This is a genomic window from Carnobacterium divergens (assembly GCF_900258435.1).
GTDB lineage: Bacteria > Bacillota > Bacilli > Lactobacillales > Carnobacteriaceae > Carnobacterium > Carnobacterium divergens_A.
The window spans coordinates 2,407,718-2,465,388 of record NZ_LT992558.1; the positions used below are offsets into that span (position 1 = coordinate 2,407,718).

General features: G+C 36.0%; 53 protein-coding genes, 1 tRNA gene, 3 pseudogenes and 1 other annotated feature (2 of these 58 running past the window's edge). Of the genes and pseudogenes, 11 read left to right on the plus strand and 46 right to left on the minus strand.

What is annotated here, in order from left to right:
- Window positions 1-316, plus strand: the 3' portion of a protein-coding gene (locus tag CDIMF43_RS12130; RefSeq protein ID WP_082985710.1) for an ArsR/SmtB family transcription factor. Its footprint begins 2 nt before the window's first position; 316 of the gene's 318 nt are visible here — the last part of the coding sequence; the start codon is cut by the window's left edge — 1 of its three bases falls inside, at window position 1; the stop codon is at window positions 314-316.
- Between the two features lie 279 nt (window positions 317-595).
- On the opposite strand, the gene hemH is transcribed toward CDIMF43_RS12130, so the two are convergent.
- Both hemH and nhaC read right to left on the minus strand, forming a co-directional pair.
- On the minus strand, window positions 596-1,582 hold the full coding sequence (hemH, locus tag CDIMF43_RS12135) for a ferrochelatase (protein WP_109842147.1): 987 nt from the start codon (window positions 1,580-1,582) through the stop codon (window positions 596-598).
- 102 nt (window positions 1,583-1,684) lie between these two features.
- Window positions 1,685-3,091, minus strand: coding sequence for a Na+/H+ antiporter NhaC (gene nhaC, locus CDIMF43_RS12140; RefSeq protein ID WP_074401694.1), 1,407 nt, complete (start codon window positions 3,089-3,091; stop codon window positions 1,685-1,687).
- Between the two features lie 185 nt (window positions 3,092-3,276).
- Window positions 3,277-3,487 (minus strand) — a binding site (T-box leader).
- A 175-nt stretch (window positions 3,488-3,662) separates the two neighbouring features.
- Here nhaC and CDIMF43_RS12145 point away from each other — a divergent pair.
- The gene (locus tag CDIMF43_RS12145) at window positions 3,663-4,337 is read left to right on the plus strand and encodes an NAD-dependent epimerase/dehydratase family protein (protein WP_109842148.1); all 675 of its coding nucleotides are present in this window, start codon (window positions 3,663-3,665) and stop codon (window positions 4,335-4,337) included.
- A gap of 44 nt (window positions 4,338-4,381) precedes the next feature.
- Here CDIMF43_RS12145 and CDIMF43_RS12150 read toward each other — a convergent pair whose 3' ends face one another.
- From CDIMF43_RS12150 to CDIMF43_RS12170, 5 genes are all read right to left on the minus strand, one after another.
- Window positions 4,382-5,806 carry a glycosyl hydrolase family 28-related protein gene (locus CDIMF43_RS12150; RefSeq protein ID WP_109842149.1) on the minus strand — a complete coding sequence of 475 codons (1,425 nt, stop codon included), beginning with the start codon at window positions 5,804-5,806 and terminating at the stop codon, window positions 4,382-4,384.
- A 15-nt stretch (window positions 5,807-5,821) separates the two neighbouring features.
- Entirely contained in the window at window positions 5,822-6,835 is a 1,014-nt protein-coding gene (locus tag CDIMF43_RS12155; RefSeq protein ID WP_109842150.1) for a DUF916 and DUF3324 domain-containing protein, read from the minus strand.
- An 84-nt stretch (window positions 6,836-6,919) separates the two neighbouring features.
- A complete protein-coding gene (locus CDIMF43_RS12160; RefSeq protein WP_109842151.1) occupies window positions 6,920-7,660 on the minus strand; it encodes a WxL domain-containing protein in 741 nt (246 codons plus the stop codon).
- Window positions 7,661-7,713: 53 nt separating this feature from the next.
- On the minus strand, window positions 7,714-10,071 hold the full coding sequence (locus CDIMF43_RS12165) for a WxL domain-containing protein (protein WP_109842152.1): 2,358 nt from the start codon (window positions 10,069-10,071) through the stop codon (window positions 7,714-7,716).
- Between the two features lie 288 nt (window positions 10,072-10,359).
- Window positions 10,360-11,034, minus strand: a complete 675-nt coding sequence (locus CDIMF43_RS12170) for an NUDIX domain-containing protein (protein ID WP_109842153.1) — start codon at window positions 11,032-11,034, stop codon at window positions 10,360-10,362.
- A gap of 125 nt (window positions 11,035-11,159) precedes the next feature.
- Between CDIMF43_RS12170 and CDIMF43_RS12175 the strand changes: the two genes are divergently transcribed.
- Window positions 11,160-12,017: an alpha/beta hydrolase gene (locus tag CDIMF43_RS12175; RefSeq protein WP_109842154.1), complete on the plus strand. Its 858-nt coding sequence runs from the start codon at window positions 11,160-11,162 to the stop codon at window positions 12,015-12,017.
- Window positions 12,018-12,193: 176 nt separating this feature from the next.
- Here CDIMF43_RS12175 and CDIMF43_RS12180 read toward each other — a convergent pair whose 3' ends face one another.
- From CDIMF43_RS12180 to CDIMF43_RS12240, 13 genes are all read right to left on the minus strand, one after another.
- The gene (locus CDIMF43_RS12180; RefSeq protein WP_109842155.1) at window positions 12,194-12,460 is read right to left on the minus strand and encodes a hypothetical protein; all 267 of its coding nucleotides are present in this window, start codon (window positions 12,458-12,460) and stop codon (window positions 12,194-12,196) included.
- Window positions 12,461-12,826 carry a hypothetical protein gene (locus CDIMF43_RS12185; RefSeq protein WP_109842156.1) on the minus strand — a complete coding sequence of 122 codons (366 nt, stop codon included), beginning with the start codon at window positions 12,824-12,826 and terminating at the stop codon, window positions 12,461-12,463.
- Complete coding sequence (locus CDIMF43_RS12190) at window positions 12,826-14,046, minus strand: lipase family protein (protein WP_109842157.1); 1,221 nt, start codon at window positions 14,044-14,046, stop codon at window positions 12,826-12,828. Before CDIMF43_RS12190 ends, CDIMF43_RS12185 begins: the two co-directional genes overlap by 1 nt.
- The gene (locus tag CDIMF43_RS12195; RefSeq protein ID WP_109842158.1) at window positions 14,039-14,428 is read right to left on the minus strand and encodes a DUF1310 family protein; all 390 of its coding nucleotides are present in this window, start codon (window positions 14,426-14,428) and stop codon (window positions 14,039-14,041) included. Before CDIMF43_RS12195 ends, CDIMF43_RS12190 begins: the two co-directional genes overlap by 8 nt.
- A 102-nt stretch (window positions 14,429-14,530) precedes the next feature.
- A complete protein-coding gene (locus CDIMF43_RS12200; protein WP_109842159.1) occupies window positions 14,531-14,881 on the minus strand; it encodes a hypothetical protein in 351 nt (116 codons plus the stop codon).
- Window positions 14,882-15,265, minus strand: a complete 384-nt coding sequence (locus CDIMF43_RS12205) for a DUF1310 family protein (RefSeq protein WP_109842160.1) — start codon at window positions 15,263-15,265, stop codon at window positions 14,882-14,884.
- Between the two features lie 251 nt (window positions 15,266-15,516).
- A tRNA-Leu gene (locus CDIMF43_RS12210) sits at window positions 15,517-15,600 on the minus strand.
- A gap of 100 nt (window positions 15,601-15,700) precedes the next feature.
- On the minus strand, window positions 15,701-17,098 hold the full coding sequence (locus CDIMF43_RS12215) for an MDR family MFS transporter (protein ID WP_074401687.1): 1,398 nt from the start codon (window positions 17,096-17,098) through the stop codon (window positions 15,701-15,703).
- The gene (locus CDIMF43_RS12220; protein WP_074401686.1) at window positions 17,085-17,597 is read right to left on the minus strand and encodes a MarR family winged helix-turn-helix transcriptional regulator; all 513 of its coding nucleotides are present in this window, start codon (window positions 17,595-17,597) and stop codon (window positions 17,085-17,087) included. Before CDIMF43_RS12220 ends, CDIMF43_RS12215 begins: the two co-directional genes overlap by 14 nt.
- A 139-nt stretch (window positions 17,598-17,736) precedes the next feature.
- Window positions 17,737-18,201, minus strand: coding sequence for a SprT family protein (locus tag CDIMF43_RS12225; protein WP_074401685.1), 465 nt, complete (start codon window positions 18,199-18,201; stop codon window positions 17,737-17,739).
- Between the two features lie 70 nt (window positions 18,202-18,271).
- Window positions 18,272-20,455 carry a Tex family protein gene (locus tag CDIMF43_RS12230; RefSeq protein WP_109842161.1) on the minus strand — a complete coding sequence of 728 codons (2,184 nt, stop codon included), beginning with the start codon at window positions 20,453-20,455 and terminating at the stop codon, window positions 18,272-18,274.
- A 119-nt stretch (window positions 20,456-20,574) separates the two neighbouring features.
- Entirely contained in the window at window positions 20,575-21,738 is a 1,164-nt protein-coding gene (locus CDIMF43_RS12235; protein WP_074401683.1) for a cation:proton antiporter, read from the minus strand.
- Between the two features lie 126 nt (window positions 21,739-21,864).
- Entirely contained in the window at window positions 21,865-22,602 is a 738-nt protein-coding gene (locus CDIMF43_RS12240) for a metallophosphoesterase (protein ID WP_109842162.1), read from the minus strand.
- A gap of 173 nt (window positions 22,603-22,775) precedes the next feature.
- On the opposite strand from CDIMF43_RS12240, the gene CDIMF43_RS12245 reads away from it, so the two are divergent.
- The 4 genes and pseudogenes from CDIMF43_RS12245 to CDIMF43_RS13970 all read left to right on the plus strand — a co-directional run.
- Entirely contained in the window at window positions 22,776-23,636 is an 861-nt protein-coding gene (locus tag CDIMF43_RS12245) for an efflux RND transporter periplasmic adaptor subunit (protein WP_109842163.1), read from the plus strand.
- Window positions 23,637-23,651: 15 nt separating this feature from the next.
- Window positions 23,652-24,344, plus strand: a complete 693-nt coding sequence (locus tag CDIMF43_RS12250) for an ABC transporter ATP-binding protein (protein WP_034568395.1) — start codon at window positions 23,652-23,654, stop codon at window positions 24,342-24,344.
- Between the two features lie 87 nt (window positions 24,345-24,431).
- Window positions 24,432-25,046: pseudogene (locus CDIMF43_RS13965) on the plus strand (ABC transporter permease); the annotation flags it as partial.
- A 168-nt stretch (window positions 25,047-25,214) separates the two neighbouring features.
- Window positions 25,215-25,586, plus strand: a pseudogene (locus CDIMF43_RS13970) (ABC transporter permease); the annotation flags it as partial.
- 65 nt (window positions 25,587-25,651) lie between these two features.
- Here CDIMF43_RS13970 and CDIMF43_RS12260 read toward each other — a convergent pair.
- The 5 genes from CDIMF43_RS12260 to CDIMF43_RS12280 form a co-directional block, all read right to left on the minus strand.
- Window positions 25,652-26,620, minus strand: a complete 969-nt coding sequence (locus CDIMF43_RS12260) for an endo-beta-N-acetylglucosaminidase family protein (protein ID WP_109842164.1) — start codon at window positions 26,618-26,620, stop codon at window positions 25,652-25,654.
- 139 nt (window positions 26,621-26,759) lie between these two features.
- Window positions 26,760-28,154: an L-cystine transporter gene (locus CDIMF43_RS12265; RefSeq protein WP_074401677.1), complete on the minus strand. Its 1,395-nt coding sequence runs from the start codon at window positions 28,152-28,154 to the stop codon at window positions 26,760-26,762.
- Between the two features lie 262 nt (window positions 28,155-28,416).
- Window positions 28,417-29,451 carry a DUF916 and DUF3324 domain-containing protein gene (locus CDIMF43_RS12270; protein WP_109842165.1) on the minus strand — a complete coding sequence of 345 codons (1,035 nt, stop codon included), beginning with the start codon at window positions 29,449-29,451 and terminating at the stop codon, window positions 28,417-28,419.
- A gap of 59 nt (window positions 29,452-29,510) precedes the next feature.
- The gene (locus CDIMF43_RS12275; RefSeq protein WP_074401675.1) at window positions 29,511-30,068 is read right to left on the minus strand and encodes a WxL domain-containing protein; all 558 of its coding nucleotides are present in this window, start codon (window positions 30,066-30,068) and stop codon (window positions 29,511-29,513) included.
- Between the two features lie 41 nt (window positions 30,069-30,109).
- Entirely contained in the window at window positions 30,110-33,256 is a 3,147-nt protein-coding gene (locus CDIMF43_RS12280; protein WP_109842166.1) for a hypothetical protein, read from the minus strand.
- 153 nt (window positions 33,257-33,409) lie between these two features.
- Between CDIMF43_RS12280 and CDIMF43_RS12285 the strand changes: the two genes are divergently transcribed.
- A complete protein-coding gene (locus tag CDIMF43_RS12285; protein ID WP_074401673.1) occupies window positions 33,410-34,873 on the plus strand; it encodes a helix-turn-helix domain-containing protein in 1,464 nt (487 codons plus the stop codon).
- Between the two features lie 58 nt (window positions 34,874-34,931).
- Here CDIMF43_RS12285 and CDIMF43_RS12290 read toward each other — a convergent pair whose 3' ends face one another.
- The 6 genes from CDIMF43_RS12290 to CDIMF43_RS12315 form a co-directional block, all read right to left on the minus strand.
- Window positions 34,932-35,462: an HdeD family acid-resistance protein gene (locus tag CDIMF43_RS12290; RefSeq protein ID WP_162532948.1), complete on the minus strand. Its 531-nt coding sequence runs from the start codon at window positions 35,460-35,462 to the stop codon at window positions 34,932-34,934.
- A gap of 202 nt (window positions 35,463-35,664) precedes the next feature.
- A complete protein-coding gene (locus CDIMF43_RS12295) occupies window positions 35,665-36,486 on the minus strand; it encodes a purine-nucleoside phosphorylase (protein WP_109842168.1) in 822 nt (273 codons plus the stop codon).
- A 26-nt stretch (window positions 36,487-36,512) separates the two neighbouring features.
- Window positions 36,513-37,679 (minus strand): phosphopentomutase, encoded by a 1,167-nt coding sequence (gene deoB, locus CDIMF43_RS12300; RefSeq protein WP_034568379.1) that lies wholly within the window; start codon window positions 37,677-37,679, stop codon window positions 36,513-36,515.
- Window positions 37,680-37,747: 68 nt separating this feature from the next.
- On the minus strand, window positions 37,748-39,028 hold the full coding sequence (locus CDIMF43_RS12305) for an NCS2 family permease (protein ID WP_109842169.1): 1,281 nt from the start codon (window positions 39,026-39,028) through the stop codon (window positions 37,748-37,750).
- Between the two features lie 17 nt (window positions 39,029-39,045).
- Window positions 39,046-40,350: a pyrimidine-nucleoside phosphorylase gene (locus CDIMF43_RS12310; protein WP_109842170.1), complete on the minus strand. Its 1,305-nt coding sequence runs from the start codon at window positions 40,348-40,350 to the stop codon at window positions 39,046-39,048.
- Between the two features lie 135 nt (window positions 40,351-40,485).
- Window positions 40,486-41,499: a LacI family DNA-binding transcriptional regulator gene (locus CDIMF43_RS12315; RefSeq protein WP_074401668.1), complete on the minus strand. Its 1,014-nt coding sequence runs from the start codon at window positions 41,497-41,499 to the stop codon at window positions 40,486-40,488.
- A 309-nt stretch (window positions 41,500-41,808) separates the two neighbouring features.
- Here CDIMF43_RS12315 and CDIMF43_RS12320 point away from each other — a divergent pair.
- Window positions 41,809-42,078, plus strand: a pseudogene (locus tag CDIMF43_RS12320) (CD3324 family protein); the annotation flags it as partial.
- Window positions 42,079-42,181: 103 nt separating this feature from the next.
- Window positions 42,182-42,916, plus strand: coding sequence for a class I SAM-dependent methyltransferase (locus CDIMF43_RS12325; protein ID WP_109842171.1), 735 nt, complete (start codon window positions 42,182-42,184; stop codon window positions 42,914-42,916).
- A 57-nt stretch (window positions 42,917-42,973) separates the two neighbouring features.
- Here the strand turns inward: CDIMF43_RS12325 and cls are convergent, their stop codons facing one another.
- Entirely contained in the window at window positions 42,974-44,491 is a 1,518-nt protein-coding gene (gene cls, locus CDIMF43_RS12330; RefSeq protein WP_109842172.1) for a cardiolipin synthase, read from the minus strand.
- A gap of 111 nt (window positions 44,492-44,602) precedes the next feature.
- Here cls and CDIMF43_RS12335 point away from each other — a divergent pair, with 111 nt between their 5' ends.
- Entirely contained in the window at window positions 44,603-45,091 is a 489-nt protein-coding gene (locus tag CDIMF43_RS12335; RefSeq protein WP_233218325.1) for a DUF6884 domain-containing protein, read from the plus strand.
- On the opposite strand, the gene CDIMF43_RS12340 is transcribed toward CDIMF43_RS12335, so the two are convergent.
- From CDIMF43_RS12340 to CDIMF43_RS12405, 14 genes are all read right to left on the minus strand, one after another.
- Window positions 45,084-45,401, minus strand: a complete 318-nt coding sequence (locus CDIMF43_RS12340) for a hypothetical protein (RefSeq protein WP_109842174.1) — start codon at window positions 45,399-45,401, stop codon at window positions 45,084-45,086. The two genes, CDIMF43_RS12335 and CDIMF43_RS12340, sit on opposite strands and share 8 nt — an antisense overlap.
- A 64-nt stretch (window positions 45,402-45,465) precedes the next feature.
- Window positions 45,466-45,834 (minus strand): DUF1304 domain-containing protein, encoded by a 369-nt coding sequence (locus CDIMF43_RS12345; protein ID WP_109842175.1) that lies wholly within the window; start codon window positions 45,832-45,834, stop codon window positions 45,466-45,468.
- Between the two features lie 13 nt (window positions 45,835-45,847).
- Window positions 45,848-46,789, minus strand: coding sequence for an NADP-dependent oxidoreductase (locus CDIMF43_RS12350; protein ID WP_109842176.1), 942 nt, complete (start codon window positions 46,787-46,789; stop codon window positions 45,848-45,850).
- The gene (locus CDIMF43_RS12355) at window positions 46,770-47,234 is read right to left on the minus strand and encodes a MarR family winged helix-turn-helix transcriptional regulator (RefSeq protein ID WP_034568363.1); all 465 of its coding nucleotides are present in this window, start codon (window positions 47,232-47,234) and stop codon (window positions 46,770-46,772) included. Before CDIMF43_RS12355 ends, CDIMF43_RS12350 begins: the two co-directional genes overlap by 20 nt.
- A 328-nt stretch (window positions 47,235-47,562) precedes the next feature.
- Window positions 47,563-48,912, minus strand: coding sequence for a glutathione-disulfide reductase (gene gorA, locus CDIMF43_RS12360; protein ID WP_109842177.1), 1,350 nt, complete (start codon window positions 48,910-48,912; stop codon window positions 47,563-47,565).
- Between the two features lie 105 nt (window positions 48,913-49,017).
- Window positions 49,018-50,235 carry a DUF916 and DUF3324 domain-containing protein gene (locus tag CDIMF43_RS12365; RefSeq protein WP_233218326.1) on the minus strand — a complete coding sequence of 406 codons (1,218 nt, stop codon included), beginning with the start codon at window positions 50,233-50,235 and terminating at the stop codon, window positions 49,018-49,020.
- A gap of 174 nt (window positions 50,236-50,409) precedes the next feature.
- Window positions 50,410-51,885 carry a helix-turn-helix domain-containing protein gene (locus CDIMF43_RS12370; protein WP_109842178.1) on the minus strand — a complete coding sequence of 492 codons (1,476 nt, stop codon included), beginning with the start codon at window positions 51,883-51,885 and terminating at the stop codon, window positions 50,410-50,412.
- Window positions 51,866-52,108: a hypothetical protein gene (locus tag CDIMF43_RS12375; protein WP_109842179.1), complete on the minus strand. Its 243-nt coding sequence runs from the start codon at window positions 52,106-52,108 to the stop codon at window positions 51,866-51,868. Before CDIMF43_RS12375 ends, CDIMF43_RS12370 begins: the two co-directional genes overlap by 20 nt.
- A gap of 15 nt (window positions 52,109-52,123) precedes the next feature.
- The gene (locus tag CDIMF43_RS12380; RefSeq protein ID WP_109842180.1) at window positions 52,124-52,627 is read right to left on the minus strand and encodes a hypothetical protein; all 504 of its coding nucleotides are present in this window, start codon (window positions 52,625-52,627) and stop codon (window positions 52,124-52,126) included.
- Complete coding sequence (locus CDIMF43_RS12385) at window positions 52,620-54,131, minus strand: helix-turn-helix domain-containing protein (protein ID WP_162532949.1); 1,512 nt, start codon at window positions 54,129-54,131, stop codon at window positions 52,620-52,622. The genes CDIMF43_RS12380 and CDIMF43_RS12385 overlap by 8 nt, the downstream gene beginning before the upstream one ends.
- 19 nt (window positions 54,132-54,150) lie before the next feature.
- A complete protein-coding gene (locus tag CDIMF43_RS12390; RefSeq protein WP_109842182.1) occupies window positions 54,151-55,071 on the minus strand; it encodes a class A sortase in 921 nt (306 codons plus the stop codon).
- 21 nt (window positions 55,072-55,092) lie between these two features.
- Window positions 55,093-56,196, minus strand: a complete 1,104-nt coding sequence (locus CDIMF43_RS12395; protein WP_109842183.1) for a DUF916 and DUF3324 domain-containing protein — start codon at window positions 56,194-56,196, stop codon at window positions 55,093-55,095.
- 81 nt (window positions 56,197-56,277) lie between these two features.
- A complete protein-coding gene (locus CDIMF43_RS12400) occupies window positions 56,278-57,036 on the minus strand; it encodes a WxL domain-containing protein (protein WP_109842184.1) in 759 nt (252 codons plus the stop codon).
- Window positions 57,037-57,063: 27 nt separating this feature from the next.
- Window positions 57,064-57,671 carry the 3' portion of a WxL domain-containing protein gene (locus CDIMF43_RS12405; protein WP_074401647.1) on the minus strand. It continues 157 nt past the right edge of the window, so the window shows 608 of its 765 coding nt (coding positions 158-765); its start codon lies off the right edge, out of view; its stop codon occupies window positions 57,064-57,066.

The following is a 57,671-nucleotide window of genomic DNA, read 5'->3' on the forward strand; positions in this document are numbered from 1 at the left end:
GAAAAATCAACCTACAGCTATTGAACCCACTAAAGAGTCGGACTTGCTTCATATTTTTCAAGCTTTGGGTGATCCCCTTCGATTAAATATTGTGATGTGCCTGTTAGATACAGATGGAAAGGGTTTGAAAAAAGAAGATTATCCAATTGCAAAATCAACGTTGTCACATCATATTAAAATTTTAAGAGAAGCTGGCTTGATTCATTGTGAAAAATCAGGAACTGCCCACTATTACTCTGTTCAAAAAACAGAATTAAACAACAAATTCCCAGGCTTACTGGAATTGATTCGCCAAGAAAAAATAGGAAAGCATTGAAAAAATTTTCAATGCTTTTTTGTTTTATTTTTTACTTAAATGATGACATAAAAAAAGCACTGACAAAAGTCAGTGCTTCTTCGACAGTATTTATTTGCATAAATAGGTCCCGTGAATTCCACAAAACAGAGGGGTCCAAACATCTACATCTTGTAGTTGTACTCGAAGTACATATGCCCTGCCTTTGTTCAATCACTAGCCGCCGCAGCGGAATAACTAAAAGTTATCTGATTGAGTCAACTCATCGCATGTAAGTAATATACCATGTTCTGATTGTGATTACAAGCTTTCCTTTTCAATCTCATTCGATTGTTGCTCTACTGCTAAGGTTTTTATTAATTCCGCAAATCTAGGGTCTTCATTAAAAGGATGAATGTAATGAAACTCACTTCCTCCGTTTTCCATAAAATAACCATAATTTTCAGATTCTATTTCTTCAATTGTCTCTAGACAGTCTGAAACGAAGCCTGGTGTAATCACCATTACTCGTTTAATCCCTTTACTCGGCAATGCTTTTAAAGTCGCATCAGTTGCTGGCGTTAGCCATTCGGAAGGACCAAATTTCGATTGATAGGTTTCAATATAAGGAATGTCTCCCACCAACTGCATCACAGCTTTAGTGGTCTGTTGACATTTAATCGGATAATCATCGCCTTTTTCTACATAGGAAACCGGGATGCCATGATAAGAAAAGAGTAATTGATCAATGTCGTGTTCTTTTAAAGCTTCTTTAATTTGGCTTGCTACTAATTGAATATACAGCGGATGATCGCTATAATCACTTACAAAATGAATCGTCGGGATTTTCTGATTTTTCAAATAGTATGTTGCAATCGAGTCGTAAATTGAAGCCGTCGTTGTTGTTGAGTATTGTGGGTATAGTGGAATAACCGTCAAATCGGTTACGCCTTCTGCTTCCATTTCGGCTAAAACGCTTGGGATATCTGGATGGCTATAAGACATAGCAAAACGCACAACTTGATTGGGTACTAGATTTTGCAATAATTCTGCTTGAGCTTTGGTGTAAATAAGTAAGGGAGAGCCTGCTTCTCGCCATATTTCTTTATAAAGTAAGGCCGACTTTTTAGGTCGTGTGTTTAAAATAATACCATGTAAAAGCGGCAACCACAGCCAGCGTGGCGTGTCAATGACACGAGAATCCCCTAAGAAACGTTTCAAAAAGGCACGTACTTCTTTTTTTTCTGGTTTATCAGGTGTTCCTAAATTGGCAATCAAAATTCCTTTTTTACGGATAGGCTGTTCCATTTTCCCACTCCTTTTCTTTTAACTTTATTAAGTATATCACAATGTTTTTATTGTTCTCAAAAAAAGTCGTCGTTTAGAAACTAAACGACGACTGCTACTTTTTTATTGGTTTACAACGGTTTCCTCGATTGATGCTTTTTTCACTTTTTGTTTTTGAATGCCAATTCCTGTGAACCCACAGAAAACGGTAATCACTGGACAAAGCAAGCAGAAAAATGCAAATGGCAAGTAATCGACGGTTGGAATACTCAAAGCTCCTGCAATAAATACCCCACTAACACTCCATGGAACAAGCGAATTAACGACCGCTCCCGCGTCTTCTAACACTCTCGACATCGCTAATGGGTGCAACCCTGCATCATCAAATGATTTTTTAAAGGCTTTACCTGGTAAGATAATCGACAGGTATTGTTCTCCAACTAACAGATTCACTCCAATACAAGAAAGTGCGGTTGCTAAAATTAATTTACCAGTTGAGTTCAATGAAGTGGATAAAGGTTTCATTACTGAATCAATGATTTTAAATTCCACTAAAAGTCCACCCAAGGCTAAGGCTAAAATAATAAGAGAGATGGACCACATCATACTTTGAACCCCACCACGTGTTAGCAAAGCATCAATGCTAGCATCTCCCGTTTGAGAAACAAAGCCATCTTGTAAAATAGACGATAATTCACTAAACTTGGTCATTGGTTTTTCAATGAAGAACATGACAACGGCTACAATGATGCTTAGAAGTAGTGTTGGAATTGCTGGGATTTTCCGCCATGAACAAAAGAACATGACAAGAATTGGGATTAAGGCAAAGAAACTAACTGAGAAGTTCGCTTTTAACGTTTGAACAAGTTTCGTAATATCCGCTGTATCTGCATGCTGTTGACCGTTTCCTAAGATAAAGAATAAAACTAAGGCAATTAGCAGTGCTGGAATCGTTGTCCACATTAGATTTTTAATGTGACGGAATAAATCCACACCTGAAACTGCTGCTGATAAATTCGTACTGTCTGATAAAGGCGACATTTTATCGCCAAATACAGCTCCTGAAACAATTGCTCCTGCTACTAAAGCTGGATTAAAGCCCATTGTGGTTCCCATTCCTAGTAAGGCAATCCCAACGGTTGACACCGTTGTAAAAGCACTCCCTATTGACGTTCCAACAATGGCACAAATAATAAAAACTGATGGGACAAAGATACTTGGATTTAAAATTTTAAACCCAAACACCATCATTGAAGGAATAATTCCTGCCGCAATCCAAACACCAATCAAGGCTCCAATTAAGATAAAGATAATCATCGGCACAAGACCCGTGGAAATTCCTTCTTGAATTCCTTTGTGGATATCGTCCCAAGAATGTTTTTTGATTCTTCCCCATAAGATTAATAATCCAATGGATATAATTAAAGGCGTTTGAGGTGCCACGCCAAACTTAATCACACTTACCCCAATAATCAGTAAAATTAAAACCAGTATTCCTAACGCTTGTTTAAAACTTTGTTTTGTTTTCATCTTGTATCGCTCCTAAATAATTTTTTTGTTTTTCCTATGAATTATTTAGTCAAACGATAACTTGTTAATCCTCCATTGGTACACCTTAAACTTCCCATTTTACAGACCCCTTTCGTGAAACGTTTTTTATACGTTTTACTCGTTCCATTTTTTTACACTAAAAAGCCCCTGCTGTAATTTCTTACAACAGGGACGAATTTGATTATTCGCGGTACCACCCAGTTTAGAAATGAATGACTCATTTCTCGCTTCATTGGTGTAACGGACCTCTCCGTCTTTAGTTTCCTAAAGATGCTCCAAGTTTGTACTTCAAATAAAAATCCCGATTGGTTCGCAGCGTCCACCAATTTTCTGAACTAAGATTTAGATTCTACTGTAACTCTTCAACGCGTTAAAGTATTGATGTTGATAAATTGTATTTTAGCACGTTCTATTCTAAAGGTCAATTTATTTTAATTTCTTTTTTTGTTAATGGATGCCTCCCCTTAATTTAAAAGCTTTTTAGTTTCTTTATTTAATCAATTTGTTATACTTAAACGTAACTAATCTATTCGTTAATGGAGGTGTAAAAATGCCAACTAACAAAAAAATACTGATTATTGGTGGAAGTGGTTTTTTAGGGCAAGAACTTTGTTTGGCAGCCTTAAAGAAGGACTTTACGGTAGCCAGCCTTTCTAAACATGGCAAGCCAACCCATTTATCAAAAGAGCTATCCGACGCGCCAATCGATTGGATTACCTGTGATCTTTTTGCTACCAATCAATTAGAAAAGATTATTAGTCAATTCGATATCGTTATTCATCTTGTGGCCATTCTCAAAGAACAGCCTAAAAAAGGACTTACTTATCAAAAAATGATTTTAGATGCAGCGATGATTGTTGGAAATGCTAGTAAAAATACAGCAATTGAACGATTTGTTTTTTTATCTGCAAATGCTGGCAGTCCATTTATACCAAAAAAATACCTTGAAAATAAACAGCTTGCTGAAAATTACTTAAAGCGACTTCCGTTTCCTTTAACGGTCGTTCGACCTGGTCTTTTATATGGAAAAGGTCGGCCTTCTTCCTTAACGCTTGCAAATTTACTCTTTTTCTTTTTAAAAATTCCACTGTTGAAATGTTTTTTCATTCCCCTCAAACCAACTCCTGTAACGGTTTGTGCAACGAACATTGTTGCTAGTTTAGACGACGTTCCAAAAAAAGCTTACCGGATACTAACACTTGAAGACTTGCAAACTAAAACCTAAAACCCAACCAAAAGATAGAGACACTTCTAGCTTTTGGTTGGGTTTTAATTGTCTTTTTTAATAGTAACCGATTGAATTCCTTTGCCTATATAAAGTGGTGTGTCTTTTGTTTGATAGCCCATTAAGACATGGTGAGCTATCAACACATCCCTTGCTCGGTATTGAACGGCAATGCCGACTCTTTTTTCTAAAGATGAATGTTGGTTCGTCCCTACAAAGTGATTGATAACCACTCCTTGATAAGCTGAAATCACTAAATTTCTAGGACTCGATTCTTGATACAATGGGGTAAATTGAGGCTCGATAGATACTAAAAAAGTCCCTCTAATACCTTTCGCTGTTTTTGAAGGGCTGTCCTCTCCTTGATGGTGTCCAATATGTCTGAAATTATATGAACGGTTGTCGAAAGAAGAGTAATGCCCAATAATTTGAACGTCATTTGCAGCTGAACTATCTTCATGGGCTTTGATTTCAATTCCCCCAAAGCACGCTTGCGTTCGATTATTCACTAAGATGACATGACTAGAACCGTCGTCGATTTCTATCCCATTTGAATTAGAAAAACCTTTTTGATGGGCTTTACCACTTGGATGATGTAGATAAGAATTGCTGATAAGCAGATAGTCACTATGATGAGTTGTGATGCCATCGTCGCCAAAACCAACGGCTTCAATTTCATCTGCCCAAATATACTTACTTCCTAGTCTTGAACGGGTTCCATCTCCTCGGTAGCTATAATAGGCAGCAGTCAAATCAATTCCATGCAGTCCAGCGTTTAATGTTTTGATAGTTTGAATCACGCCGTAGGTTACATGTGCAAAGGTTAAACAACTAGAGGCGGTTCCCCCTTTTGCAGTCATTTCAGTGTTTCCTAAACGTTCTACGTTCCAGTCTAATGTCATATTTTTGATGACTAAATGATGATTGCCTCGTAATCTATTTTTATTACGGACTACTCGTTCACCAATTGGGGCATTAGGATGTAATTTGATGATGGTTTGATCAACCCCGCTACCTATCAAAGTCGTATTGGAAGGCATCCGCACTTCTCTAGTGAGGTAGGTTCCTGGTGGAATAATAATTTTACGATTGCCTTTTTTTAAGGCTTTGCGAAAGGCTTTTGTTGAATCTGTCACACCATCTCCAATTGCACCAAAGGATTCAATGGAATAGGTTTTTTGCTGCAATTTGTGTTGCTTGATTTCGCTTTTTAACAGTTGAAACCACCAAGGAACTAAAAAGCGAGATGCTCCAATTGCAACTGGTACATCCGCTTTAAACGCCGGACTTTTTTTAGTGATTAAAGAATAGAAATCCCCTGTTTCAGTTGGATTTGCTAGTGATTCTTTTCGCTTTAATTGGTTAAAATATCGTTCCGTTTCTTTAATGGCTTGTAACTGTTTAGTGCGTGTTTGATACGTTGGAAAATAGTTGGTTAGGAGCTCTTTTGTTTTTTCTCCTAAGTGCATTCTTTTTCTTCCCTTCTAGTTTGAGTTTTTTCTCTTATTTTTCAAAATTAGGAATGCAATCACAATTAGTAAAGCGATAATAATACCACCCATTAACCAGTAAATCCACGGTGTTGATTTTTGAGCAATATGAACAGCTGTATTATTGTATTCTTTTGCTTCCTTCGCTTTGATTTTAAAGTTCTTTTTTAAATGCCAATTTTGATTGCCATCTGTAGCGTCAATTTCGATGCGGTAGTCTCCTGTTTGAAATGCTTCATTTCCCCAAGAAACACTGTAATTGAAATTTGAATTTGGAGCCATTCGTAAGCTTGTTTGTTTTTCCTCGTGAAGCAATTGATTGCTATCTGCTTCATAAACTTTGGCGTCAACTGTTAAGTTACTGAGTAATGCAGCTTTTGGGTTTTGCAGGTTCGCTGTGATTACATTCCGCCCTACTTTTTGAGTGGCTTTCACGTCATTTAAAACTAAATCTGGTAGTACCATTTCTGGTGATTCTGCTAGTAACACGCCAATCGTATAAGAGAATTTATTTTCAATTTGCACATCGTCTTTACTTTTTTTTGTTTCTTGGTCGGTTTCTTTTTCTTTAAAATACAATCCGCCTAGAATAACCCCATCAAATGATTTTTCTGGAATTTTTAATGTGATAGGTAGACGAAGACTGCTTTGTTTAGGTATTGTAATTTCCGATTGAACCGACGCTAGTTTACTAAAAGGGGTAACTAAACTTTTATCCAGTTTTGGTTTTTCATTTGTGTATTCAACAATTCCATTATCGTTTGTTATCGCTGTATTTGCAACTGTTTGAACAGTTACGTCTTTATCCGTTTCATTTTTAAGCTCTACTTCCACTACTTGAGTCGTGCCTGGTACAACATTTAAATCAAAATAAGTATGGGTATTATCTCGTTGATTTTCAGGTAAAATTGCTTTAACAGAAAAGTTCATTTCATTTGCATAGGCTAGTTTGGGTAGCACAACTAGTAAGCTGATTATTACTATAAATAAGTAGCTAAATCGTTTCATCTCTACTCCTCTTTTCAATTAAATTAGTAAAAAAGCCAAAGGGCAATCGTATCTAAAATTGATTTATTCCCTTTGGCTAATTGTTTAGTTCGGGCTATCTTCAAGGTTCCAAGTTAGCGTTGTTTTATATTGTACATTTGATACTTTTGTACTTACCATTGGGATATTCAATGAAACACCTGTCAAACCACCTACGTTATCAGCACCAAAAGAAGAAGTCCATGTTCCAAAACCTTTGTTTGCAATGGCTGTCATCACTGTTGAAGACGCGGCTCCTGTTGGATCAAGATTAACGGCTGTTGTGGTGGGACTAAATAAAATTGGAACTACGGATAGTGGGGTTCCGGCGCTTAAATGTAGTTGCGCGTTATCTAATGGCGTTTTATTTGTATCTGTTGTTTTAAACTGTCCATTTTGTTTTACAAGTAATTTCCAACCTGCATTATTTCCGCGTTTATCTGTTACTTGTACATAGTTTGGTACTTGCAAAGGCAATCCCGTTGTTTTATCTACAACCGAATCAAGTTGGGCATAATAAATCTTGTCAGCATCATCAATCGTTGCTGTCCCAAAATGAAAGTTAGAAACATAATCGATACTTAGAGGCCCTGCTGTTCCAGGTTCATGTGGATCAGAAGGATTAGGGGTAACAGGAGTACCTGGAATAAGTGGATTGGTAGGATCTGTAATAGATGTCTCTGCTTGGAAAATAATATCTGTATTTGAATTCATCACTCCAACCGTTGCTGCTAAAACTGGAGTGCCTCCAAGTGTTACTGTAGCAAAGGTAGCCAAACTAAGAATTGCTGTTTTTGTCATTTTCATTTTTTATTCCTTCTCTCTTTTTTATTTTCCCCTTTGAGCCTTGCTTTGACTTTTTAAATCGGTGCGTCAGATAGATTCCATTCCAGTTTTCCTTGATAGCTTTGACCTGATTTAATATTCGGATTCGGGCCTATTTTCAGTCGAATCCCCTCACCTTTTGGCCATTGGATTACGGTTGCATTATCGTCGGTTGATGTAGCGGTGTAGATTTCTTGGTTGCTTTGATTTAATGGAATGTCTTGACCTGCTTTACTGTAAATTAACACTTGATTCAACACATTGATTCCAGCTGTTAAGGGCTGAGTTTCACGAACATATAAATGCCACTGGGCTTTTTGGACGCGTCCATCGGCAACTGAAAGTGCATTTGTAACAGAAGTTGGATTGTAAATTTTTGTGTCAGTTGGCACGGATACGGTACCGAAACTAATCTGACTAGGCACGCTAACTAAACGCAGTGTTCCCTCTCCAATGGGTAAATTGGCAACCGTTGATTGTTGTACAATCGCCGTCCCTCCACCATTTGTTCCATTCACAAAAAAACTATTTCCTAACGTGGTATTGGCGGCGTTTGGCGCAACCGTTGCAGTGTATTGAAGGATAAGCGCCTCATTGGCGGTTACCAAATTATTTCCAACAAGTACATTTTGGAACTGATACGCTGTACCAGATGGACTGGAACTTTGTGGAACAACGACTGGAATGCCAATTACAGTTGAAACACCTGTTGAACTAACTTTACTCACTTGTGGATTCGTTAGATTGGTTAGTCCACTAGGAATCCAATTTAGTAAAAGTTGATTGTCCCAAATGGCATTGTTATTTTGTAATTGGACTTTCATTGTGAAACGTACTTGTTGGTTGGTGACAGCAGATGTAGCTGGAATCCACGTCCCATCTTTTGACCATTTTTCAACCACTTGAGTTACAGTTAATTGTGGGGTTACAAAGGCAACTGTACTTGAAACGCTGGTGCTAGTGATTAACACTTTGCTAGCTGTTCGACTACTGATTCCTTGAGTAACAACGCTAACTTGATCACCTCCTTTCAATGGAGTCACTCCTGTCAAAGCAAAGGTTCCATTTGCATTTAGTGGTACAATGGTTGTTTGATTGTTTACCGTTACTGCAACTTGATACAAACCCGTTGTAACAGTTTGAATGGCGGTTCCTGTAATTTGAGTATTTCCAACTGTAGGGCTAGTTAATGTTGGCGCTACAATAGGCCATTTTACAGTTGCTGTATTGCTGATAGTACTTTGATATTGATCGGTTCCTGTAATAGCTTTTGCGTTGAGAACTGCCGTCACAGTATCCCCGTATTCATAGGCGTTTGTTGCATTTGTTGAAAAGTTCCCACTGCTATCTACTAAAACGCCTGTTGTAACAATAGGTGCGTGACTGCCATCTGGCGCAGATAGCGTAATATCAGCTGTGTAGGTGTAAGCTGGGTCTTTTGTTTGGTTAATCGTTCCTGTAATACTTTTATTCCCATGTTGCATTGTGTCGTTGATTACAGGAGGCTTAATAGCAAGTATTGGACAGCTTCCTAATCCCATTGAAGGGGTGTTGATGCTTCCTGCTTTTGTATTTCCTAAACCTATCGTTAAATTAATTCCTTGCGAAGCAGATGTCATCGTCCCTTTGATTGGATAATTGGTGCCGTTGATTGCTGGTGGGACGACAATTCCATTTTTATATAAAGCAACGGTATCAATTGACATATTTACAGACCACTCAATCAACAGCCCTAAACTTAAACTTGTTTTTGGAAATGTAATCACTACCGCTGAAAGGCTTTCATTGTAAGTTAACGTAAAGCCTTTGTCTGTCGCTTGAATAGCTGCAGTACTTGTCCCCCCTAAAATAGACTGGGTTGGATACGTCACATTCCCAGTTAAATTTTTTAAAAACAATGCTTGCTTAGCTGTGTTTCCAACTAATTGTGTTGCCATTTCAGAAGGAATTTGAACGGCTAGGATTGGAACCGTATTCAATCCAACTGCTACTAATGGAACATATTTGTAATTAATCGTCGTTACACCTTGTCCACAAGCTCCTGTTGTATAGTTTCCGGTTAGTGTACTTGTTCCAACATCTAAATCTAGAAGACGTGGACTGATTTGATTGGCATTGCTTTCAGTAATTATCGGTTCGCTTCTAACTAGTTCATCGTTTTTTTGATTATTACTAAATTCTAACGGCGGTGCATCGCTTATTGCGTCAGAGGCGGAATTGGATGTGGGGGCTGTTGAGTCAATCGGACAATTAGAATCTGGTTGGGTGGATAAAATTGTTTCATCTGTCTTTATTTCTTCATTTAAAGTAACTGCTTTCACAATATCTTGTAAATAAAAAATCACTAAAGTTACTATCATGAAAATAACAATACTAAACTTTTTATTATTCAAAATTATCGCCCCTTTTAAAATAAATTTATCGTTTACACAGGCTGTATATTGACTAAACAGATTATTCGTATGTAATCTTTAATAATTTTCTCATATTAATTTAAATTCATTCTAACCGAATTAAATTGATTTTGCACCTTTTATCCCTTGAGTTTATAATAAAAATTTATTCTATAAAAATATAGTCATTAAACCTAAATGTGTTGTTATGTATTTCACAAAAAAAATAAACTTACACCAAAATAACCTAGTCATTATGTGTAAATTTATTTTATTTAACTTATCTATCTATTTTTTCAACTTATTTTTTAGCACTTCTAGTGAATGTGTTTTGCCAAATAAAGTTTCCAAGTGAGGGGGTTTTTCCATTAAAAATAATTTTTTAAAACCACTACGAATAATCGCCTCATGGTCAAAGGCTAAAGGGGTCTTATCAGATTTTGTATTCGTTAAATCAATCGTCATTTTTTGCTCATTTAAACTCAGCAGCAACTGTTCGCCTTGAAGGGACACATCAAACCACTGGGCTTCTTTTGCATCATCTCCTGCTGTTGCAGTAGGCATTGTTGGCAAAAGGGCTAAGTAGCTAATGGTAATGGTCCAGCCACGTGGATCACGATTAGGTTGGCTAAATGAACCTATTTCATAAATAGCCTCTTTTGTTAATTCAATTCCAGTTTCTTCTCTTGTTTCTCTTAGACAGGTTGCTGTGGTCGCTTCTTGTTTGTCAACAAAACCTCCTGGCAGTGCCCAACAATTTCTAAAAGGGTTGGCTATTCTTTTGATTAATAGCATTTTAAGTTGATGCGCTTCTTTATCATAGCAAAGCATCACATTATCGACTGTAACAGAAGGTTTTTCATATTGAGGCAAGTCTTCATTGGCGTACCACTCTAAAAAATCAGCTTCTGGTGCCACTCGTTCATAGTAATATTTTTCTTCTGCTTTTGAGTTAAATTTCATCTCTAAACTTCCTTTCTTTGTATCTCTCTCTCTTTAGTTTACTATACTTTTAAAGAATGTAACTAGTAAATAAAAATAGCACATGATACAATTTTAACAATCCTCTATTAAAGGAGTTCTTATCAATGAAAAAATTACTCACTTTTTTTATCCTACTTTTAATTTTTACAAGTGCTTGCACAGCCACTCCTAAAAAAAGCACCTTACCAAAACTAGCACTGGAAAATGAAATTCCAATCGTTGTCATTCATGGAAGTGGAGGCAATGAAGATTCATTTGATGCTTTTATTCAAAAATTAAACGACTTACCTGACCCTTCAACTGAAACATTAAAAGTAACAATTGATGGGGATGGTCAACTAGATTATCAAGGAACCCTCACTAAAGATGCTAAGCATCCAATTGTATCTATTGGGTTTGAAGAAAATAATGCGCCTATCGAGGATTGGAGCAAAGGGCTTCAAAAATTACTCACTCATTTGAAAAAAACGTATCAATTTCAGCAATTTGATGCGATTGGTTTTTCGAATGGCGGGTTAGCACTAACGGATTACGCTGAGGAGTATGACCAAAAAGAAGACGTTCCTCACTTACGCAAAATGGTTGTTTTAGGTGCTCCTTTTAATGAGCTCGATCCTGAGGACAATCAAGTAAATCTTGATTTTAAAGAGGTTCCTTTTCAAACAGATGAGTTGAAATCGTATATCCGCAATCGCTCAAAGTTAAATCCACAATTAGCTGTCCTTTCGATTGCAGGCGATGATGGAAGTGGTAAAAAAACCGATAGTATCGTTCCACTTGGCAGTGCTTTGTCGTCACGGTTAATTTTCCCAGAAAATGTCCATACTTATCTTGAAAAAATAACAACGGATACGCATATTGGATTGGTTGATAATCAAGAGGTTGTGGGGTGGGTTCACCAATTTTTGATGGAGGATTCTACTTTGAGTAGGGAGAAAAGGATTGAATTGGTGGAAAACTAAAAAGAAAGACGTTCCTTTTTATGTAACTTCTTTCAGACTGTAGACGAACCTATGTATTTAATGGGTTTGTCTTTTTTATTGTAAAAAAGTGACAAATCCTCTTGTCTCTTGAGGTGAGTAAAAAAAAGAGATAACAAATCACTAAAATTGTCCCTCTTACCTAAAAAATTATGATTTTATAAATCATCAAATTGCTCAGTAGTTTGTTTAAATGTTTGTTCCGCTTGTTTAACCCATTGCCCTTTTGCTGAGGTTTTAAAACTGGATAGATAATTGGAACTTGTACTTTTTAATCCGCTCTTCTTTTCTTTTTCCATTTGATTCATCATTTGTTTACGATTTTCAGATGTTGCATGACTTTGACTAGCCACAAATGTTTGAATTAACTTTTTTTCAAGCTCTTTTCGTATATCCGCTAAACTTTCTTTTACTGCATCTATCATTTATACGTTCCTCTCTTTCCTTGCTAGTAAAATGTCCTCTTCATAGGTTGTTCTTTGTTTTTGATAAGAAAGCCTTTGTTCTTCTTGCTTATCATCTAGTTTATTTAATGTTTTTTTTACGACCATTTGACCTTCTTCTTGTGCTTCTTGAAGGAATCTATAGGCTTGTTGCAAGGCTTCTGTCCCAGTAGCTTCTTCTTTTTTTGCCATATACCTCACATAATCAGCTAAACTTTCAACTTCCCTACGGAAGATTTGATTCTCATGATGAACATCCTGTATTGTTTCTTCTATTTGCTGTTTTTCTTTTCTATAGTCTGTTTCTAACACATCTAATTTTTTGGATAGCTCTTCTTCTTTTTCCATTACATACTCCTTATCTGATTAGCTAACTCTTGGTCTGTTTCAAGTTGTCTCTTAATTGAGTCGCCTATTTTCTGCAATAACTCATCATAATTTCTACTTATCTTTGTAGCTTTTGCTAACTTTTCTTCGTATTCACGTACTGGTTCTCTTACGATGCTACTCTCTGTTGCATTCCCTCTAGCTAATGCCTCTATACACTCTCCATAAGATAAATGTGAACCTGTATTTTCAGCATTTGATCTGGTTGTTTTCCACAAATCTCCTGCATTTTTGATACCGTCTGTATACATTTGTTTGAGCTCTGCAATTTCACCATTGATTGTTTGTTTCATCCCTTGGGTAATTGCCATTGCTTCTGATGCATCAAGAAAAATCTCTTCTGAGCTAGAAAGACCACCACCGCTTTTCATAAAATTCTTTCTCATCATATCTATTGCAGATAACTGTTGAGTTACCCGATATTTTGCTAGTTGGAGACTGCCTTCTTTTGTGGCTTTAATGCTTCCATCTTTATTAAACTCATATCCACCCCACATATGTTGATCAATAAGTCCTACTTTTTGGGAATTTACTCTAATAATATTTCCTACTGACATTTTTCCTGAACCATAACCGATAGGAACAAGGTCTTTTGAATCCACATAGTTAAATAATTTGTTTAATTTTGTTAGGGCATCTGCTGTTGCTTGTTGTTTAGGGGATAGAACACCATAAATATTTGGCCCTTCATAAAAAAAGCCACCTGCAATACGTGAACTCTCTTTATCTGATAGATCTGAAACTGCATATTGCGCATTCATGGAACCTAGTGAGTGTCCATAAACAAATACTTGTGCATTTGGATATAATTCCATAGCATTTTTTAAGGTTTCAGCTGATGATTGCAATTGTGGCATTGCTACTGCTCCACCACCATTAGCCACTTGTATCCCGGTTGGAATATCATTTAGTAACCAGTCTTTTGCAGCATCTGATGATAACTCGAAAGAAGAACCACGATAAATTACCGTAACTTCTTTTACTTGGTTTCTTTGTTCGATTGATGCAGAGGTAGGACAATACTTGTCTGTAACAACAAAAGATTGTTCACCGGTGGGCTTATCATTAACTTGTGATACTCTTCCAACAGTAGTTTCTCCTCCATTCAAATCAATTTTACTATTTAATTGCAAATCATCATATTCTTTTCTAGCTAGTTCAACACGGTCTTTATCATTCATTTTTATTATCCTCCAACTGGTCTGCCAATATACCAGAATAACTGATAGCTCCAGATTCAAGTTCTCCGTTTGATTTGTCTAAAGTAAAATTTATAACTAAATCACTACTTTTATTTATATTCAAAGTTACATTAATTCCTCCCATTGGATTGTGTTTAATACTTTTTTCATTAATTTCATATGATTTGATAATTCCATAGCTACTAAATGCTTTTGGATCTATATTTTTTATTGTTTTTTCAAATACTTCTTTTGCCTCTTTACTATTCACAATCTCAATCATTTTATCCTCTTGTTTCTTATTGTCTAACATAACCTTTCCTCCAATCCCAATTATAATAATCACAATAATCCCTATAACTACTAATAGTTTCTTCTTCATTTTCCACCTACTTCTATATTTATTAAACGAGTATATATAATAGATTAAACTTTAATTCTAATTACTATTTATTTTACCAAAATCACAATAAAATAGATAGCGTTATAAGTATGGACATGTTACTGCTCCTCCACCATTAGCCACTTGTATCCCGGTTGGGATATCATTTAGTAACCAGTCTTTTGCAGCATCTGATGATAACTCAAAAGAAGAATCACGATAAATTACCGTAACTTCTTTTACTTGGTTTCTTTCAGATAAAGACGAAGTTGGAGATACATAATTATCTGTAATAACAAATGATTGTTCACCAGTGGACTTATCATTTACTTGAGATACATAACCTATCTTATTTTTCTCTTTTCCTATTTTTACTGGATCTGACTCTTTATATGAATTATATTCTTGTTCAGCTATTTCCATTCTTTGTTTATCAGTGTAATTATCACTCATCTACTTCCCCTCCAATAATCTTTCTAAATCAGAAGAATTTCCACCACCTTCATCAGTTAAATTCCCATTTTCATCTTTGTTGAGTGTGAAAAAAACATATAGATTCGATTTTTTATTAGCAAAAAGTGTTACATTTATCCCACCCATAGGATTATGTTTGATACTTTTCTCATCAATCTCATATGATTTAATAATTCCTTCTTCTGTGAAGGCTTTTGAGTCAAGTACTTTTAAACCATTTTCAAATACTTCTTTTGCTTCTTGACTATTCACAATATTAATCATTCTATCCTCTTGTTTCTTATTGTCTAACATAACTTTCCCTCCAATCCCAATTATAATAATCACAATAATCCCTATAACTACTAGTAGTTTCTTCTTCATTTTCCACCTACTTCTACATTTATTAAACGAGTATATATAATAGATTAAACTTTAATTCTAATTACTATTTATTTTACCAAAATCACAATAAAATAGATAGCGTTATAAGTATGCCCATGTTAGTTTTATATGTTCAAATTGCGATTTTTTCTCTAAATTTAGCCATAAAAAAAAGAGGTCGCAAGTATGGTTACTTACACCCCTAAAAAAAAGTGATAAACCTTATTATATTAAGGTTTATCACTGAACTATGCGGTCAAGAAGACTCGAACTTCCACCGGGAGAATCCCGACTGCCCCCTCAAGGCAGCGCGTCTGCCATTCCGCCATGACCGCAGTTGCTTGTTTCTCTTTTTATTTTATAATAGGAATAAATCAAAGTCAATTTCTTTTAAAACAAAGCGCTTGGAGGCAACTACCTTCAAGCGCTTTTGCTTTATTTGTTCTTTTTCAGCCCAAAACTTAAAATAAATCCAATCACAGCAATAACAAACATCAGTAAGAAGGCATTATGCCCTCCTTCAACCATCAATTGTTCTTTTGATAAATGGTTAGCGGAATCAGTTATTTTTTGTTGACTAGCTGTTAATAAGCCAGCTACTAATGAGGTTCCAATCGCACCAGAGACTTGTTGTAAAGTATTAATAATCGCGGTTCCATCTGAATTGTACTTTTGTGGCAATTGATTCAAAGCATTCGTTTGAGAAGGAACAAATACAAACGCTACACCAATCATTAGGAGCAAATACAAGCTGCCCATCAAAATCGTTGTTAATTGACTCGTAAACAGCACACATAGCCCTGTAGCAACAGCTAATAGAAAGGCTCCAAATGAAATAACAACCCGTGGCCCTGAACTGTCTAGAATTTTCCCAGCAATAGGTGCCAACATCGCACTGATGGCCGCTCCTGGCAACAGCATAAATCCTGCCACTGTCGCATTTACGCCAAATACACTTTCAGAAAAGGTCGGCAATAAAAAGGAATTTCCTAAAACAATCATCATCAATAAAAAGACTTGTAGTAACCCTAGCGTAAACATCGGAAACTTAAACACAGCTAAATTAATCAATGGGACATCAATTTTAAGCTGACGGATTGAAAATAAGGCTAACCCAATCGCACCAATTCCTAAAGAACCCATAACCCCTAGATGAAACCAACCAGTCTCACCTGCTAAACTAAAGCCGTAAATAATCCCTGAAAATGCAACAATTGATAACCCAATTGAAAGAAAATCAATCTTTTGTTTTTCAATTGTTGAAATTGATTGAATCGTTAAACTTCCGGCTACTAAGGCAATTACCAACAACGGCAATAAAATAAGAAAAATCGATTGCCAGCCAATTGACGTCACCACAAGCCCTCCATAAGTTGGTCCAATCGCAGGTGCAAAGCTCGTAACAAGTCCTGCAATCCCCATAATCACGCCCCGCTTATGCATTGGAATTAAAGCTAAAATTAAGTTAAACATCAACGGCAAGGAAATACCTGTGCCAATCGCTTGAATCAGACGACCTACTAATAGCATCGGAAAACTCGTTGCAAAGCCACAAATAATCGTCCCTACAGTAAAAATCACTACTGCAGCTTGAAATAAGCGCTTTGTGGGATAACGTTTCACCAACATCGGTGAAATAGGAACTAAAATAGCGACGACTAATAAATAACCTGTTGTTAACCATTGAATCGTTGCACTTGTTACATTAAATTCTTTCATTAAGATTGGAAAAGCAACATTTAATGCCGTTTCCGAAACAATCCCCATAAAAGTCAACATCGCTGATGCGACAATCGCAATTAAGGTACTTACTTTAATTTTATCTGTTGTCATTTTTATGATTCACCTCAATACTCTCGGCATACATATTGCCGTATTCTTCTTTTTGAAGCTCTTCTAAGCTTCCTTCTGGTTGCAAATTATAAATCATTCGATTAAAAAAATCGTTTAATTGGTTCACTTCATCTGTTGAAAAACCTTTAATCAGCGTTTGTTCGATCTCATTAATAGTGCTTAGCATTTGCTTAATGGCAAGTGTTCCTTCTTTGGTGAGCGTAATCACATTGTAACGTAAATCCGTTTTAGACTGCTCTTTTTTTATTAGCTTTTTTTCTTCTAACCGTTTAATAGGATTGGTAATAGAAGACGTTGAGATTTTTAAATAATCAGCAATTTCTTTTTGTGTACAACTTTTTTTCATGTAGATTACTTCTAATATGAATGATTGTCCTACATGAATACCTAATGCGTTTAGCTCTTTATCTGCTTTTATTTTATGCAATCGATTGACTCTTTTTAACTTCATATTAATGTCAAATGAATAATTTTCCATGTCTTTCCCACTTTCTAGCTATCTAGTACTCTACTATATAGTACACTAGTGTATTATATAGATAAAGGGAGGGAATTGTCAAGTAACAAAAAAAGGCTTTACGCATAAAATAACGTAAAGCCTTTCAGTTTGTCGCTTTTTACATCTCCACTCGTTCGCTTTTTAAAACTAATTTCCCCTTACATTGACCACACACATAACGTGCGGTATTAAAGCGTCTTTTTCGATAAAGCGAATTTTTGCACTGTTGGCACTGATACACCCAATAAGCTTGCTTTTGATCCTTTGTTTTTAAGGACTGAACATAACGGCTGCCGCCAACTTGCTTTAGCAATCTTTTAAAATCAGCATCTTTATGCTGATAACCGCCACCACTTAAATGCAAATGATAATGACAGAGTTCATGCTTCACAACCCCAATAAATTCCTCCATACCAAAAGTTTCCAATACTTTTAAGTTAAAATCTAAATGATGGGTGTTTAAATGGTACCGTCCACCCGTTGTTTTTAAACGTGAATTAAAGGTCGCTTGATGATTAAAAGGTCGCTGAAAGTCGTTGATTGAAATACTTTCAACAAGTAGTTGCAGTTCTTTTTGATTCATTTTAATCCAATCCTTTACTTATAAATGAAAATGCTCACCAACACACTCTTTGTCGGTGAACATGTTTAACTTATTTTTTTTCTGGAGGCAACATCGTTAAAGCGATTCGGCCTTTTTTCAAGTCAATTGAATCAACCCAGACGGTCACAACATCTCCTACAGCAACAGCATCTGTTGGATGTTTAATAAATTTATTGCTTAGTTTAGAGATATGAACCATTCCATCTTGCTTAACCCCGATATCCACAAACGCTCCAAAATCCACAACGTTACGTACCGTCCCTTCAAGCTCCATGCCGGCTTTTAAGTCTTCCATAGTTAACACATCTTTGCGTAATAAAGGTGCTGGCAATTCATCACGTAAATCACGTCCTGGTCGAGATAAAGCATCGATCATATCTTTTAAAGTTTCTTTTCCTAATTTTGTTTGTTCGCTAAGTTGATTCAACGACAATTGAGCCAACGCTTCTTTAGCTTTCACACTTCCAACATCGGCTAACGTTAAATCTGCTAACGCTAAAATTTCTTTTGCTTCTTTATACGTTTCAGGGTGAATTCCTGTGTTGTCTAAGATATTCTTCCCATCCACAATGCGCATAAACCCAACGGCTTGTTCGTATGCTTTTGGTCCTAAACGAGGAACTTTTTTAAGGGCAGCACGACTATCAAAGCGGCCATTTTCATCACGGTACGCAACGACATTAGTCGCAGTTGTTTTATTTAAACCGGCTACATGTTGTAGCAGTGGCGCACTTGCCGTATTTACGTTAACCCCTACTTGGTTAACGGCTGTTTCAACAACAAACTCAAGACGTTCTTCTAAACGTTTTTGCGAAACATCATGTTGATATTGTCCCACACCAACGGCTTTAGGATCGATTTTCACTAATTCTGCTAGTGGATCTTGTAGGCGACGAGCAATACTAACTGCACTTCTTTGTTCCACCTGTAAATCAGGAAATTCGCTACGTGCCAAATCACTTGCTGAATAAACAGAAGCTCCTGCTTCATTTACAATAACATAATAAACGTCGTCGTCGATTTCTTTTAAATTATCCACAACAAATTGTTCAGACTCACGACTAGCCGTTCCATTCCCTATTGCGATCATTTCAATGCCATATTTTTTAATCATTTCTTTAAACTTAACAGCCGCTTCTTTTCTTGGTTTTTCACCAGCTGGCTTATGAGGATAAATCACATCAATAGCAATGACTTTTCCTGTTGGATCAATCACAGCTAACTTACAGCCTGTCCGATAAGCGGGGTCAAGTCCTAAGACCATTTTGCCTTTTAAAGGTGCTTGTAGTAACAAATTACGCAGGTTCTCACCAAAAATATGAATGGCTTGTTCATCTGCGCGTTCTGTTAACTCGCCACGAATTTCTCGTTCAATTGATGGGCCAATAAAACGTTTGTAGCTATCTTCAAAAGCTGCTGTTACGTATGGAACTGCTGCCGAATCTTCGTTTTCAATAATTTCACGGCTTAGGTAGTTCATAATACGCTCTTCATCCACGACTAAATTCACTTTTAGAATGTCTTCTTTTTCACCACGGTTAAAGGCTAAAATGCGATGCGATACCAATTTTGAAATTGGCTCTTGGAAGTCATAATACATTTCATAGACTTCTTTTTCATCTTTTTCTTTGTTTTTTACGGTTGTTTTAATGAAACCATTTTTATTTGTAAAGCCACGAATCCATGTGCGGTATTTTGGTTCATCACTAATTTTTTCAGCTAAAATCTCATGGACACCCGCTAATGCTTCTTCTGGAGATGCAACTTCTTTTTCTGAATTTACATAACGAGAAGCTTCTGCTTTAATGTCAACACCTGTAGGGAAGGTCATTAACCACTCAGCAAGTGGTTCTAAACCTTTTTCCTTAGCAATGGTTGCTTTCGTGCGGCGCTTTTGTTTGTATGGACGATACAAATCTTCTACTAATTGCATCTTAGCCGCTGTTTCGATTGATTTTCTTAACTCAGGAGTTAATTTCCCTTGTTCTTCTATTATCCGCAAAACTTCGCCTTTTCTTTTTTCTAAGTTTTGTAAATAATGGTAACGATCTTCAATTTCACGAATTTGAACTTCATCTAAGCTCCCGGTCATTTCTTTACGGTAACGGGCAATAAAAGGAACGGTATTTCCTTCCTCTAGTAAATCTAAAACAGTTTTCATTTGTTTATCGCTATAAATTTTTAATTCTTTTTTTAGTAAGGTTAAAATTGTTGCATCATTATTTTCAGCCATTTTGTTCTTCCTCTCTTCTAAAATCCTTCTCTTATTTTAGCATAAATCCTAAAGCTTGTAACTTCTAGAATGAACTTATTAAAAAACCCCTCAATCCTTATTGGCTGAGGGGCACTTGCTTAATTCAGTTTCAAAGACTCGTCTTGCTTTGTAATAGTATATTTGAGAATAAACGGAGCGATGACAGTTGTTGCGATGATCACCACAATAATTGAAGAATAGAACTCTTCTGTTAATAGATTAGATTCTAATCCTAATTTGGCTATAATCAATGCCATCTCACCGCGGGATACCATTCCTGCACCGATTACTGCGGCAGATTTCCAATTGAATCCTGTCACTCTTGCACCAATCGCGCCACCAAATTGTTTGGTTAAAACAGCTACGACTGTCAATAATAGAATGAAGAGCCATTGTTCACCAAAACCTGAAAAGTCCATATTTAATCCAATACTAACAAAGAAGACTGGAATAAACACAGCGTAGCCAATGGGTTCGATTTTCTTTTCAATTTTGTGCTTGTAAGGTGTTTGCGAAATGGCGATTCCAGCAAAGAACGCGCCAATAATACTTCCCATTCCCATAAAATCCGCAAAATAAGAGAAGGCTAAACAGATAATCAACGCCATTGCTGTCTCTGCTTCAATCGTCAACATCTTAGATGAAATTTTCATTAACATTGGAACAAGCCATCTTGCAAGAACAAAAATAACGATAAAGAAAATCACTTTTTTCATCAACATGAAAGGTAACGGCTGACTGTCTCCACCACCTGTGTTAAACAAGCTCACCAATACGCCTAGAAGAATAACAACCACGATATCATCAACAACCGCAGCGCCTAAAATTGTTGCGCCTTCTTTTGAATCTACTTTGTTTAAATCTTTTAACACTTGAACGGAAATACTAACCGAGGTTGCACTAAACAATACCCCTAAGAAAATCGAGCTTTGAAATGCCATCCCAAAAAGTTCCCCCATCCCAAAACCAAATACCATTGGGAAAACAATGCCTAACAAAGCGACTGAAAGTGCGGGCTTCCAATATTTTCTTAATAAGGCCAAATCGCTCTCTAGTCCCGCAATAAACATTAAAATCACAACACCAATTTCTGCAAAATAATGGATAAACGCATCTGGTTGAATCCATCCTAAAATAGCAGGTCCTAGTATGATTCCTACTAATAGTTCTCCAATCACTGCAGGAACGCCAATTCGATTACATAAGTGACCTGCTACCTTTGTAAACACTAAAATCAAACACAATGACCCTAAAAATGCCATCTAACTACCTCTTTCTTTTCCTGTTTTTTGATAAGTTTTCACCTAATTGCTACGCCTATCTAGTATATCACCTTTAGTCTTGAATCTCACTATTTCTTCTTTCAGGCTATGCCTTCTAGTTGCATTTTAACGTTCTCCATCCCAAACGTACCCTTTGTTTACCAAAACGAGGTCTTCTACTAACTGCTTTTTATCAAAAACAACGCCATGTAATACACCGCCATAAACAGCTCCACCATCAATGCCCACTTTATGATCCTGTTGCCACAATGAAGTGGTTTCATTATCTCCATGAAGTGATGGCGTAATGGTATGACCAAATACAATCGTTTTCCCCGTTTTATTTTCGCCAGTATGAAACGGCTCGCGAATCCACATAAAGTCTCTTTCACTGGTTTTTTTCCAATCACTTTTGGTTAAATCCACACCGGCATGAACGAAGACATAATCCTGCCATTCAAAATAAAGAGGCAAGCCATTTAAAAATTCAATTAATTCAGGGTAATGGCTTTTTACTAACATGCTGATTTCTGTAGGAGAATATTCGGCTTCTAATCCAGTATGAAGTAGACTTTCTAGTGTCCGCATTCCGCCGTTCAAACAATAATTTTCATAACGTTCTTCAGGATCTGCTAAAAATCTAAGTAATAAATCTTCATGATTGCCTTTTAAGTAAATGGCTTGTTTTTCTTCCACTAATTTTTTCCCCAACAAAAAACAGGCCTTTGGATTTTCTCCGCGATCGCCTAAATCCCCAATTAAAACCAATTGTTGCGTGGCTTCCTTCCAATGAGTCAGCATTTTTTCAAAAAGTTGAATCTGTCCATGAATGTCTCCAATTGCTAAAACCTCTTGTGTGTTCATTTTTTAATCCCCCTACTAACGTGCTTTTTTATTATTATACACCTATTATTTGGAAATCCAATATGAGAGGTCATTTAATGATTAAATAAATAGTCCTCAAATGACAATCTGTCACTTTTTATGTTAAAATAAGTCATTCACAAATAGCTTTTTATTAAGAGAGGATGAACTCAATGAATTGGAAAAAAATACTTGGATTTTTAATTGTCATTGCAGCGGTAGTCTTTATCGGTTTCAGTGTCTTTGGTCCAAAAGAAAAAGCAAAAGTAAGTACCGTTTCAACTACAGAGGTCAAAGAGAAAACTGTGGTAGAAACATTGTCTACGACCGGGAAATTAGAGCCTATTGAAACGCAAGATGCTTACGGTCAAGGTGTCGTTTCAGAAGTCAATGTTGCTGTTGGCGATACCGTTGAAAAGGACGCTACTTTAGTCTCTTATCTTGATGGTACAAAATTAAAAGCAAACTTTGCTGGTACCGTAACAGCGCTAAATGTCAAAAAAGATGAGGCTGATTTAAGTGCTCAAACTGCTAAGCCTTCTGTTTCTCTAGCAGACTTAAGCAACTTAAAAGTCGCTATTTCACTTTCTAAATCAGATGCAAGTATTGTCAAAAAAGATCAAGCTGTAACGCTAAGAACTGGAAATGAAACCTTTAAAGGTCGTGTTTCTGCAATCGATCCAGTGGCAACCACCACAACTGGCGCTACTGGTTCAAATACAGCACTCGGCGGCACAATTGTTTTTGATACGCCTCCTGCTGGTTTATTTGCTGGCTTTGAAATCGATGCAGACATTACAACCAACACTGCAGATAATGCCTTAACGATTCCTGTTGAAGCGTTATTGTACGACAAAGAAAATAAACCGTTTGTTTATACGATTAAAAAAGATCAAGCTAAAAAAGTGATGATTGAAACAGGAATTCAATCAGATAACCTTGTTCAAATCAATAAAGGCTTAACTAAAGGAGAAAAAGTAATTCTAACTCCTGACGACAGCATTAAAAATGGTACCCGTGTCACAGCTAAATAAAAGGAGTGAAGAAAGATGATTGATTTAAAAGATATCGTTAAAATCTACCGCACTGGTGGCGAAGAATTAACGGCCTTAAAAAAAATCTCCCTTCACATTCAAGAAGGCGAATTCACTGCAATCATGGGTCCTAGTGGTTCTGGTAAATCAACGATGATGAATATTTTAGGCTTACTTGATCGATTTGATAGTGGCGAATACATTTTGAATGGGGAAAATGTAACAGGATTAAGTGACAATCAAAGTGCCCATGTCCGCAATAAGGAGATTGGATTTGTCTTTCAATCTTTTAATCTAATGCCGCGTATGACGATTCTAGAAAACGTGGAACTGCCAATGGTTTATGGCGGGATCCCTGCAAAAGAGCGTCGCGAACGGGCCTTAAAAGCATTGGACCGAGTGGGATTGAGTGATCGAGTGAAACACCGACCAAATGAAATCTCTGGTGGACAAAAACAACGGGTGGCTATCGCTCGCGCGATTGTCAATAATCCAGCTGTTTTAATGGCAGATGAACCAACTGGTAACTTAGATTCAAAAACGACAATTGAAATTATGCGGATTTTCCAAGAGTTAAATGCAGAAGGGACGACCGTCGTTATGGTTACTCATGAACCTGAAGTTGCCATTTATACAAAACGGATTGTTTCTTTTAAAGATGGCGAAATCCAAGATGACAAAATTCAAGAGAACCAAGTCATTTTATAGGAAAGGAGGGTTTTCATGAATCTAAAAGAGAATTTCAAAATGGCTTTAGACAGTATTTTTGCAAATAAGATGCGCTCATTTTTAACAATGCTAGGCATTATTATTGGGATTGCTTCCGTTATCGCAATTCTAGCCGTAGGGAATGGTGCGACGAGTCAAATTACAGGAACATTCAATGATTTAGGTGCGTCTACAGTCTCTTTAAGCGTCAGCAATGAAGCTTCAAAAAGTGATTCTTTAAATGACAAAGATTTACAAGCATTAAAAACAAGTATCCCAACAATTGAACGGATTTCACCTGATAAGACACTAAACGGTACTGCTTCTTCTACCTATGAGAAAAAGTCCGCTTTAGCAATCGGTGGAACGCCAGATTTGCAATACACAAACCAAATGATGGACAAAGGATTGGTGTATGGTCGCTACTTCAATCAAAATGAATACGAAGATGCCAAAAATGTCACCGTAGTGAGTGAAGATACTGCTGCTGCCCTTTTTAAAGGTCGTAAGGACGTCGTTGGGGAAAAAATTAATTTGGCAAGTGTTGGTGGAACTACCATTAGCTTGAAAATTATTGGTGTCACCAAAGGAACCTTTGCTAAAATGCAAGGCTCTTTTGACACAAGTAAAATGCCGGTCTATTTGGCAACACCTCTTACAACCATGGCAAAGCTCGATCCAACCGTTGCAGCGATCAATAGCGTTACTGTACAAGTTGCAAGTAAAGACGATATTGAGTCTGCCTCTAAACAAATGGTTCGACTTCTTGAAACAAGACATGATGCCGTTGGAAAAGATTTCTACACAGCCACAAACTTCTTACAAGCATTGGATCAAGTTGACTCTGTTTTAGGTTTATTTATCAACTTTATTGCTGCTGTTGCTGGTATTGCTTTGTTAGTAGGTGGTATTGGCGTCATGAATATTATGCTCGTTTCGGTAACGGAACGGACACGAGAAATTGGAACAAGAAAAGCTCTTGGTGCAACAACCAATACCATTCTATTCCAGTTTCTAATGGAATCTGTCATTCTTTCCTTAATTGGAGGAATTATCGGATTGATTTTAGGAATCCTCCTTGCAAATGGAGTGGCTAGTGCCTTGGATATCGTTCCAAGTATTACCCTTGGTTCAATCGTCATGGTCTTGCTCTTTTCTTCTGCGGTGGGTGTCTTCTTTGGAATCTACCCTGCTAGAAAAGCAGCACGTCTTGATCCGATTGAAGCCTTGCGTTACGAATAAGTTTTCAACTTAAAAAGGACGGTTCCAAACAAGACAATTACTCTTGTTTTGAACCGTCTTTTCATTTATTCAACTGTTTTCCCCATCGATTTCATCAATCGTTTCGTCCAACTAAAATCGGTTTTAGAAATGGTATCGTCACCAAATGTCTTCCCATCGCGATCAACACCGTAAACAAACATACCGCCTTTAGCACCCTCTTTTGGGTTCCACATCGCATAGGAATAAGCTCTACTTGTTTCATACGGTTCAATCGTATCATCCCATTTGTTATGATCTTGTTCCTCTGGAAAAGAAATTCCAGGTAAAAATTGCTGTGGTGTAATGCTTTCCTTGTAACTTTCCCAAGTACGATCTAAACGCGCGATGCTGCCACCATAGGCTTGTAAAAACAAATAATCACAGTAAGGAGCAACTTTTTTAAACAAGGCGTGATTGGTTTGATTCGTATCGTAAATGAGGAGTTTTCCTGTAGCAGATTGTGGCCCTAATTTCGTAGACAAGGCTTTAAAAACACCTGTAGCCACTTCAATTTGATCTGCTGTTAAGTTGGTTTCCATATCAACATCCAATCCATCTAAATTCCATGGTGTCACATAAGTCGCAAGCAATTTTTCTGCATATTTTTCATAATCCGCAGTCGTAGGTTTTTGGCCATTTTGCGCTGGAACTTTTAAAAGCTCACTAATATCAATCGTTCTCACCAGCTTCGTTCCTCTTGCATGAAGCTCAGGGACATAAGTATTCTTTAAGGTATCCCAATACTTTTGCTGATCAGTTCCTGGTTTGACATAGTGAAAGACTGAAACAATATCTAATTCTTTAGGCAAATCAAGCATTGAGGTTACATTTTTATCTGGTAGATTAGAGTTTGCATCTGAAGGCATCGTTACGTCTCGCCAGGTGCGATAGTAAGCCATCATAATCGGTTCTTGATTCTCTTGCGTTCCTGCAGCTAAAGACGTTGTAGGGAGTAGTAAAAAACTAATGCAGCCAATCATTAATGCAACCAACATTTTTTGTTTCTTTTTCATCAAAACACTCCTTTTATTTATTGATAACGCTTACATATTAAAATTTAACATATTGATTCTTAGAAGTAAAATCATACCTATCTACTTTTATAAATAAAAAAGCTTCTATAAGATGGTCTCTTATAGAAGCTTCTTAGGACTACATGCTTGATTCAATAACTGCGTCTTTATCATTTAAAACGTCTGAATTAAATTCATTGATACGTTTTGAAGTGACAATACCCGCAACCATGCTATCACTAACGTTGATAGCTGTTCTTGCCATATCAATTAGTGGTTCAACTGAGATAACCAACCCTACGATAGCAATTGGTAAATTCAATGAGCCTAAAACGATTAATGAAGCAAATGTTGCTCCACCACCCACACCTGCTACACCAAATGAGCTGATTGTAACAACTGCTACGATTGTCAAAATGTATAATGGACTAAACACATCAATTCCAACTGTTGGTGCTACAATCGCTGCTAGCATTGCAGGATAGACACCCGCACATCCATTTTGACCAATTGATAAACCAAAACTGGCAGCAAAGTTAGCAGTGGCATCATCCACACCTAATGCTTTTGTTTGAGTTTCAATATTTAAAGGCATTGCTCCAGCACTTGATCTTGATGTAAAGGCAAAACCAAGAACAGTTGATGATTTTTTTAAATATTGTAATGGATTCACTTTAACGAAAGCTAAAATCAATAAATGCATAATCAGCACAATGGCTAACGCAAAGTAAGAAGCGGCAACGAATTTACCTAAATTCCAAATGGCTTTGACATCACTTGTTGCAGTTACTTTAATCATTAAAGCTAAGATTCCGTATGGTGTTAAACGTAAAACTAGCGTGACAATTCGCATCACGATTTTATATAAACTATTGATTAATTTCGCAAAAAATTCGCCTGTTTCAGGATCTTTCTTATTCACACCTAGATACGCAATTCCGATAAATGCAGAGAAAATAACAACTGCAATCGTACTTGTTGAACGTGTGCCTGATAAATCAGAAAAGACATTTGTTGGAATAAAACTAACTACTTGTTCTGGAATTGTTAAATCTTTCACTGCTTCTTGTCTTTCAGCTAATGCTTCAATACGAGCAGTTTCTGCTTCTCCTTGAACAAAGGTTGCTCCGTCTAAATTGAAGACGAAAACACTAAAAATTCCAATTAACGCGGCAACGGCGGTCGTTGCTAATAGCGTTCCAATTACGGTAAAACTAATTTTACCTAATTTTTTAGAAACTTCTAACTTAGTGAATGCTCCGACAATCGAAACAAATACTAATGGCATAATCAACATTTGAAGCAAGCTGACATACCCATTTCCTACAATGCTCACCCAACTAATTGCTTGAGTGGTTACATCATTTTGTGCCCCAAAAATAACTTGAATAATGGCACCAAATACAATACCTACAGCTAGTGCGGTAAAGACACGCGTTGAAAATTTTACGTGTTTCTTTTGCATCCAATAGAAGCCGTAAAGTGCGGCAGCAAAGAATACCAAGATAAGAATAATACTAATAAGATTTGTCATGGATAAATCCTCCCTTTAGTTGTCCACTTCCTATGACGGGGAAATGGATGATATATCATAAGATTAAAGGTCCCAGACAAGCCACACATAAATGCAACTGTCCTACTACTGAGAATTAAACTCAATTAGCAGTGATTGTTAAATTTTACATTAAAAAAGTAAGTAACGCAATAAAAATGCAACACTAATTGTTAATAATTAAAAAAAAAAGTACATTTTTAGAAGAAATCAGTTATTTTATCCCCAAAAAACAGCTTTCAAATTATTTTTTGAAAGCTGTTTTCTTTTCATTTTTTTTAATTCTAACGACTAAAAACCCTATGCCAATTAATAAGACAACAATAATTCCTACTAATAAATAAATCCATTTAACATTAAATGGTTCTTTTTCTACATCAAATGCAGCTTGGTTAAATCGTTTAGCTTCGTCTTTTTTGATAGTCAACTCTTTTTTCAATTGCCACTCATTGTGATCAATATCGCTTACTTCAAGTTCCACTACATATTCTCCAGCTTTTAATTCTTGATTTTCTAAAGATACGGCATAATCAAAGGAAGAATAAGGGGCCATTGAAAGATCTTCTTCCGTGGATTCGTACAATACGTTACTTGTTCCTTTTTCAATTACCTTTGACTTGATGGCTAATTTTCTTACAATTGTCGCTTCTTGATTAGCGATTTTTGCTAGAATTGAAGTATGATTTGATTCGTCCACCCCAGCGCGAACACTTTTTAGCGCTAGTTTGGGTTTTAATAGTTGATCGCTTTCAGAAAGCTTCACCCCTACCACGTAAGAAAAATCATTACTGATTGTTACTTTATTTTCTGATTTATCCGTGTTTCCTGCTTCGATTTGATGGACATAAAAAGCTCCTAAGACTGCACCTGGTAAAAAGTCAGCCGGCATTTTTAATTGAAACATCACGTTTTTTTCTTCATGTGGTGCTATGGTTACAAGTTGTTTTTCAGACAGCATCGAGACTAAGGTGTGCGCTTTTTCTGTTTCTAAACTTGGTGTTTCTTGACTGTAATCAATCACTCCTAAATTATTGGTAAAAGCATTATGTGGCGCAACTTCTACTTGAATTGTCTCATCTAATTGATTCGTTATTTTCAAGCCAATTTCTTCAGCTTGCCCAGCTTCCATGTGCAAGTCGAAATAAGATAGCTCTTTGTGACGCTGATTTTCTGGTAAAATGGGTTGAACCGTTATGGACATTCCTTCACTTGCATATGCGGTTTGTCCCAGTAGTGGCAATACTAAGAACGCTATAAATAGACTAAGTCGTTTTTTCATAATGGATCCTCTCTATCAAAATAGAGGGACCAAGATCCCTCTGCTTTGTCTGGCTTTTTTTATCTAAATGTATCTTCTTTTTCAGGAGTTGCTTGTAATGTCCAGTGGATTACACCATTAAGCGCACCTTTTTTCAATTCTTTTGGATTTTCTTTGAAACGCAATTGTAAGTCACTAATTTCAAAATCTTTTGAATTAAATGGCAATGCTTTTTCTTCATCATTTGTTAAAGAAAATTCTTTTAAATCTGTTCCTTTTTCAAAGTTAATTTGCGCACTTGGAATCGTTTCGTCTGCTGCATTTTTCATTTCGTAGCTTGATACAACTAATGACCATTGACCTGTTTCACCACGTAAATCTACTACTTGACCTTTTATTGATGATCGTGCATCTGCATCTTCGATTGTCACTTGATTTTTATCATTAACGGCTAATTTCGTATCGCCAAAGGCAACATCACCGATTGTAGCTGTTAAGCTTCCGCCTGCTACGTTTCCTGTTACCTTTGAAGTATTATCTGTATTAACGATTGCCTCATTTCCAGCTGCAAAAGTTGTGGTTGCAAGTGTACTAACGCCTCCAAGTAAAATTACTGAGCTAACTACTAATTTTTTCATTTCTCATCTTCCTTTTCTTTTAAATTTTATTATATAGTAAGCTAACGGGGATCGTCAGCCGTTATAACGTTGTTTAATTGCCACGTAATCGTACCTTTATAAGCACCTGATCGAGTAGCCTTTGTGAGTATTCCAACTAAATCATTGCCTTCATCAGTTTGCTTGGATTTAAAGGCAATTGTTGAGGTGTGATCTTTTGAGGAAACGGTGCCGTTGATTGGCTTGCCATCTAACAAGGAAAGTTTAATAGCTTTGTTTCCACTTCCACCAGTAATCGGTTCGAGTTCACCTGTAACGGCTAGTGACCAATTAGGATTATCTGTTGTGTTGATGACTTGGACTGTAAAAGGTTTTGCTGGATAAAATCGTTGCCCTTTAGTTTCTAAAATGGAGGAATCGGCTTTGGCCTCAAAAGAAATATCATTAGGTACGAGGACCTTCAACTCAGCTGCAGGTTTAATAGCAATATAGGACATGCCCAATTCGATAGATTTATCATCATTCACTTCGTTGTTTCCACTAACAAATGATTTAAATTCGACTATTTGTTCTTTGATTGTTTTATCAATTTTAGCCTCTACTTTAATTTGATAGGATTCTCCTTTTGCAATAGAATCAATAGCGACATAAACTGCTTTTTCTTCTGGTTTGAGATTTTCTTTAAAAGGAGATTCAAGAATTTCCTTATTTTTTGTCACATCTGCTTGCTGATAAGAAAGCTGAATGTGTTGTTGATCTTCCTCGTTAGAGTAAGCTACCTCTCCACTACTATTCATCAACGCAATCAATTGGCCTTTACGATCTAGTAATTCCACTTTTTCGTAGTTGATTTCTTTTGATTTAGGTGGCAATAAAAATTGAACTTGTCGCCATTCACCATTTTCGGTTGTCGCTTTTTTAGTGAAATCTTCTACATTTGTTAATTGATTTCCAATTTCAAAATTCAAGTTGGCACTTTCACCTGCCATAACCTCTTCTTCTGGGGTGCTAAAAGAAATGTAGGGCTTAGGATTGTCTAAAATTTTCCCTTCGCTTCCTAGCGATTTTTGCTTCACTTCAATCGTCTCATTCTTAAATTTCGACTCGTTAATAACGTCATCAAGCATTTTATGAAGCCCACTGTCTTTAACCGTTACATCAAATTCAAGTAGAAAAATTTGATTTTTTTTCAAAGGTAAATCGTTAATAGCAATTCGATCTGTGCTGATTAAAAGAGACTTTCCAATGTCTTGTTTATCAACTGTTGCTTTAACAGAATCTTTATCTAGTTGTAATTCTACTGGAATTTCATTAATAAAACGTCCTGCTAGATTAGCAATCTTAAGATTTTCAAAGAAAATTTTGTAGTGAAGCTTATCGCCTACATGAATGGCATTAATAAAGCTTGATTGATTTTTAAGCGTGGCATCAAAAATATACTTATCTCCGGATTTTACAATTGTAAATTCTTTTTCAACCACTTTAGAGGAATGGTCTTCTTCGTCTTGAGCAACAAAATAGAGCGTATGTTTGCCGGTACTTAATTTTTTTGAGGTTAAATACTGATTAAGCTCATTTTTTTTAATTGTGACATTTTGAATCTGATGGGAAGCCGTGTCAACATTAACCGAGGTTCCTTCCTTCTCTTCATCAACCCAGTAGTGAAGCGCTACTTTGCTACTATCTTCATCCACTACAGTACCGCTAATATCTGTTGGGAAAAATTCCCCATTCAATACGGAAGAAGGAATATCCTCCAAAATCAATTTCGGTGGCTTTGGTTCTCCTAAGTTGATGTTATAACTAAAAGTACGGCTACTTTTTGGCTTTAAAGTTTCAGCATTCCAACGGAAACCAACAGCCGAATCATCGTAATGCTTGATAAGCTCACTTGGTTTTCCTTCAACATTTTCTGCACCATGAATGGTGGTCCAGATTCCCCATGGTTTACTAAAAAAATCAGATGGTGCCGTCGCCCAAACTAAAAATTTTCTCCCTGGTCCTGCATTCCATTGATTTGGCCCATCCTTATCTAAAACATGAAACATGACTTTATAAGGATCGCTTTCAATGTACATCCCTTTTTTATTTCCAATATAATTGACATCTACTCCATCTTTCCCATTTAAATCGGTATCGGTTAATTCTGAATAACCAATTTTTAATGGTGTAAGGTCGATAATCGGCTTATCCACGCGTTTGTATGCTACTTCTTTTTTTACATTTCCCATTGCATCTGCAGTTAATGTTACTTTTACAAGAACATGGTAAGTCCAAACATCAACGACAACCTTATTAGAAACTGTGAATTCACCATATCCTCGAATGGACTCTCCTTTTTTTGATACAAATTGTAACTTCACATCATCTAGCTCTTTGTAATCTGACTCTTCTTGAAAGTAGTAGGAACGCACGGAACGATTTGAACCCGTATTGATATTATGTCGATAACTTAATTGATGTCCAGCAGCATCTGTTGAAAATAAATCAGTCAAAAAAATGTCTGAGTCATTGGCAAAACCATAAGACAGTCTTTGGTTATCAGAAATCGGCTTCACTAAGTAGTTGTTCTCTTCCTCCGATTGCCAGCCTTCTTTTTGAATATCCTCTTCATAGAGTTCTTGTACTGTTTGAGACTGTTTGTAAAGGTCTTTCGTTTCCGGCATGTCAGTGTTTGGCTCGGTTTCATCAATCACTTCCACCGCAGATTCTGTTAATTGCTCTGACTCTTTTGGTACTGCCGATGATTCGCCTGTTTCTTCAGCAGAATCTTTTTGTTCTAGTGTTGTAGATTCTACACTAGACTCTTTTTCTGGTTCCTTATTAACAAGCTTCAAGGTTTGGACTTGATTATTTTGTTTGATTTCGATTTCTCCACTTTCTACTGTTTGAGGATTGAAAAATAGTCGTACCTCTTTAACTGTATTGTTTATCTGAAAATCGACTGTTCGTTGGTTTTCTTGATCCGTAATAATTACATCAGGATTTTTTAATGTCGTTGTTTCTAAATCAAGCGCCACTTGATTTAGTAAGCGAATTGTCAACATTGAATTTTCTTCAACGATCTTGACACGAAGATACGGTTGATTTTTTTCGTTATAAGACAAAGGTCCATCTTGAATGTCAGTTGCCTTGATTTCTGAGGAGAACATTGTTAAAATAACGAAGATATTAAATACGATGAAACAACATAACCTTTTTTTATTCATGGGCCAACTCCTTACACTCTTGATTTCTTACACAGTATAATCCAACTCTTATACTTGCTCAATCTATTTAGTTATGCTCTTTTTTTCAATTTTTTTATTTTTTACATAATGGATTAAATAACAAACAACAACAAAACATTAGGAGGCTCTGCTATGTTTCTACAGGAATTTATAAAAAAAAATGAAGCTACTAAAATTAATTTGTATTACAGCCTGACTTTTTCTCAAAATAATGACCTTGTATCTCTGCAAAAAAAAGAAGCCTTATCAAAAGCTTCTGTGTTACGACAACTTCAAAATTTAGTTAGTGATTTGGAACAAATTGGGTTTGAATTTGTATTAGATTTTCAAGAAGAATCCATCTTTTTAACCCCTAAACAACAGTATCAAATTTCTTCTGTTTCGATTGTTAACACTTTATTTATCCATTACCTCAACCTGTCTTCAAGCTATCAATTCATTCAACTCTTTTTTGAAAAAAAAGACTATGCTTTAGTTGATATTTCAACAAAATTAACTCTTTCAAACCCTTATATTTATCAACTTATTCCAGTTATCAACGAGAAAATCAAGCAATTCCATTTAACTTTGACGATTCAAAATAAATATGTTGCTCTAGTGGGTAGAGAAAGTAATCTTTTTATGTTTCGTTATTTAATAACTCTAGCGCTTCATTCCTTGTCCGCACATTCAACCGAACACACAACAAAATACCATGATTTTTCCATTGATGAAATGATTCAAAACTTACAGCTAGATACTGATCAAATCCAATTAGATGAAAATGTATACCTAAATTGCATTTTTGATACGCTTATCTATTCAGATATTGATTCTAAAAAAATTGAGGCTGAATTTAAAGATTCTGCTATTTTAAAATTGGTTCAGCAATTACCCGTCACAAAAGATTCTTCTGTTTTAAGAACCTTTATTCGTTGTTGTTTACGTATTTTTATTCCTAGTCTAGATTCACATTCTAGTCGAACTCAAAATGGAGGCAGCTTACTGCTTTCGACTAATTTACCGTTAGTTGATTTGGCGAAAGATATGGTTCAACATGTAACAAATTCATTTCACATCAAGCAATTACAGCCTAATTCAGATAGTTTTAAACAGTGGTTTTATATTTTAGTCATTCATTTATATGCAATGGATTATTTTCAATATGATTTTAAAGAAGTTTACCTTCATAGCAAAGATGGATCCACTACAAAAGATTCTGTCCGTGACAAAGTCGTGGCTTGTTACGATTCTTTTCAAACGGACAACCCTGTTTGGACAGTTGAAAAAAAAGAAACGTATCGCTATACGCTAGTCAATACGCTTTACTTGATTATTGAATCTCAAAGCAATACAAATGTAAGCATTTATCTTAACTTTAATGGAAATATTGTCTTTGAAAAGACTCTCGTTTACAAACTGGTTTCAATTTTTAATGAATCAGTTCTTACCTTTACAACCAACTCAAATCATGCTGATTTGATTATCTCAGATTATATGATTTTTTCAACGAAAAAGGATGCTTCTTTTTTCTTACTGGATCAATCTGATGGAACAAAGCAGTTTTATCAACTTTACTCATTGATTCTGTATCTTCTTGAAAAAAATCAGCGGTAGCTTAATTATGTATCAAAAAACCCCGTTAAATCAGTTGATTTAACGGGGTTTTAGCAACTTATTTTTTCATAATACCTAATACAATACTTTCAATCCCAAATAGTAGGAAATAAAAACCAACTAGGAATGATAGCGTTAAACCAGCCGTAATTGGATTAAATAGTAAGCTAATCCCAATCACAACACCTAATAAATTAATAATAAAGCTAAACCAATAAGCGCCATTTCCTATAGCTCTTGTACGGTTTACATTTAACAATCCAGATACGGAATCAATAATAAACCAAAAGGCAAAGGTATACGCTAATACTGAAACTGCTAGTCCCATATTAAAGAGGAAAACAATTCCGACAATAATTTCTAAAAGCCCAATCACTAAAGCTAGGGTTGCATTTTGTCCGGTGACTTTCTTTAAATCTGAATAGCCAATAATAGCAATAATCCCTCTAAAAATAGCAGCTAATCCAAATAAAATAGCGAAACTTACTAATGTTGCTACTGGACTAATGAATGCGAAATAGGCTGCAATGAGAAAAATAATCCCAACAATAATTTCACTCCATTTAATCATTGTACGTTGATTTTTCATTCGTAACATCTCCTTCTTCTAATTTTATGATAGCAGACATCAAATTCCCCTTCAAATGATTGCACTTGAAAAAAACAATCTATAATAGCAATAAAAAAAAGCTAACGAACCAGTACGCTTTCTACTAATTCGTTAGCTTTATTTATTTGTTTTAAAATAACGAAATTTGAAATCATTAAAAGCATGGAAGCGAATCTAATTGTTAAATTTCAGCTAAAATATTTTTTACCAATCCTTTGAAGGATTCTTTTACTCGCTGTGTCGTTTCAACAACTTCTTCATGATTCAACGTTGCTTGCATCCCTGCAGCTAAATTAGTGATACAAGAAATTCCAATCACTTTCATTCCGCCGTGGCGCGCTACAATTACTTCTGGAACCGTCGACATGCCGACTGCATCTGCACCAATTACGCGTGCAAAGCGAATTTCAGCAGGCGTTTCGTATGTTGGACCCGTAAAGCCCATATACACACCTTCTTTTAAATTCAAGTCCATTTTTTTAGCAACATCGCGAACGATTTGTTGGTATTTACGGTCGTAGCCTTCACTCATATCTGTAAAACGAGGTCCCATTGTTGCATCATTTGGTCCAATTAATGGATTTACACCTGTGAAATTGATGTGATCGGTTATCAACATTAATTCACCCGGTTCAAAGGTTTCATTTAAACCACCCGCTGCATTGGTAACAATTACGGTTTCAACGCCTAATGCTTTCATTACGCGAACTGGGAAAGTAACGGTTTCTAGCGAATAGCCTTCATAATAGTGGAAGCGTCCTTGCATTGCTAAGACTTTTTTACCACCTAATGTGCCATAAACCAACTGGCCTTTGTGTCCTTCAACTGTTGAAACTGGGAAATTAGGGATATTATCGTAAGGAATAGCAATTGCTTGTTCCACTTCATCACCTAATTCGCCTAAGCCAGAACCTAAAATCAGCCCGACTTCAACTTTAGCTACTCCTGCTTCTTGAATAAATGCTACTGCCTCATCAATTTTAGCTTGCAACGTTTTTGTCATTTTGTAGTTGTCCCCTTTATGTTGTTCTATTTTAAATCAGATAAGAAACTTACGCCGTTTTCTGTTCCTTTAACGCCAAAGTTTTCAGCAACGGTTTTCGAAATATCAGCATAATGACCTTGTTTCAACGCACCATGTCCTGTCATTTTTGGTGAATAAGCTAATAGTGGAACATATTCTCTCGTATGGTCTGTTCCTGGGAAGCTTGGGTCATTTCCGTGATCTGCTGTAATCAATAATAAATCATCTTCTTCCATCGCTGCTAAAATTTCTGGCAAACGACCGTCGAACTCTTCAATCGCTTTGGCATACCCTTCAACATCGCGGCGATGACCAAATAGTGCGTCAAAATCAACTAAGTTTAAGAAGCTTAATCCCGTAAATTCTTTGTTCATGATGGTTAGCAATTGATCCACGCCATCCATGTTGCTCTTTGTACGAACCATTTCGGTCATTCCAACGCCATTAAAAATATCGTTGATTTTACCAATGGCAATCACGTCTTTACCGGTTTCTTTCAATTGTTCCAAGACGGTTTCGCCAAATGGACTTAAGGCATAGTCATGTCGATTGCTTGTTCTTTGGAAATTACCTGGTGTTCCAACAAATGGACGCGCAATAATGCGGCCAATCATGTAGGGATCGTCTAATGTAATGTCACGAACATACTGACAAATTTTGTATAGCTCTTCTAATGGAATAATGTCTTCATGGGCTGCAATTTGTAACACTGGGTCAGCGGATGTATAAACAATTAAATCTCCAGTTTCCATTTGTTGTGGCCCAAAATCGTCAATGACAGCCGTTCCGCTATAAGGTTTATTACAAACCACTTTACGACCTGAAAAAGCTTCGATTTTATCTAATAAATCTTGTGGAAAACCATTTGGAAAGACTCTAAAAGGCGTTTTGATATCTAAGCCCATAATTTCCCAATGGCCTGTCATTGTATCTTTTCCAACAGAAATTTCTTCTAATTTTGTGTAATAGCCAAGATTTTCTTTGACTTCTTTTACGCCTTTTAATGGACGAATGTTTCCTAACCCTAATTTTTCTAGATTTGGAATATCTAAGCCTGCGATATCAGCAATGTGCCCTAATGTATCGCTGCCTTTATCTCCAAAAGCTTCTGCGTCTGGTGCTTCCCCAATTCCAACTGAATCCATCACGACTAAATGTACACGTTTAAACATTTTCATCAATCCCTTCGTATTTTATTCACTCACTTTATTTTACCACGTCATCACTAAATTGCACGCTTTTAAATTAGTGCATTTAAAACTAAATACATTAAAAATAACGCTGAAATTCCATAAAGAATTGGATGAATCTCTGATTTTTTTCCGCTTACCAATTTTACGATTGGGTAAAAGACAAATCCAGCTGCCATCCCATCTGCAATGCTTGATGTTAATGGAATTAATACGACAATCAAGAAGGCTGGAAACCACTCTGTAAAATCGTCAAATTGAATGTGTTGTAAATTCTTCATCATTAATGCGCCTGTAATTAAAATTACTGGGGCAATCGCTGCTTGTGGTACATACGACAACAACGGAATGAAAAAGAGGGTTGCTAAAAAGAGAGTTCCTGAAACAATCGTTGTTAAGCCTGTTTTACCACCTTCTTCAATACCAGAAGCACTTTCCGCTGCTGCAATGGTTGGGCTTGTGCCAAAGATACCTGATAGGAAAGTTGTCACTGCACTCATTCTAAAAGCTTTCTTAAAATCCACGGTACTCGCTTCTTCCATTAAACCTTGAAGCAATCCCATTGATTCAAAGACTAGAATCATCGTTAACGAAAAGACACCCATTATAAATTTTAAGGAGAATAGCCCAGAGAAATCGCCTTGTCCCATAATTGAAGGATAATCAACAATATTCATCAAGGAAAAACTGCCTTCACCAGCATCTTGGATTTTAAAAAGTACCCCTAAAATCGTCGTTGCTAAAATACCAATAAACATCCCACCTTGTACCTTGCGAATCACAAGTATCAAGGTTAAAATTAAGCCAAAAATAGCTAACATTGCATGTGGATTAGCTAAGTCTCCCAATGCCACTAAACTTTTATCGCCAGCTACAATCAATTGACCTTTTTCTAAACCAATCATGACTAGAAATAACCCGATTCCGCAAGTAATACCGTGCTTCAACGTATCTGGCACTGCTCGCGACAAGACATCGCTGGCTTTTGAAAAAGCAATCACACAATAGATCAAACTGGAAACCATCATCACGCCGATTGCTTCTTGCCAACGCAAGCCCAAAGTTCCTACTAACGTATACGTGAAAAAAGCATTCACTCCCATACCGGGGGTTAAAATAATCGGTGCATTTGCAAAAATCCCCATCAAGTAACACCCAATTGCCGAGATAAAGATTGTGGCAAAAACACTTAGTTCAGCAGGTATTCCAGCATCCTTTAAAATAACCGAATTGACGATTACGATATAGGAAATAGCGAAAAAGGAAGTCAGCCCTGCAATAATCTCCGTTTTAGCGGTCGTCTTTTTTTCTTTTAACTTAAATAAATTCATAGCGTCCCTCACTCAACTTATTCTGTTATGATTTGATGAATCAAAGTTGGTTCTGCAACTTTTTCTTTTGTAATAAAAATGTTCTCATAAATTTTGGTTTTCACATCATCGATTGTTTGACTATTCGCATAAACCGTCACCAATGGTTCTCCTGCAGTAACAGAATCACCAACTTTTTTATGCAACATTAAGCCGACTGAATAATCAATGGTGTCTTCTTTTGTTCGACGACCTGCGCCTAAAAGCATTGCGGCAATCCCTAATTGATCGGCTACCATTTCTGAAACATAGCCACTTTCTTTGGCAGGTAATTCAATCACAAATTCTGCTTGTGGCAAGTTTTCTGGGTGATCTACAATTGACTCATCGCCGCCTTGATTGCGAATCATTTCTTTAAACTTAGTGGTTGCAGCTCCAGATTGAATAGCTTCTTTTAAAAGTTCACGAGCTGCTTCTAATGTGTCTGCTTTTTTAGCAAGAACAACCATCTGGCTTCCTAATACATAAACCATTTCCATTAAATCGGCTGGACCTTCGCCTTTTAACGCATCAATCGCTTCTTTGACTTCAAGGGAATTTCCGATTGCTAGCCCTAATGGTTGAGACATATCTGAAATGATCGCCATTGTTTGACGATTTGCTAATTTTCCAATTTGAACCATTGTTTTTGCAAGGCGTTCCGCATCTTTTTCATTTTTCATAAATGCACCGTCTCCAGTAGTAACATCTAAAACGATGGCATCGGCTCCTGCTGCAATTTTTTTACTCATAATTGAACTCGCAATCAAGGCGATTGAATCAACGGTTCCAGTCACATCTCTTAATCCGTATAATTTTTTATCTGCCGGTGCTAGGTCACCAGATTGTCCGACAACAGCAACTTGATCGCGGTTGACTAATTGAATAAATTCATCATTTGAAATTTCAACATTGAAGCCTTTGATTGCCTCTAATTTATCAATCGTACCTCCTGTGTGTCCTAAACCACGACCTGACATTTTGGCAACAGGAACCCCAACAGCAGCTACTAAAGGTGCTAATACAAGAGTCGTTGTATCCCCAACGCCACCAGTTGAATGTTTGTCTACTTTGATGCCATGAATAGCGGATAAATCAATCTGTTCACCAGATTCTACCATTGCCATTGTTAAATCAGTAATTTCTTGGTTCGTCATGTCTTTAAAATAAATCGCCATTGCCAGAGCGCTCATTTGATAATCTGGTACTGTGCCATTTGTGTAACCTGTAATGACGAAGTTTATCTCTGCTTTTGTAAGTTCTTGTCCGTCTCTTTTTTTCTCAATAATGTCTACCATTCTCATTTTTTTAATCTCCTTTAAGTATATTTAGAAATAAGTAAAACGTTTTACTTAACTGACTAAAAGCTAATATCTTATCTTCTTAAGTTCTCCTTTCAAAAAAAGGAAAACGCTAACAAGTTGATACTAGCATTTAATTTAAAAAGAATCAAGTTTTTTGGTGCTATTTTTAAGAACCAGCTGGGTATCAAAATACTTGTTTGGTACCTTCTCTTTTGGGTTGTTGATGTGATCGACTAAGAATTTAGCCGCAAAATAGCCAATTTCAAAAATCGGTTGCGCGACTGTCGTTAAGGATGGGACTAAATAATCGGTAATTTCCAAGCCATCGTAGCCAATTACTGAAATGTCCTTTGGAATTTGTTTTCCGGCTTCATTAATTGCACGATACGCGCCAATTGCCATTTGGTCATTTCCACAAAAAAGAGCGGTAATATTTTGTTGCAAGAGTTGTTGCGCCCCTTCGTACCCGCCTTTAATTGTTAAATTCTTACTGACAATCCATTCCTCTTGAAAAGGAATCTGATAATCTTCTAAACATTTTTTATATCCGTAAAAACGATCGGTAATTTCATAAAAACTGGTTTCATTGCTTAACATTCCGATTTCACGATGACCTAAATTCACTAAATGTTCAACAGCCTCGTAGGCTCCTTGAAATTCATTCGTAATCAATTGCCCTTCGTCACGTTTATTAATGCCGCGGTCAATTAGAATATGAGGGATTTTATTGCTGCCGTCTTCGTTTTTTAACTTTGGCAAATGAATGGGATTTGGACTTGCTAGAATGATGCCTTCGACTGATCGATGGAGTAACTCTTCTATATAAAGATTTTCTTTTTCAGAGCTGTGATTGGAATTACATAGAATAATCATAAAACCAAGTTCATTTAAATGTTTTTCTACTCCTTCAATGACTTTTGAAAAAAAGAGATCGGTGATATCTGGAACTACCATCCCAATGGTCTTTGTTTGCTTGCTCACCATATTCTGGGCAAAATAATCTGCTTTGTAATCAAGTTCCTTCACAACCGCCAAGACTTTTTGACGCGTTTCTGGGCTAAAGCGGTCGCCTTTTTTATTTAAAATTTGTGATACCGTTGTAATCGAAACACCTGCTAAACGAGCAACATCTTTAATTGTCATCTTCATTTTTTAGTTTAACCTCCATTGATGGAACCGGTTATGTAACGGTTTACATTTATTATAGCACAAGTCTTTTGATTTAGAATATTCTTCATGTGTTATTTAAAAAATGATTCCTAGACAAATGGGATTTATTGGCTTATTCTTGAGGTAGTTTCCGATATGTACAAATGGATAGGAGTTGGAAAGTATGAGCCTTTTAAGCTTGAGTATGAATAAACGAAGAGCTGTTGGCTATGCAAAGTCAATTGCTTTGTGTAGCTTTAAAAATTAAGTCGTTGACTTTGCTTCCTAAATGTCAATTTAAAGGAGCAAACGATGAACTATATCAATGCAACAAAAGTGTTGCCAAAAGAACTTATTAATGAGATTCAACAATATATTACAGGGGATTATCTTTATATTCCAGTTAAAAATAAACGTCAACCTTGGGGAGCTAAAACTGGAAGTAAGTCCTTGTTAATGAAGCGAAATCAGCAGATTTACACTGCTTTTCTAGCTGGGACTTCTATTAAAAAGCTGGCAAAGCAATTCTTTTTATCTGAATCGAGTATTCGTAAGATTTTAACTTCTTTTGAGAACTAAAGTGGATTTTTCGTTTCGGTATCGTCTTTTCTTTTTACTTTAAATTATTATTTGATACACTTATTGAAAGAAAGTTATTTTTATGAAGAAAAGAGGAATAAAAATGAAAGAAAACAAATACGATCAAGCCGCTTTTTTCCAACAGTATCGTCAAATGAACCGTTCAAAAGAGGGGTTAGCTGGCGCTGGGGAATGGCATGAATTAGAAAAAATGCTGCCTGACTTTAAAGACAAACATGTTCTTGATTTAGGCTGTGGCTTTGGCTGGCATTGTATTTATGCTGTAGAACATGGTGCTAGCGATGTGATAGGAATTGATTTATCTGAAAATATGTTAGCCGAGGCTAAAAAGAAAACCGATTCTCCTAAAATTCATTATCTCCATCAAGCAATTGAAGATTACGATTATCCAAAAGCAACTTTTGATTGCGTAATCAGCTCACTCGCTTTTCATTATTTAGCAGATTTTGATGCGATTTGTAAAAAAATCAATCACACGTTAAAACCTGATGGAACCTTTGTTTTCTCAGTGGAACATCCTGTTTTTACAGCTTATGGTACACAGGATTGGTATACAAATGATGCGGGTGAAATTCTTCATTGGCCAGTAGATCGCTATTTTATCGAAGGCAAGCGGGTGAGTCATTTCTTAGGCGAGGAAGTGACAAAGTACCACAAAACGCTGACAACCTATTTGAACAGCCTGTTAAAAAATGGATTCGACATTACGTCAATTGTTGAGCCTGAACCTGCGCCTGAATTATTGGCGACTATTCCAGAGATGCAAGACGAGCTTAGAAGACCGATGATGCTATTAGTTTCAGCTAGAAAAAAATAAAACTACCAAAAAAAGTCATTCAAAAACGAAACGTTTGTTGAGTGACTTTTTTGGTAATTATAAAATCGGTGTAAAAAGACTGGCCAATTGTTCTTTTAATTTTTGGATTAGCGAACGTTGTTTCATCGCTTCAAGGTTGTTTAAATAACTATTTTCAATATCTTCAATGTAGTTGGCTTTCATTTTATCAAGAGCTGGTGACGTTTCATAAATAAACGACATCATCTCGTGATTTAACCGAAAGCTTCGAATATCAAAATTCGCTGTTCCAATGGCGCCACGTTTGCCATCTATCAGGAGCATTTTTCCATGAATAAAGGAATCATCTCGATAGGAATAAACTTCTGCTCCCGCTTCTAAAAGAGTCTCAATGTAGGCGTTGCTTCCATGAAAAGACAAGGCCATATCTGCCTTTCCTGGTAGTAAAATTTTAACATCAATGCCACTCATCGCTGTTCTTCTTAACACAGCTAATGATTCGTCGTCAGGAACTAAATAAGGCGACGTTATCCACACAGATTCGTCTGCAGAATCAATCATATCAAGCATGGCATCTCGAACCAATTTTTCTTGATCGTAAGGTCCTCCATAGACCACTTGTACCCACTCGTTTCCCACCGCTTTGGGTTGGAAATAATGTTGAATCCCTTCGGCTTTAATAAATGGATTAGCAGCTTCTTTACGATTTTCCATATAAACCCAGTCATAAAGAAACGCTTCCTGAAGCTCAATCACACTATTGCCCTCGATCATCAAATGAGTATCACGCCAAAATTTGAATCGATCTACTTTCCCTAAATACTCATTGCCGACATTTAAACCGCCTGTAAAACCAATTTGACCGTCAATGACAATAATTTTACGATGGTTTCTAAGGTTGGCTGTTCGTGAAATCCAAATTGAAAAAATCGGATCATAGGCATAAAACTCAATTCCTGCCTGTTTCATCGGAGTAAGAAAAGCTGTGTTTAACTTTTTGGAACCAAATCCATCATAAAGGAATCGAACTTCCACACCTTCTCTAGCTTTTTGAATTAACAAATCTCGTAGTTCAGTACCTAGCTCATCACTTTTGTAAATATAATATTGAATATGAATATGGTGTTTTGCTTGTTTGATTGCTTTTTTTATTGCTGAAAAGGTTTCATCACCGTCAGTTAATAGGGTTAAACGATTGCCATTTAAGGCTTTAATGCCAGTTAAGGATTCGATTCGTTGAGAGGTTTTTGGTACAGTTAGTTCTTCTAATTGATCTGATAAATGATGAATTCGCTGAATCAATTTTTCTCGCTCTTTTTTTTGAGCTGTTGTAAATAGTCGATTTTGTGGATTTCTTCCAAAGAAAAAATAACAAATAACACCAAAAATGGGAAGAATGAAGATGATGGCAATCCAAGCAACTTTAGAATTGGTACTTCGGCTATCAACTAGTAACAGTCGCAATGCTATATAAATGCCAATAAGTTCGGTGATTAAGCCGGCACTAATAAAAAGACTGCTTGACAAGATAATCAGATAATAGCCTACTAGAGCTATTAACCCGGCAATCACACATAATTGAATTGTTTTTTTCATAGAATCTCCTTTTTTTATTGTGGCTTATGTTATGCTTTATTATACTGGATAATCCTAAAAAAAGAAGTTTCTATCGACTGAATTTTCTATTCAGCTTGTTTAAGTATCTTTATGAAAGGAGTTTTTACGATGATGATTATTCCTTCTGGCAAACCCAAGATTTGGGACAAAGAAACAGAAATTGGTGCCGTTGAAAGTCAATTTGCCTATACAGGAACTTTTCACCGGTTAGCTAAAGCCTATGCATTAGAATTTGATCCGCATTATCTCATAGTTTCTCCTTATTATGGTTTTTTAAGACCCACTACTGTGATTCCACACACTTACGATACGCGCTTTACCTTAAAAGGAATCACAGCCGAAACGATACAACTAGAAAGTCTTCAAAAGCAATGGCGGGAACTTGCTGTTTCCGAGACAACAATCACGGTCTTAGGTGGAAAAAAATTTCAACCTTTACTCAGTCAAATTCTGCCTTCAGGTACGACCCTTTTATTTCCACTCGATTCACTTGGTGGAATTGGTGTAATGCAGCAACACTTAAAAATAGCTGTTGCTAAAAAGAAGCCATTACCTAGCAGGAAAATAATTATTATCTAATTTGCTCAACATAAAAATATAAACAACCAATCAACAATACAATCAGCATTACAAATTTCAGCATATCCATTAGTTTCATCGTTGAATCCGTAGGCAAACTTGCTTTAAAATGTGGATTCACTTTCTTTGTTTCAAAATCAGCACTAGCAGACAATGGACTATTAGCTGGCAAATGAAAGAGTAATAAAATAAAATACCCTACAGCGCTGCTTACTAAAAAAGGAAACTGAAAAAACAGCAAAAGAAGTTCAGCTATTAATAAAGGCAATCCAATCAATAAAATCAATTCTATTCCAATACGTTTCGTCATTTTATCTCCTCCTTTATAATAAAAAAACGATTAGCATTCATACAAAATGCTAATCGTTTTCTCATTATACCATTAAAACAGCAATTAATGCTAAAATGGCTGGTAAGCCTTGCTTTAATAAAATTTGCTTGCTGGCTGTAAAATATCCATAAACAGCTGCCACAATCACACAACTTAAAAAGAATAACTGAATACTAAAAGCGCTAACTGGATTCGCAAAGAATAATCCCCAGAGTAATCCTGCTGCTAAAAAACCATTATACAAGCCTTGATTGGCCATCAGGGTTTTAACACTTTCTTGTTTTAAAAATGCTTCATCTAAACCAAATGTTTTCTGAGCCGTCTTACTTGTTGAAAAAAACATTTCCAATCCTAAAATATAAAAATGTTCTACTGCTACAAGTAACACTAAAATAAATGCAACGATTTCCATTCAAATTCCCCTTTTATTGTTCAAATTTAATAACGATTTTTCCAACTGCATGATGCGTTTCACTTAATGCATGGGCATCGTAAATGCCTTGTTGTGAAAATAAGAATGTCGCACCAATAACGGACTTCACTTTTCCAGCTTCCATCAAATCAGCAATTTGAGCCAATTGTTTCCCATCTGGTTTTAACCAAATATTATGAAAAGCAACGTCGTGTTCTTTGCTTAAAGCAGGATCGGTTTCTCCAACGATTGAAACCATTCGACCTGTATGGGGTTTTAAAACTTTGAAGCTATTTTTTTGAATGTCGCCACCCATTGTGTCAAAAACAACATCCACGTCTTTTAAGATATCCACAAAATTTTCAGTATGATAATCGATGACTTGATCGGCGCCTAAACTTAAAAGTAACGCTTTATTTTTTTCGCTGGCAGTTGTAATGACTTTTGCACCTTTATTTTTGGCTAATTGAATGGCATAGGTTCCAACGCCACCGGCTCCAGCATGAATCAACACGGTTTCACCTGCTTTTAAATCGCCATAATCAAACAATGCTTGCCACGCTGTTAAGCCTGCTAATGGCACTGCACCAGCTTCTTCAAAGGTCACATTTTCTGGGATTTTTGCTACTAAATGATCGTCTACTGCTGTATATTCTGCATACGTCCCAAAACGAGTTGTCTCTGGACGAGCAAATACCTTGTCGCCTACTTTCCAATCGGTTACGTCGCTTCCCACTTCACTGATAACCCCCGCAACGTCCCAACCTAAGATAATCGGAAATTCCCAATCCATCATTTGTTGCAAATACCCTTCACGTAATTTCCAATCAATTGGATTAATTGACGTTGCCATTTCTTTAACAATCACTTGATGTGCTGTTGGTTTTGGCATTGGCACTTCCATTTCTTTTAGTTGATCTTTTCCACCATAGTTTTCAATTACGACTGCTTTCATTTTTATCATCCTCCTTAGTTATTTTAACGCTGTTTATTGATAGTTTATTTAAGGTTATCCACAGCTGCTCTAATTCATCCTCAGAAATATTGGCAAACAGTTGCGCTTCGTACTTATCTTTTTCTGTAATCATCGTTTTTAGTTCTTTTCGACCTTTTTCTGTTAAGGATATTCGTCGGAAGCGTTTGTTAGTAGGATCGACTACTCGTTGAATGAATTGATCTGTTTCTAATTTTTTTAAATGTCTCGTAACACTCGCTGCATCAATAGCTAATTTTTTTTGAATGTCTTGCTGACAAAGATTTGGTGTGCCGTAAATAAAAAATAAAATCTCTAGCTTCGTGAAGCTAATGCCTGTTTCTTCTTCAAAATGAACGTTCATTTCTTTGTATACAGTGTTCATTCTGTAAAATAATAAGGACTTGTGACTGCAGTTTTCTGTCATTAGCTACTCCCTTCGACTTCAATACTTGACCCATCAACTATGATACTCTATTTGGATTCATTATACAAAATATTTGCTTTCAAAATAGAAAAAATCAGGTTAAAAAAAGAGTTTGTGGAAAAATAGAGTTATACACAATAGTTATGCACAGGCATGTGCATAACTAACTATTTTTTTAGTTAAATCCCTTTTTTTCAACTTTTTTTATCCACAGCTTTTCCACAGTGTGCACAAAAATAGAAAACACCTCCGTTTTCCTTCATTTTACATGAATTCAACGAGAGGTGTTTTGGAGTTTTACGATTAGTTTCAGATTTTCTACATTTTTTTAGCGCATTGTTACAAATTCTTCTGATCCAGTCGGATGAATTGCGACAGTATTATCAAAGTCAGCTTTTGTAGCCCCCATCTTAATTGCTACTGCGAATCCTTGAATCATTTCATCCACACCATATCCAATACCGTGGAGCCCGACTACTTTTTCTTCTTTCCCAACACAAACTAGTTTCATTCGACATAATTGACGATGACTTGTGACTGCTGTATACATTGAGGTAAAAGAAGATTGATAAATTTTAACCTCGTCACCAAATTGTGCCCTTGCTTCTGGTTCTGTTAAGCCTACAGTTCCAATAGGTGGGTGGCTAAATACTACCGTTGGGATGTTGTGATAGTCAAGGTGTTCATCTGGCTTGTTATTAAATAAGCGCTCAGATAAACGACGTCCAGCTGCTACAGCTACAGGAGTCAACTCAACGCGACCTGTAATGTCTCCAACTGCATAAATACCTTTGACGGTTGTATTTTGATAATCGTCGACTTTAATGTAGCCTTTTTCATTCACTTCAACAGATGTATGTTCTAATTTCAAGGTTTCGGTTACGGGTGTCCGTCCAATGGCCCAGATTAAGGTATCCACCGTTTCTTTTGTTCCATTTTCAAAAGTGATGGTCAAAGTAGCATCTGCATTTTTTTCCACAGATTTTGGAATCGCGTTCGTGTGTAGCGTTGGCCCATCTTGTTTCATTGCTTCCACTAGCCCTTCTACCACTAGTGGATCAAAGTTTCTAAGTGGGGTTTCTTTACGAACGAAGAGATGCGTTTCAGAACCTAGTCCATTTAATACTCCGGCTAATTCAACTGCGATGTAACCCGCACCAATCACTGCTACTTTTTTTGGCAACGAGCGTAGTGCAAAAAATCCATTAGAATCAATGCCGTATTCCGCTCCTGGAATTGATGGGATTGTCGGTTTTCCACCTGTTGCAATTAAAATATGATCGGCTGTTAATTGTTCGCCGTTCACTTCAATCGTTTTCTCATCAATAAAGGTTGCATACCCTTTGATAAGGTCAACCTTGTTATTATCTAAGCCTCTTTGATAGGATTGATGAATACGGTCAATGTAGCTTTCACGACTGTCAACTAATTTTTGAAAATTAAATTCGGTTACATCTACTGAAAATCCGTAGTCCGGTGCATATAAGTGCATGGCTTCGTTTAATTGGGCGCCATGCCACATTACTTTTTTGGGAACACACCCTACATTTACACAGGTTCCGCCTAATTCTTTTGGTTCTATTAAGGCACATTTCATGCCATAGCTTGCTGCTCGATTGATAGAAGCAATCCCGCCACTTCCTCCGCCAATTGCGATATAATCGTATTTTTTTGTCATTTGAAAACCTCCGTAAATTGTCTTTAGCTCACCTTCTAGTATAAAGAGTCTCTTACAAAATGTAAATTGATTGAACTACACTCATATAAAAAAAGAAAATGACGGTTAGTCATTTTCTTGATTTTGCTTGGGTTTATGAGTTGATTTAGGTCTAGTTGATTTAGTTTGACGTGAATTTTCATTTTTTCTAATGGATGTTGTAGGTCTTTTTTTTCTAGTTTGACTATTTGCATTAGCTGCCTTTTGTTTTCTGACTGCGTGTGCCTTACGACGTTTGCGTTCTTGTTCACGTTTCTTCTTTTGATTTGCTTTGTAACGTTTAATGAAATAGAGGAGTACGATTAGTAAGATAAGGAGTACGCTACCACCAATGATGTAATAAAGCGTATTGTCTTTTTCAAGATCGCTTGCTGTTGCATTTAGTTTTTTTGCAGTTTCTCGGTCAATGGTAAATTCTTTTTCAAAAGACCATTTTTTGTCTGCTGGATCAGATTTAGCGTTGATTACAATGCGATAGTTTCCAGCTTTATACGCTTGATTTCCCAGACCCACTCCGAAATTGAAATTTGAATTGGGCGCCATTCGTAGATTTTTTTTTTGTTCTTCAAATAAAGGCTCTTTGCCTTTTTCTGTATAAATTTTCACAGCTATTTCCAATTCTTCAATTGGGGTCGCTTTTGTATTTGATAGGTTTGTTTTGATGGTATTTGTTCCCATCACTTGTCCTGCAAAAACCTTGTTTAGTTTCATTTCTGGCACAACTATGGTTTCATTCTCAACTAGAACAACACCGATATTATACGTTAAGACATTTTTTATTTTCATACCTGTCTCGTTTTTCTTTTCACCATCGTCTTTTGTTTCTTTTAATTTTACGTTAATGCCGCCTGCAATCATGCCTTCGTATTCTTCCGTTGGCATTTTTAACTTTATTTTAACAGATGTTTCGCTGTTCGCAGGTACGGTCACGTCTTTGTCTGTGGTTGCAATTGATGTAAAGGGATGAACTAATGAAGAATCCACTTTTTTTACATCGTCTGGATAGGCAATAATGCCATTGTCATTTGTAATAGCAGGAGTGAGGGTTACTTCAACCTTTTGATCTTCATTAGAGCTGTTTCCTAATTTTAATTCAATTTCTTGTTCGTCTCCTGGCTCCATTTTTAAATAGAAGTAAGAAACTTGCTTGTTAAACTGATTTTCTGGTAACACGGCATTTACAGATATTGGCATCCCTGTTTCTGCTTCTACAGGTTTTGATAAAACTATTAGCATGACTATGGCCATTGCTGTCATCAAAGAAAAAATGTTTGATTTTTTCATTTTTTAATCGCTCCCTTAAGTATCCTCTTGCTTCGTTGATTTTATTTTTAAATGAGGAAAGATTCGGGTTCATAAAAACCCGAATCTCATTTTTTTGTTAAAATGAAAAAAAAGAGTTCTATCCTTACAAAAAAAATAGCAAGCAAACTCATTTTAATTTTTCATAAAATGAATTTACTTGCTATTAAATAAAAATGACATTTGGTCAATTTTGTTTTTTTCTACTTGTTGTAGTTGCTGTGCCAATTTCTCCCATTCTGCTTTTGTAGGTGAACTATTCCAGTAAAAGACGCTCCCATTGTTTTCTTTAATTTCAATGCTATCGCTAATAATACAATCGCTAAGTTCTTGAGCTTTTTTATTAATTTCCAAATTGTACGGCATTTTTTTAATTTCTTGGATTAACAATTTTTCTTCAATCTTTCCTTTTTTGGATATGAGGTTCACATATAATCTTGGTCGATAATGATTGCTTTCAATAATGGTGCTTAATAATTGCTGAATGTAATGATAAAACCGTGTATCTATTGAGGCTTTCGTTCTTTTTCCAACTAAATAAAAGGCTTGAAATTTTTCTTTAAACAATGAAGGTACTGTATGAAGCTTTTCATCAAACTGCAAGTAGGAAATAAATGGATCGTTTAAATAATTGTGATAAAACAACGCTTCGAAAAATGCCCCTTCCATTAGGTGCACTTCTTCTGATGAAGTCACTTGAAAAATACGGTAAAACTGTTTTAAATATCCTTGAGATTGCTTGTATAAGTTGGAATCGGGTAATTGCTCTATTTGAATGTCTTCAATTAGACTTCCTCCCACCTGTGGTTGGGCAATCAAAAAGAAAATAAAGTATAAAAATTCCATCTCATTTTTTCTTTCATATTCGGTTAATTCGTTAGTTGTTGTGGCTATTATTTTTTTAAGCCACGGCACTAAGCGTTTATAACTCGGACTGGCTGCTGCTATCTCATGAAATAAACCGATTTCTGGAAGTATATGCTGCGTTTCTATTCTGGTCTTTTGAATGCCAATCCAATACACTATCTGTTCTCTTGAAGGCTCCGTTAAGTCCACTTTAAGAAGTGCTTCTGCCTCTTTTAGCTGTCGTGTAATAAGTGATTGATTGATGTTTAAAAAGGGCCAATTCATACTTTCGTAATGCTCCCAAAAAAAATGATAGGAAAAAAAGCGAATCTTGATTTCTTTCCCTATTATTTTTAACGGCTCATTTTCAAAGTTTAAATCAAAGTTTTTTAAGTAATGACTTAACGCCATTTTCTTCTTATAGAAATGACTGTAACTAAAAAAATAATTTCTAGAAAATGCTGTTGCGCTTTCGTGCTTTTCAAAGAAAAGAGTTGTATAAAATAAATAGAAAAAAGATTTCTTTTTTAAATCTGAATAAACGATTTCGATGTTGAATGTATTTTTTTTTATTAATTTATAGTTCGTTTTTTGTTTGATTAATTGAATTTCATCCCGCCATTTCTCTAGATATTCTTTTGCTTCTGTCAGTTCTAAAATAGTTGTTTTTACGCTCAAATCAAGAAACTCAGCTAATTCGGCTAATGAAAAAAAAACCTCGTTTGAATTTAAACGTTTTAATAACTTTATTTTCCGATCAATTACTTTATCCATTAAAGGTTCCATCGTATCGCTCTAACTCCTTTAGTAATAAGCCGTCTCCTAATTCATCAATAAATAGGGTTTTTTTTACATTTTTAAATTTGGTCCCTACCATCAATTCAATTTCTTGGCTGGTATATTTCTTTGGCAACACAATAAATTTTGTGATTTTTCGTTCAATTTGTTCTGCTGTTAAAAATTGAACACAGTAAATAAAGCTATCCTTCCAATGATCTTCAATTTTCATTACGCCTTCTCCCTTCTACTCTTCATCGTACTTGGGTTTTACTCCAAATAACATTCTTCCTGTAATACCTGCGCAAACTTGACTAATGTAACTTGGCTCATCTGGCGTTCCTCCGTCTCCCTCGTCGTCTTCGTTTGCATTTAAAATAACCGCTTGATTTTCGACCAAACAAAATCGCTTCACAGGGTATTTAGGTGCATTTTTAACTTTAATTTGTTCTGGTACGTCCCCATTAGGCAATGAGATATCGCTTCGATTTGGTTGAATTCCGTTGCCTTCTTCTGGCTTTGGTTCAAGGACATCCTCCCGTTTCTTTTGTTGGTGAGGTACTGGTGTAATTTCAACACTTGGATCTAATGGATCAACAGGATGTAGACGAACTACATTTTGTTCCTCATTTAAACTGTCCTCTTGAACTTCTGCTTGGGCAATTTTATTAGGAACTAAATACCCTAATGACAAAATACTGCCAAAAAGAATCCAGTTCTTGATAGATGAATACTTCGTGAATTTATCCATTTACAATGCCCTCTGTTTCTTTGCTTTTTTTAATTCTCATTAACGCTTCTCCAACATTTGCCCAATCAGATGCTGTTGGAGGCATATTCCAAACCAAATATTCACAATTCACTAGCTTTTCATTAAAGTAATAGTCTGAAATTAATAAATCGGTCTCGCTAGTTAAAGTATCCGAAACTTCAATATTCAAGTAACTAAAGGTTTGCAAGTTCGTCAAAATCATTTGATTGTAGTTCACACCTAGTGAAAAATCAACACAAATTTTAATCGGTTTCATAAAAAAGGCTGGTGGAAAGGTGTTGATAATAATAAATAGATATTGATAAAACAAAAATTCTTTATTTAACGCGATATTTCGGTATCCTTTTTCCTTTGAAATTTTTTCTAAAAATTCAATTGAAAAATGATATGCGTCCCAATAATTTTCCTTAATGTATTCCACATTCATATTTTTCGTAAACTCTGTGTTGATTCGCTCAAAATAAAAGACTTTAAAGTGAATAAAATCTAGTTGCTGTAAAAATTGTTCTTTTAAATCGTCTGGAATGTCTTTGGCTAGGTAACGACTAAGTTCTTCCATTAAAAAATTAGAAAATAGCTGATACTCACTTTTTTCTGTTTGAAATGAGATTTTTTTTATCGCTTTTTTTTCAGTAGATTGCTCTTTAATAATCGTTTCACCAATTAAAAAAGCAAAAATAAAGTTCGCCTCAGCAATTAAAAAGTTTTGTTGTTCAATTCCCGTATAGGTTTTAACAAAATCAATAATCGTTAGATAGATGGCTTCATGATACTGCTCTCTGGGAAGCTCTTTGTCTTTTATTTTGCTAGCATTAAACAAATAACAATCTGTCCCAATTCTATTAAACATCACCCCAATAAAAAAAGACAATTTGGTCTTTGTCGCTTCGGAAAACGATTTTTGCTCAATTTTTTCTAAATTAGTAATTAACTCTTGAGAAACCGCCTTTAATTCATCTGCAAAGGGAAATTCTATTTGATTGAAAACAGGCACGTAAAATTGATAAAAAAACATGCGAATATTCATTTCATCGCCTGCTAATTTGAATTTCGAAGAGAGACGAATGTCGTGTTCATTCAGTATTTTTTTAATCTCCATTAGCCGTTTGTAAATCTTGGTGTAACTGACAAAGTTTTTTTCAGAATAGTAATTGATGTTTTCAAATGTTCCTTTAAAAATTTCATCCAGTAACTCAAAGGATAGAGATTGCTTCAAATAAATCCAAAGAAGTAAATTAATTGAAGCTGCCCCAGACTTTTTTAAAAGAATCACCTTGTCTGTTTTAGAGAGCGTAAAATAATGGCTTAATTGATATTTTTCGATATCTTCAATCAATTCATTTACAGTTCTCACTAGAATGAATTCTGATATTTTTAGATTTTTGCTAATTGTCGAAATTGAAGCTTGTTGCAAATAGCTTTCTTCTAAAAAATTTATTACTTCAATTTTTCGGCTATCTGATTTTTCTAAAAATTTCTGCAAAATTATCCCTCCGATAAATTCATTTAACTTTAATTTTTCCTATCAAACGGTTGACCTTACCATTTGCTTCCTTATTTTTATTTCTGCGAATGTTGTTTCTATATCGCTTAATAATGCTAAATGTAACGATTAGCATTAAGATTAGGCACAGAACGATCTGCCAACCAACTAATTTAAATTGGCTTTTCCTAGATTGATTTAGAAACTTTTTTTCAACTTTTTGATAGGCTTTGGCTGGTTCTGATAAGGTGGTTCCTTTCTCATCTTTAATCCCTTGATCTTGATGGACTAAAATAGCTGTAACAATCCAGCGTTTATCTGTTTGAAAAGGAACATCACATGTAACTAAAGTTAAACGATTATCTCCTTGATTCGCTAAAATTGATAGTTCTGACTCGTGAACCAGTTTGGTATTTAAGACTTGATAGGTATACTCTTCTGTTTGATTGGTTAGTTGAATGAGCATTCCTTCTTTTATTTTTAAAAGAGGACCAAATAATAGTGATTCGTCATATAAATGATGCCCAGCTAAGGCATAGTTTCCTACGCCCATCTCTTGTTGCTCACTCATCGTCCCCACACCAGAAAGTAAATTTTGATTGGTCATACCTTTAAAAATTGGTAAATTTAAATTTAAGTTTTCAATCGTCAACTGACCAATGATTAAGTCCGGTTTTGGGGTTATTACTTGAACCGCAATCTCTTTGATTGTGGGAGGCTGAATGCTTTCATAATCAAAGATCGCAGGTTTTTTAGTGTTGGCAATCCATTCATTTGGCTTATATTCTTTAGTGAGATAACGGTTGGAGTTGCTTGCGATTAATTCATTTTTCAACCATGGTGTCAAAATAAAACACAAGCCAATTCCAATTGCTAAAACAATCGAAGTAAGTTGAAGATAGTCTTTTATTTTCTGGTTTTTCTTTTTTTGACTACTCATTTCCAACTGACTCCTTTAGGTTTACTCGTTTTTGTTTTTTCTTTTTCTAGTTTCCATTGCTTGGCGTTTTTTACGTTTTTGAGCCATTTTCTTTCTTCTTTCAGCTTCTTCTTTTTGTTTCTTGCGACGTCTGTATAGGATGAAAATAAGAAGGGCAATAGCTAATAGAATGACACCAATGAGGATGTACAGCCAATAAGAAGGGTCTTTAATTTGGACATCCTTTGTATTGAGCTCTTTTGCAACTTCTGCTGAAATCGTAAAATCTTTTTTCCATTTCCAGACATTGTCTTTAGATTTTGCTGTCATTTCTAGTGTGTATTCGCCAGCTTCCAGTTTTTTTCCTTCTAATGAAATGGGATAAGCAAAATGGGAATTAGGAGCCATCTGCATGGCTTCTTTTGAAGAACGATACAAGGTTTTTGTGTTGCCTTTGTAAATGATTTTGGATTGAACTGATAACTGATTAACGTAAACTGGAGTTGTATTTTGAATGGTGGCATTGATGACATTTCGTGCATTTACTTGTCCAGCCTCTACTTTGTTGAGTTTTAATAAAGGATCTACGGCTTTATCATTGACACTTAAAACCATCGCCACTACATAAGCATAATTATTTTGAATAGAAAGACCTTTGTCATCACTTGCTGCGTTTTCTTTTGTTTCTTGTTTTTCTTGTAGCGTAATTCCACCGGCTAAAATACCGTCAAATTCTTCTTCAGGCATCGTCACTGCTAGTGGCAATACAACGCTACTTTTAGCGGGTATTTTAATTGATTTATCAACTTCTACTAAATCACTCAATTGGTAGTTCAATGTTGAATCTTGTTTTTCTTTAGTTGGACCATACTCCACTACTCCATTTAAGTTAGTGGTTGCACTTGTTACTTTCGGCTCTACGATTACCTCTTTTTCTGTATCATTTCTTAAATTTATTTCTACTAATTGATTTTTTCCAGGTGTCATTTTTAAATCAAAATATGTCTTGGTTTTATCGATTTGATTGTCAGGAATAACAGGTTCTACGGCAAAATTGAGTTCTGCTCCTTGGGCTGTTTTAGCATAAAATCCAATAAAACTAAAGGTAAGTGTGATTATACTAAGTATCTTAACTAATTTTTTCATGGTGAGCTCCTTAAAATATAGTATGAAAAGCATCGACCTAGTAGCTGTCGATGCTTTCCATCATTAAAATGGTGTAAGTGTTTACTCTGGTGTGTCGTTGCCTGGTACATCTGTTAATGTGTACGTTAATGTTGTTGTATATGTTTCAGCAAGCTTTGTTAATTTACCTGGAACGGCTAATTTAACACTTGTTGCTTTAGCGGCATCATCACCTGAACGATAAATATGTGTTCCAGCACCTTCGCCAGCTTTTGCTGTCATTACATTTTGTGCTGCCCCTGTACCGTCGGCAACTAAGGTGAATTCAGTTGCAATAAGTGAAGGTACTTTTGAATCCGTTGCTGTTGCAACTTGACCATTTGTAAATGAAATTTGTGCACCGGTTAATTCACGGTTAGATGTTTTTGATTTGAATTGCCCGTTTTGTTTTACTTGTAAAGTCCAACCTTGTTCGCCTCCACGGTTGTCTGTTACTTGAACGTAATTTGGACGTGTTGTTCCATCTGATAGAGGTTGAGCTTCTGCGAAATAATCTTTATCGCTTGAAACAATTTTGTTTTCACCAAAGTATAATGGGGACGCAAAATCGATACTCAAAGGTCCGTTTGTACCTGGGTTGATTGGTTTATCTGGATCTTCTGGATCAACTGGTGTTGTTGGTTTTTCTGGATCTAATGGATCGACTGGTGGTGTAATTTCATCACTTGGTGAAAATTTCACTGTTGTATCTGTTTCGTATGTTGCTGGTAATGTCCCTGCTTCTGCTGATGCTACTACGTTTCCTAATACAAGTGTGCTTGCTAATACTGCTGTTGTTGCCATTAATTTTGTCATTTTCATTTTTAAATTCTCCCCTATACTCTTTTTTTAGTTGTTTGTTGGTGTATCTGTTAATGTCCACGTTAATTTTGTTGTATATTTCACTGCATCTTTTGGTGTTTTACCTGGAATTTCTAAAGTGATTGCTTTATTTTTTTGAACGGTTTCAGTTCCTTCTGTTACTTCTTCAACGGTTCCGAAACGGTCAACCCAAGTACCCGCACCTGCTCCATCTGCTGCATTCATCACCATTGAGGCTTCACCCGTTGGATCTAGTGTAATAGTTTCTACTTTAGGTGCTAAGATTCCTTCTGAAACACTTGCTGCTACTGGACTTATCAATTTAATAACTGAACCTGTCAATTCTTTGTTCATCGCTGTTTCATTTTTTAATTGACCTTCTTGTTTCACTGTCAATGACCAACCTGCATTGCTTCCGCGGTTATCTGAAATTTGAACATAGTTTGAAACAAAACGACCATCGCTTAATTTAACTGCATTTGCATGATAAGTTTCATCACGGTTTGTAATTTTATTTTTTCCAAAATCTAAACTAGAAGCGTAATCAATACTCAACGGTCCAGCTGTTCCTGGATTTGGCGTTTCATCTGGATTTGTTGGATCGATTGGTTGAACCGGTTTGTTAGGGTCTGGAT

What these genes read in the sequence shown, in the direction of transcription:
- CDIMF43_RS12225 (WP_074401685.1), bottom strand. Translation starts at nt 18,201, where the DNA reads ATGAATCAAAAAGAACTGCAACTACTTGTTGAAAGTATTTCAATCAAC.
- CDIMF43_RS12190 (WP_109842157.1), bottom strand. Translation starts at nt 14,046, where the DNA reads ATGAATGATAAAGACCGTGTTGAACTAGCTAGAAAAGAATATGATGAT.
- gorA (WP_109842177.1), bottom strand. Translation starts at nt 48,912, where the DNA reads ATGACAAAAAAATACGATTATATCGCAATTGGCGGAGGAAGTGGCGGG.
- CDIMF43_RS12250 (WP_034568395.1), top strand. Translation starts at nt 23,652, where the DNA reads ATGATTGATTTAAAAGATATCGTTAAAATCTACCGCACTGGTGGCGAA.
- CDIMF43_RS12295 (WP_109842168.1), bottom strand. Translation starts at nt 36,486, where the DNA reads ATGACAAAAACGTTGCAAGCTAAAATTGATGAGGCAGTAGCATTTATT.
- CDIMF43_RS12185 (WP_109842156.1), bottom strand. Translation starts at nt 12,826, where the DNA reads ATGGAAAAAGAAGAAGAGCTATCCAAAAAATTAGATGTGTTAGAAACA.
- CDIMF43_RS12380 (WP_109842180.1), bottom strand. Translation starts at nt 52,627, where the DNA reads ATGGATAAATTCACGAAGTATTCATCTATCAAGAACTGGATTCTTTTT.
- CDIMF43_RS12315 (WP_074401668.1), bottom strand. Translation starts at nt 41,499, where the DNA reads ATGAAGATGACAATTAAAGATGTTGCTCGTTTAGCAGGTGTTTCGATT.
- CDIMF43_RS12215 (WP_074401687.1), bottom strand. Translation starts at nt 17,098, where the DNA reads ATGACAACAGATAAAATTAAAGTAAGTACCTTAATTGCGATTGTCGCA.
- CDIMF43_RS12200 (WP_109842159.1), bottom strand. Translation starts at nt 14,881, where the DNA reads ATGAGTGATAATTACACTGATAAACAAAGAATGGAAATAGCTGAACAA.
- CDIMF43_RS12400 (WP_109842184.1), bottom strand. Translation starts at nt 57,036, where the DNA reads ATGAAAATGACAAAATTAATGGCAACAACAGCAGTATTAGCAAGCACA.
- CDIMF43_RS12230 (WP_109842161.1), bottom strand. Translation starts at nt 20,455, where the DNA reads ATGGCTGAAAATAATGATGCAACAATTTTAACCTTACTAAAAAAAGAA.
- CDIMF43_RS12285 (WP_074401673.1), top strand. Translation starts at nt 33,410, where the DNA reads ATGTTTCTACAGGAATTTATAAAAAAAAATGAAGCTACTAAAATTAAT.
- CDIMF43_RS12160 (WP_109842151.1), bottom strand. Translation starts at nt 7,660, where the DNA reads ATGAAAATGACAAAAACAGCAATTCTTAGTTTGGCTACCTTTGCTACA.
- CDIMF43_RS12205 (WP_109842160.1), bottom strand. Translation starts at nt 15,265, where the DNA reads ATGAAGAAGAAACTACTAGTAGTTATAGGGATTATTGTGATTATTATA.
- CDIMF43_RS12335 (WP_233218325.1), top strand. Translation starts at nt 44,603, where the DNA reads ATGAAAGGAGTTTTTACGATGATGATTATTCCTTCTGGCAAACCCAAG.
- CDIMF43_RS12240 (WP_109842162.1), bottom strand. Translation starts at nt 22,602, where the DNA reads ATGAACACACAAGAGGTTTTAGCAATTGGAGACATTCATGGACAGATT.
- CDIMF43_RS12365 (WP_233218326.1), bottom strand. Translation starts at nt 50,235, where the DNA reads ATGAAAAAATCAAACATTTTTTCTTTGATGACAGCAATGGCCATAGTC.
- CDIMF43_RS12155 (WP_109842150.1), bottom strand. Translation starts at nt 6,835, where the DNA reads ATGAAACGATTTAGCTACTTATTTATAGTAATAATCAGCTTACTAGTT.
- deoB (WP_034568379.1), bottom strand. Translation starts at nt 37,679, where the DNA reads ATGTTTAAACGTGTACATTTAGTCGTGATGGATTCAGTTGGAATTGGG.
- CDIMF43_RS12390 (WP_109842182.1), bottom strand. Translation starts at nt 55,071, where the DNA reads ATGAGTAGTCAAAAAAAGAAAAACCAGAAAATAAAAGACTATCTTCAA.
- hemH (WP_109842147.1), bottom strand. Translation starts at nt 1,582, where the DNA reads ATGGAACAGCCTATCCGTAAAAAAGGAATTTTGATTGCCAATTTAGGA.
- CDIMF43_RS12235 (WP_074401683.1), bottom strand. Translation starts at nt 21,738, where the DNA reads ATGGCATTTTTAGGGTCATTGTGTTTGATTTTAGTGTTTACAAAGGTA.
- CDIMF43_RS12265 (WP_074401677.1), bottom strand. Translation starts at nt 28,154, where the DNA reads ATGACAAATCTTATTAGTATTATTCTTATCTTGGTATTCTTTGCTGCC.
- CDIMF43_RS12290 (WP_162532948.1), bottom strand. Translation starts at nt 35,462, where the DNA reads ATGAAAAATCAACGTACAATGATTAAATGGAGTGAAATTATTGTTGGG.
- CDIMF43_RS12345 (WP_109842175.1), bottom strand. Translation starts at nt 45,834, where the DNA reads ATGGAAATCGTTGCATTTATTTTAGTGTTACTTGTAGCAGTAGAACAT.
- CDIMF43_RS12150 (WP_109842149.1), bottom strand. Translation starts at nt 5,806, where the DNA reads ATGCACTTAGGAGAAAAAACAAAAGAGCTCCTAACCAACTATTTTCCA.
- CDIMF43_RS12175 (WP_109842154.1), top strand. Translation starts at nt 11,160, where the DNA reads ATGAAAAAATTACTCACTTTTTTTATCCTACTTTTAATTTTTACAAGT.
- CDIMF43_RS12325 (WP_109842171.1), top strand. Translation starts at nt 42,182, where the DNA reads ATGAAAGAAAACAAATACGATCAAGCCGCTTTTTTCCAACAGTATCGT.
- CDIMF43_RS12395 (WP_109842183.1), bottom strand. Translation starts at nt 56,196, where the DNA reads ATGAAAAAATTAGTTAAGATACTTAGTATAATCACACTTACCTTTAGT.
- CDIMF43_RS12145 (WP_109842148.1), top strand. Translation starts at nt 3,663, where the DNA reads ATGCCAACTAACAAAAAAATACTGATTATTGGTGGAAGTGGTTTTTTA.
- CDIMF43_RS12355 (WP_034568363.1), bottom strand. Translation starts at nt 47,234, where the DNA reads ATGACAGAAAACTGCAGTCACAAGTCCTTATTATTTTACAGAATGAAC.
- CDIMF43_RS12280 (WP_109842166.1), bottom strand. Translation starts at nt 33,256, where the DNA reads ATGAATAAAAAAAGGTTATGTTGTTTCATCGTATTTAATATCTTCGTT.
- CDIMF43_RS12180 (WP_109842155.1), bottom strand. Translation starts at nt 12,460, where the DNA reads ATGATAGATGCAGTAAAAGAAAGTTTAGCGGATATACGAAAAGAGCTT.
- CDIMF43_RS12220 (WP_074401686.1), bottom strand. Translation starts at nt 17,597, where the DNA reads ATGGAAAATTATTCATTTGACATTAATATGAAGTTAAAAAGAGTCAAT.
- CDIMF43_RS12370 (WP_109842178.1), bottom strand. Translation starts at nt 51,885, where the DNA reads ATGGAACCTTTAATGGATAAAGTAATTGATCGGAAAATAAAGTTATTA.
- CDIMF43_RS12170 (WP_109842153.1), bottom strand. Translation starts at nt 11,034, where the DNA reads ATGAAATTTAACTCAAAAGCAGAAGAAAAATATTACTATGAACGAGTG.
- nhaC (WP_074401694.1), bottom strand. Translation starts at nt 3,091, where the DNA reads ATGAAAACAAAACAAAGTTTTAAACAAGCGTTAGGAATACTGGTTTTA.
- CDIMF43_RS12245 (WP_109842163.1), top strand. Translation starts at nt 22,776, where the DNA reads ATGAATTGGAAAAAAATACTTGGATTTTTAATTGTCATTGCAGCGGTA.
- CDIMF43_RS12310 (WP_109842170.1), bottom strand. Translation starts at nt 40,350, where the DNA reads ATGAGAATGGTAGACATTATTGAGAAAAAAAGAGACGGACAAGAACTT.
- CDIMF43_RS12350 (WP_109842176.1), bottom strand. Translation starts at nt 46,789, where the DNA reads ATGAAAGCAGTCGTAATTGAAAACTATGGTGGAAAAGATCAACTAAAA.
- CDIMF43_RS12260 (WP_109842164.1), bottom strand. Translation starts at nt 26,620, where the DNA reads ATGAAAAAGAAACAAAAAATGTTGGTTGCATTAATGATTGGCTGCATT.
- CDIMF43_RS12275 (WP_074401675.1), bottom strand. Translation starts at nt 30,068, where the DNA reads ATGAAAAAATTAGTAGTTAGCTCAGTAATTTTACTTGGAGGCGTTAGT.
- CDIMF43_RS12270 (WP_109842165.1), bottom strand. Translation starts at nt 29,451, where the DNA reads ATGAAAAAACGACTTAGTCTATTTATAGCGTTCTTAGTATTGCCACTA.
- CDIMF43_RS12195 (WP_109842158.1), bottom strand. Translation starts at nt 14,428, where the DNA reads ATGAAGAAGAAACTATTAGTAGTTATAGGGATTATTGTGATTATTATA.
- CDIMF43_RS12340 (WP_109842174.1), bottom strand. Translation starts at nt 45,401, where the DNA reads ATGACGAAACGTATTGGAATAGAATTGATTTTATTGATTGGATTGCCT.
- CDIMF43_RS12305 (WP_109842169.1), bottom strand. Translation starts at nt 39,028, where the DNA reads ATGAATTTATTTAAGTTAAAAGAAAAAAAGACGACCGCTAAAACGGAG.
- cls (WP_109842172.1), bottom strand. Translation starts at nt 44,491, where the DNA reads ATGAAAAAAACAATTCAATTATGTGTGATTGCCGGGTTAATAGCTCTA.
- CDIMF43_RS12375 (WP_109842179.1), bottom strand. Translation starts at nt 52,108, where the DNA reads ATGAAAATTGAAGATCATTGGAAGGATAGCTTTATTTACTGTGTTCAA.